Consider the following 57,450-nt stretch of genomic DNA (forward strand, 5'->3'; position numbering starts at 1 on the left):
GGCCGCGGCGCCGCCGGGGGCGGTGACGTCCAGTTCGAGGGAGGGCTTGGGGCTGTTGCCGGGGGTGCAGGTGGTGGTGGTGCCCATGGCCTTGATGGTGAGCACGCCGGCGGTGAAGGTGACCTTGCCGCTCTTCTTGGGGGTGTAGGTGCCCGAGAGGTCGGTGATCTTGATGGGGGTGTCGGCGGGCACGGCCTCGGGGTTGGGTGGGCCGGAGACGGGGACGGAGCCCTTGTCGGCGCCGCCGACGAGGATGACGGCGCTCGGGCTCATCGCGCCCTTGCCGAGCTCGATGGGGCTGGAGGAGACGCCCTTCTGGAAGGACATCGTCAGCTTGTACCCGTCGCCGGCCTTGACCGCCTTGATGTCGATGGGCGAGACGGCCGACTTGTCCCCGATGGGTGTGGCGCAGTTGTAGGCGACGTCGACCACGTCGGCGTGGGCCGAGGGGGCGAGCGTCAGGACGGCCGCCGATCCGGCCAGCGCGGAGGCCAGCGCGAGCGCGGTGGTGCGTTTGCGGTGGGACACCTTCGTCTTCCCCTCGAACCGTGAACCGTGGATGTCCGACAAGTTACTGACGGCACATCAGATTGGTGGCTCAAGGTACGCCGGGGGCCTTACGGAGGGAAGACACGGGACGGGCCCGGATCGGCGGCCGGTCGGCGGGGGTTCGACGGCGCGTCGGACGCACCTGTTTCGGCCGGCTCGGCCCGGTCCGGGCCCGTGGGTGCTCGTGCGCGCCCTGCTCGGGTTCAGACGGCGCGGACCCCTCGCTGCCAGACCGCGGCGACCAGCGGGACGCCGGGCCGGTAGGCGAGGTGGACGTGGCTGGGGGCGTCCAGCAGGACCAGGTCGGCGCGGGCTCCGGGGGCGAGCGTGCCGATGTCGGTGCGGCGCAGGGCGCGGGCGCCGCCGGCGGTGGCGGACCAGAGCGCCTCGTCGGGGGTCATCCGCATGTCCCGGACGGCGAGCGCGATGCAGAACGGCATCGAACTCGTGTAGGAGGAGCCGGGGTTGCAGTCCGTGGACAGGGCCACGGTCACGCCCGCGTCCAGCAGGCGACGGGCGTCGGGCCACTGGGCGCGGGTGGAGAACTCGGCGCCGGGCAGCAGGGTGGCGACGGTGGTGGCCGAGGCCTGGGCGAGGGCGTCGACGTCGGCGTCCGTGAGGTGGGTGCAGTGGTCGGCGGAGGCCGCCTCCAGCTCGACGGCGAGTTGGACGCCGGGACCGTGGGAGAGCTGGTTGGCGTGGATGCGCGGGATCAGCCCGGCGGCCGCGCCGGCGGTGAGGATCGCGCGGGCCTGGTCGCCGTCGAAGGCGCCCTTCTCGCAGAACACGTCCACCCAGCGGGCGTGCGGGGCGCAGGCCGTCAGCATCTCGCCGGTGACCAGGTCCACGTAGCCGGCGGGGTCGTCGGCGTAGTCGGGGGACACGATGTGCGCGCCGAGGTAGGTGACCTCCTCGGTGTGCGCGGCGGCGATGCGCAGGGCGCGGGCCTCGTCGGCGACGGTGAGGCCGTAGCCGGACTTGGTCTCGAAGGTGGTGGTGCCCTGGCGGCGGGCCTCGTCGAGGTGGCGCAGCAGGTTGGCTTCGAGAGCGGCGTCCGTGGCGGCGCGGGTCGCGGCGACGGTGGTGCGGATGCCTCCCGCGGAGTAGGCGCGCCCGGACATCCGGGCGTTGAACTCGGCGGTGCGGTCGCCCGCGAACACCAGGTGGGAGTGGGAGTCCACGAAGCCGGGGATGACGGCCCGGCCCTCGGCGTCGACGTCCCGGTCGGCGGCGGGCGCCCGGTCGGCGGGGCCGACCCAGGCGACGCGCTCGTCCTCGATGACGACGGCCGCGTTCTCGATCAGGCCGAGAGGGCTGCCGTCGCCGAGGGCGGGGTCGTTGGTGACGAGGCTGCCGATGTTGGTGATGACGGTGGTGGTCATGATTCCTCTCGGGGTTGGCCGGGCTCCGCCCCGGATCCTTCGGCCGGTCAGCCTCGGACGGCTGCGATCGACTCGGAAAGGGCGGCCGCCACGTCCCCGACCAGGGTGTGCGCCCCGTCGCGGACGATGTGCCGGCCGCCCACCACGGTGTGGCGGACGTCGGCGGCGGACGCGGCGAACACGGCGGTCTCGGCGGCCAGGCGGGGCAGCGGACCGGCGGTGCGCACGGAGTCCAGGGCGATCGTGGTGAAGTCCGCGAGGGCGCCCGTCTCCAGCCGGCCCGCGTCGGGCAGGCCCAGGGCGGCGTGCCCGTCCTCGGTGGCGGCGGAGAGCAGGGCGTGGGCCGTCCAGTGGCCGCGGGTGCGGCTGCGCAGCCGCTCGTTCAGCTCCATCGCGCGGGCCTCTTCGAGGAGGTCGATCACGGCGTGGCTGTCGCTGCCGAGGGAGAGCGGGCTGCCCGCGTGCTGGAGGCGGGTCGCGGGGCCGATGCCGTCGGCGAGGTCGCGTTCGGTGGTGGGGCACATGCAGGTGCCGGTGGAGGTTCCGCCGAGCAGGGCGATGTCGGTGTCGGTGAGGTGCGTGTTGTGGACGCCGGTGGTGCGGGGCCCGAGCACGCCGTGGTCGGAGAGGAGTTGGGTGGGGGTGCGGCCGTGGGCGGCCTGGCAGGCGTCGTTCTCGGCGGTCTGCTCCGAGAGGTGGACGTGCAGGGGTGCCCTCCGTTCCTGGGCCCATTGGGCGACGGTGGCCAGTTGGTCGGCGGGCACCGCGCGCACCGAGTGGATCGCGGCGCCGATCAGGGCGTGCGCGCGGGGCTTGAGGGCGGTGACCCGTTCGGCCCAGGCGTCGGCGGTGCCGTCGGAGAACCGCCGCTGGTGCGGTTCGGGTGCCTTGCCGAAGCCCGAGGAGAGGTAGGCGGTGTCGAGGAGGGTGATGCGGATGCCGGCCGCGGCGGCGGCCTCGATCAGCGCCTCGCCCATGGCGTTGGGGTCGGCGTAGGGGGCGCCGCCGGGCGCGTGGTGGACGTAGTGGAACTCGCCGACGTTGGTGACGCCGGCGAGGGCCATCTCCGCGTACACCGCGCGGGCCAGCGCGAAGTAGCTGTCGGGGGTGAGGTTCTGGGCGAACTTGTACATGAAGTCGCGCCAGGTCCAGAAGGTGCCGCTGCCGACCTGGACCGTGCCCCGCAGGGCGCGGTGGAAGGCGTGGGAGTGCGCGTTGGCCAGGCCCGGGACGGTGAGGCCGCGCAGCACCTCCGCGCCGGGGGGCGGGGCCGGGGTGTCGGTGCGCAGGGCGGCGATGCGCCCGTCGGCGTCCACGTCCAGGGCGACGCCCGGCTCGACGTGGGTGCCGAGCCAGGCGTGTTCCAGCCAGTACGTCTTGTGTGCGGTCACCTGCACGCGAGTCCTTCCAGTACGTCGGCGAGGGCCAGGACTCCGGCCACGCAGTCGTCCTCGGCGGCGAACTCCTTCGGGGAGTGGGAGACGCCGGTCGGGTTCCGTACGAACAGCATCGCGGTCGGGACGGCGGCGGAGAGGATTCCCGCGTCGTGTCCCGCGCCGGTGCCGAGGACGGGCAGGGATCCGCCGAGGATCCGGTTCAGTTCGTCGCGCAGGGCGTGTTCGAACTCGACGACCGGGGTGAAGGACTCCCGGACGATGTCGAGGTCGATGCCGTCCTGGTCGGCGCGTTCGCGGGCGGCCTTCTCGATGGCCGTGACGACCGTGTCGAGGGTGGCCTGGTCGGCGGCGCGCGAGTCGAGCCAGCCGCGGACCAGCGAGGGGATGGCGTTGACCCCGTTGGGTTCGACGGCGATCTTCCCGAAGGTGGCGACGGCTCCGGCGAGGGCGGCCTCGGTGCGGGCGGCCAGCACGGTCGCCGCGTACGTGAGCATGGGGTCGCGGCGGTCGACGAGGCGGGTGGTGCCCGCGTGGTTGGCCTCGCCGTGGAAGTCGAAGCGCCAGCGGCCGTGCGGCCAGATCGCGGAGGCGATGCCGACCCGGTCCCCGGACAGGTCCAGGGCCCGGCCCTGTTCGACGTGGAGTTCGACGAAGGCGCCGATGCGGGCGAGGCGCTCGGGGTCGGCGCCGATCGTCTCGGGGTCGTACCCGGCGGACTCCATGGCGCGGGGCAGGGTGATCCCGTCCGCGTCGCGGAGCTCGTACGCCTTCTCCTTGGTCAGTTGCCCGGCCGCGAGGCGGGAGCCGACGCAGGCGAGGCCGAAGCGGGCGCCTTCCTCGTCACCGAAGTTGGTGATGGCCAGGGGCCTGGAGAACTCCGCTCCCCTCCGGCGGAGTTCGTCCAGGGCCGCGAAGGAGGACACCACGCCGAGGGGGCCGTCGAAGGCCCCGCCGTCGGGGACGGAGTCCAGGTGCGAGCCGGTGACGACGGCGTCGCCCGCGAGGGGGTCGCCGAGCCAGGCCCACTGGTTGCCGTTGCGGTCCGTCTCGTAGGTGAGACCGCGGGCCTCGGCCTGGGCCTGGAACCAGGTGCGGCAGTCGGCGTCGGCGCCGGTCCAGGCGTGCCGGCGGTAGCCGCCGGAGTCGGCGTGCCGGCCGATGGGGGCGAGCTCGTCCCACATGGAGTGGAACGAGGTCGCCCCGGCGGGGTGGTCGCTCACGCGTCGTCGCCCTCGCGCATGGGGACGCGGACGCCGCGGTCGTCGGCCACCGACTCGGCGATGTCGTAGCCCGCGTCGACGTGGCGGATGACGCCCATGCCCGGGTCGTTGGTCAGGACGCGGCGGATCTTCTCGCCGGCGAGCTTCGTGCCGTCCGCGACGGTGACCTGGCCGGCGTGGATGGAGCGGCCCATGCCGACGCCGCCGCCGTGGTGGATGGAGACCCAGGAGGCGCCGGAGGCGACGTTGACCATGGCGTTGAGCAGCGGCCAGTCCGCGATGGCGTCGGAGCCGTCGAGCATGGCCTCGGTCTCGCGGTACGGGGAGGCCACCGAGCCGCAGTCCAGGTGGTCGCGGCCGATGACCAGCGGGGCGGCCAGGGTGCCGTCGGCGACCATCTCGTTGAAGCGCTCGCCGGCCTTGTCGCGCTCGCCGTAGCCGAGCCAGCAGATGCGGGCGGGCAGGCCCTGGAAGTGGACGCGTTCGCCGGCCATCTTGATCCAGCGGTGCAGGGACTCGTTCTCGGGGAAGAGGTCGAGCATCGCCTTGTCGGTCTTGTGGATGTCCGAGGCCTCGCCGGACAGGGCGGCCCAGCGGAAGGGGCCCTTGCCCTCGCAGAACAGCGGGCGGATGTAGGCGGGGACGAAGCCGGGGAAGGCGAAGGCGCGGTCGTAGCCGGCGAGCTGGGCCTCGCCGCGGATGGAGTTGCCGTAGTCGAAGACCTCGGCGCCGGCGTCCATGAAGCCGACCATGGCCTCGACGTGCGTGGCCATGGACTCGCGGGCGCGGGTGGTGAAGCCCGCCGGGTCCTTGGCCGCGTAGTCCGCCATGTCGTCGAAGTCGACGCCGACGGGGAGGTAGGCGAGCGGGTCGTGGGCGGAGGTCTGGTCCGTCACGATGTCGATCGGGGCGCCTTCGGCGAGCATCTGCGGCAGCAGGTCGGCCGCGTTGCCGAGCAGACCGATGGAGAGCGGCTTGCGGGCGTCACGGGCCTCGACGGCCAGCTGGAGCGCGTGGCGCAGGTTGTCGGCCTTGACGTCGAGGTAGCGGTGCTCGATGCGGCGGTCGATGGCGCGCGGGTCGACGTCGATGCAGATCGCGACGCCGTCGTTCATGGTGACGGCCAGCGGCTGGGCGCCGCCCATGCCGCCGAGGCCGGCGGTGAGGGTGATGGTGCCGGCGAGCGTGCCGTTGAACTTCTTCGCGGCGACGGCGGCGAATGTCTCGTAGGTGCCCTGGAGGATGCCCTGGGTGCCGATGTAGATCCAGGAACCGGCGGTCATCTGGCCGTACATGGTGAGGCCGAGGTGCTCCAGGCGGCGGAACTCCTCCCAGTTGGCCCAGTCGCCGACCAGGTTGGAGTTGGCGAGCAGGACGCGCGGCGCCCACTCGTGGGTCTGCATCACGCCGACCGGGCGGCCGGACTGGACGAGCATCGTCTCGTCCTGCTTCAGGGTCCGCAGGGTGCGGACCATGGCGTCGTACGAGCGCCAGTCGCGCGCGGCCTTGCCGGTGCCGCCGTAGACGACGAGCTTGTCGGGGTGCTCGGCGACCTCGGGGTCGAGGTTGTTCTGGAGCATCCGCAGCGCGGCCTCCTGCTGCCATCCCAGGGTGCTGAGTTCGGTGCCTCGCGCGGCCCGTACGGGGCGGGGTCCTGACATGGCGGGTGCCTCCTCCGGTGTGGGTCAATCCATTCACATCCTGACCTCCTGAATAGATTCAGTCAACAGCTGCGGCCGGCCCCGCCGAATGATGGGATGGCGGACATGGCCGCCGACACGCACGCGCAGAGCGCCTCCACCCGCCGGGACCGGGCCGTACGGGCCGCCGCGCGGCAGGGCCTCCTGGACACGGAACCGCTGGTCTGCCTGCTGGACACCGCCGGGATCCGCGCGTCGGCCGGCGCGCTGACCCGCGCGTTCGCCGACGCCCTGCCGGCCGGCGCCCCCGTCCTGCACGCCTTCGCGGTGAAGGCCTGCCCCCTGGTCCCGGTGCTGCGGCTGCTCTCCTCGGTCGGCGTCGGCTGCGAGGTGGCCAGCGCCGGCGAGCTGGCGCTGGCCCGGGCGGCCGGGGTCGCGCCGGAGCACACCGTGCTGGACTCCCCCGCCAAGACCCCGGCGGAACTCCGCGAGGCCCTCGCCCTGGGCATCGCCGTCAACGCCGACAACGGGCAGGAGCTGCGCCGCATCGACGCCCTGGTCGCGGCGGCCCCCACCCGGTCCCCGATCGGCGTACGGATCAACCCGCAGACCGGCGCGGGCGCCATCGACGCCCTGTCCACGGCCACGGCCACCTCGAAGTTCGGCGTCCCGCTGCGCGACCCGGGCGCGCGCGAGTGGCTGCTGCGGGCGTACGCGGATCGGCCGTGGCTCACCCGGCTGCACACCCACTCGGGCTCCCAGGGCGTGCCCCTGCCGTTGATCGCGGAGGGGGTGCGGGAGCTGTACGCCCTGGCCGAGGAGATCAACGCGGCGGCCGGGCGGCGGCAGGTCGACACCCTCGACATCGGGGGCGGGCTGCCGGTGAACTTCTCCTCGGACGCCGAGACCCCGACGTACGCGCAGTACGTGGCGGCCCTGCGGGCCGCGGCGCCCGGCCTGTTCTCGGGCGCCTACGGCCTGGTCACGGAGTTCGGCCGCTCCCTGACCGCCAAGCACGGGCTGGTCCTGGCACGGGTCGAGTACACGAAGGCGACCGGCGGCCGGCCCATCGCCCTCACGCACGCCGGGGTCCAGGTCGCCACCCGCACGGTGTACGCCCCGGCGGCCTGGCCGCTGCGGATCCTCCCGTACGACGCCAAGGGCCTCCCGAAGACCGGGACCCCCGTCCCCCAGGACGTCGCGGGCCCGGCCTGCTTCGCGGGGGACCTGCTGGCCACGGCGCGGGAGCTGCCGGAACTGGCCCCGGGTGACCTGGTCGCCGTACCGGACACCGGCGCGTACTTCTTCACCGCCCACCACGGCTACAACAGCCTTCCCCGACCGGCGGTCCACGGCTTCACGGTGGACGCCGCCGGAGCGGTCCGCTTCGCCCCGGTCCGCCCGGCGCAGCCGCTGTCCGCGATCGTCGCCGAGGCGGGCGGCGCGAACCCGGACGCCCTCCTGTGAAACCGCGGGGGCCCCGGCGTCAGCCGGACTCGGCGAGCGTCGCGCGCACCGCCGGGGTCAGCCCGGCCACCACCGCGTCCGCGCTCAGCGTCACCACCCCCGGCAGCCGCAGCAGGTAGCGGGCCAGCCCCAGCCCGAGCAGTTGGGCGGCGACCAGTCCGGCGACCCGCGCCGCCCGCTCCGGGCCCAGCGCGGCGGCCAGCGCCGGCGCGACCTGCCCGGCGAACGTCTCCCGCATCCGCTGCGCGGCCCGCTCGTTGGTGACGGCCGAGCGCAGCAGGACCAGGAGCGCGTCGTCGGACGGGTCCCCTTCCCAGCGCTCGACGAAGTGGCGCACCAGCGCCTGCGGCAGTTCCGACTCCGGTACGGCGCCCAGGTCCGGCAGCCGCAGGTCCACGGCCAGGGCCGCGTCGAACAGCTTCTCCTTGTTGCCGAAGTACCGCATGACCATCGAAGGGTCGATGTCGGCGTCGGCGGCGACGGCCCGGATCGTCGTGCGCTCGTACCCCTGTGCGGCGAACCGTTCGCGCGCCGCCCGCAGGATCGCCGCCCTGGTCTGCGCGCCCCTGCTCCCCACCTCGTGTGCTGCCATGTCAACGAATGTAGGCCAACGATCGTTGACATGCCACCGAAGCAGGCGCACCCTGAAGTCAACAGACGTTGGCCAACACCCGTTGGCATCCCGGAGGAGGCATCCCGTGACCCGTCCCGCACTCCCCGCCCGCACCGAGGTCGCCGTCGTCGGCGCCGGCCCCACCGGTCTCGCGCTCGCCGTCACCCTCGCCCGGGCCGGCATCGACTTCGTGCTCCTCGACCGGCAGGCCGAAGGGGCCAACACCTCCCGCGCGGCCGTCGTCCACGCCCGCACCCTGGAGGTCCTCGACGAACTGGACCCGTCCGGCGCGCTCTCCGCCGAACTGATCGGCCGCGGCATCCCCGTCACCCGGTTCCGGATCCGCGACGGCGCCCGCGTCCTGACCGCGATCCCCTTCGACGGGCTGCGGACCGCCCACCCGTACGCGCTGATGGTCCCCCAGTACGAGACCGAGGCGGTGCTGCTCGACCGGCTGCGCGCGCTGGGCGGCGAGGTCCACCGCCCGTACCAGGTCACCGCCCTCACCCAGGACGACCAGGGCGTCACCCTGACCACCGCGACCGGCGAGACCCTGCGCGCCGACCACGTCGTGGGCGCCGACGGCATGCACAGCGTCGTCCGCGAGGCGGCCGGGATCGGCTTCACCGGCAGCTCGTACGAGGAGTCCTTCGCCCTCGCCGACGTCACCATGGACTGGGCGCCGGGCCGACGGGAGGTCTCGCTGACCTTCGGCGCGGCCGGGCTGACCGTGGTCGCCCCGCTGCCGGGCGAGGGCGGCCGGCGCTACCGGATCGTCGCCACCGCGGACAGGGCGCCGGCCGAACCGGACCTCGGCTTCGTCCAGGCGCTCCTGGACGAGCGCGCGCCGGGACAGGCCCGCGTCACCGGGGTCCTGTGGTCCTCCCGGTTCCGCGTCCACCACCGGGTCGCCGACCGCTACCGCGCCGGACGGATGCTGCTCGCCGGGGACGCCGCCCACGTGCACAGCCCGGCCGGCGGGCAGGGCATGAACACCGGCATCCAGGACGGCCACGCCCTCGGCCGGGCCCTGACCAACGGCCGCCTCGACTCGTACGAGGCGACGCGCCGCCCCGTCGCCCTGCGGGTGGTGGCCTTCACCGACCGGATGACCCGCGTCGCGACCACCCGCAACCCGGTCCTGCGCGCCGTGCGCAACACCGCGCTGCCCGTGCTGGGCCGCGTCCCGGTGCTGCGCGACCGTCTCGCCAACGAGCTCGCCGAGCTGGACTACCGCTGAGCGGCGGCCCCGCACCAACCCCGGCGCGTCCCTACTCGACGAACAGTCCGCGCGCCGCGGCCCGGGCGTCGAAGGCCTCCAGGCGCGCCTGGGCGTCCGGCAGCGCGTCCGCCATCGCCTCCAGCAGCACCCGGCCCAGCAGCATCGGCGCGCACGCCGTGTCGAAGGCCAGCCCGGTCCCGACCGGCGCCGGGATCAGCAGGTCGCTGTGGCGGGCCACCGGGGCGAACGCCGAGTCGGCGACCGTCACCACGGTCAGCCCGGCGGCACGCCCGTGTTCGAGTGCCTCCGCCACCTCCCGCGGATGCCGGGGCAACGCGAAGCAGAGCAGCGCCGACGCCCCGGCGGTCACGGCCGCGTCGATCCGGTCGGCGAGCATGGAGCCGCCCTCGTCGAGGAGCCGTACGTCGGGGTGGACCTTGGCGGCGAAGTACGCGAACCCGCGCGCCTGCGAGGAAGCGGCCCGCAGCCCGAGCACCGGCAGCGGGGTCGATCCCGCCAGCAGCCGTCCCGCCTCCACGACCGGCGCGGGATCGGCGAGCATCGCCGACAGCCGGCGCAGGTTCTCGATCTCGCCCTGGACGGCCTGTTGGTACTCGTTGTACGCGTCCGCGCTCCCGCCCTCACCCTGCCCGACGGGCGCCACCTCGCGCAGGTGTCGGCGCAGCGCCGGGTACCCGTCGAAGCCGAGCGCCACCGCGAACCGGGTCACGGACGGCTGGCTCACTCCGGCCAGCTCCGCCAACTCCACGCTCGACAGGAACGGCACCTCCGCCGCCCCGCGCACCATGCAGTGCGCGATCCGCCGCTGCGTCGGCGTCAGCCGGTGCCCCTCGAAGAGCTTCTGCAGCCGCGCGGCCGGGCTGTCGCTCATCCCGTCCCCCTCCGTCCCCGTCCCGGTGAATATTCAGTCACCGAGCACTCTGCATGCGGTTATGCAGGACGGCAAGCCGCCGGCCGCTCCGCGAGACGGGGGCCAGCCCCAGTGCCGGGGCGCCCTGCGCTGCCTAGCCTGGGCGCATGGAGCGCCAAGAGCTGAAGAAGGAACTCGACGCGACGCTGGACGCGCGGCGGGAGCTGGGGTCCGAGTACGAGTCCGCGCTGGTGGACTCGTTCGTCGACAAGGTGGACGTCCAACTCCGCCGGCGGCTGGCCGAGGAACGTCTGGCGGCCCGCGGCGACCGTCGTGCGGCGTCCTCGGACACCAACTTCGGGGAACGCTTCGGGTTCGCCGTCATCACGCTGGTGCTGGCGATCCCCCTCTCCGCCATCGCCGCCGTCCAGGCCGGGTTCAAGGGCCTGCTGGTGGCGTGGGCGGGCATCGTGGCGGTGAACTTCGTCCACGCGACGAAGTCCTTCCGCCCCAGGGGCGAGTGAGCGGGCTCCGGAGGCGAACCGAGCCCCGGCACCCCGGCGAGTGAGCCGAAGGGGCGCGCCCGGGGAACAGGCTCCTCGCGCGGAAGACCGCGAGGAACGAGCGGTATGAGCACGTGGAGCCTGTGAGTCGGGCTGCAGGCCCCCGGAGGCGAACCGAGCCCTCAAAAATGGGTAAGCGCGGGGACCGCCGCACCCCGGTTGCCCGGGGGCGGGACGACGGCGGTCCCCGCGATGGACACGGGCCGGGTCAGGGCCGTCCGCATCCATGGCGTCGTCACGGTCCGGGAGCCGCTCCGGAGCCACGCCGACACCAGTCGGTGGGCCGGCGAGGAGCGTTTCGCGTTCTCGCCGACAACCACCACTGTGCCGGGGCCGTGTTAAGCCGGTGCTGCCGTCACGTGTCGGGCCCGTACCGTTTGCGCGTCGGGCTTACTTCGCGCCCTTGGCGAGGAACGCCAGCAGGTCCTGGCGGCTCACGACGCCGGTGGGCTTGCCTTCGACCAGCACGATCGCCGCGTCGGCCTCGCCGAGGACGGCCATCAGTTCGGAGACGGGTTCGCCGGATCCGACCTGCGGCAGGGGTGCGCTCATGTGCTTCTCCAGCGGGTCCCCGAGGGAGGCCCGCTGGGCGAACAGCGCCGCCAGGAGTTCCTTCTCGACGACGGAGCCGATGACCTCGGCGGCCATGACGTCGGGGTGACCGGCGCCCGGCTTGACGATCGGCATCTGCGAGACGCCGTATTCGCGCAGGACCTCGATGGCCTCGCCGACGGTCTCCTCGGGGTGCATGTGGACGAGGGAGGGAATGCCGCCCTCCTTGTCCTTGAGGACCTCGCCGATGCGGGCGGAGGGGCCCGCTTCCTCCAGGAAGCCGTGTCCGGCCATCCACTCGTCGCTGAAGATCTTGCTGAGGTAGCCGCGGCCGCTGTCGGGCAGCAGGACGACGACGACGTCGTCCGGGCCGAGGCCTTCGGCGGCGCGGAGCGCGGCGACGACGGCCATGCCGCAGGAGCCGCCGACGAGGAGGCCCTCTTCCTTGGCGAGGCGGCGGGTCATCTGGAAGGAGTCCTTGTCGGACACCGCGATGATCTCGTCGGTCACGTTCGGGTCGTAGGCGGTCGGCCAGAAGTCCTCGCCGACGCCTTCGACGAGGTAGGGGCGGCCGGATCCGCCGGAGTAGACGGAGCCCTCGGGGTCGGCGCCGATGACCTTGACCTGGCCGCCGCTGACCTCCTTGAGGTAGTTGCCGGTGCCGGAGATGGTGCCGCCGGTGCCGACGCCCGCGACGAAGTGGGTGATCTTCCCGTCGGTCTGGTCCCACAGCTCGGGGCCGGTGGTCTCGTAGTGCGAACGGGGGTTGTTCGGGTTGCTGTACTGGTCGGGCTTCCAGGCGCCGGGCTCGCGCGCGAGGCGGTCGGACACGTTGTAGTAGGAGTCCGGGTGCTCGGGGTCGACGGCGGTCGGGCAGACCACGACCTCCGCGCCGTACGCGCGCATCACATTGATCTTGTCCATGGACACCTTGTCAGGGCAGACGAAGATGCACTTGTAGCCCTTCTGCTGGGCCACGATGGCGAGTCCTACACCGGTGTTGCCACTGGTCGGCTCCACGATGGTGCCACCGGGCTTGAGGGCACCGCTCTGCTCGGCGGCCTCGATCATCCGGACGGCGATGCGGTCCTTGACCGATCCGCCGGGGTTGAAGTACTCGACCTTGGCCAGGACGGTCGCCTGAAGCCCTTCGGTCACGCGGTTGAGCTTCACCAGCGGGGTGTTGCCGACGAGGCTGATCATCGAGTCGTGGAATTGCACCATGTTCTCCAAGGAGGGGACTCCACGGGTTCTCCGGGAGGTCCGGCCAGAGTATGCGGAAAGGGATTGACCGACCGGCACTACGGGGCAGGAAGGTCTTCGAGGCCAGGCACGGAAGCGAGGTGGCTTGAAGGGTGTCCAGGGCGAGGACGGCCCGCCGGATCGCGGCGGGCGCGGCGTACGGCGGGGGCGGGCTCGGGCTCGTCGGGGCCGCCGCGGTGGGTTTGGTGCTGGCGGAGGTGCAGTTCGCGAAGCGGACCGTGGGCACCGGTCTGCCGGATCCGCCGCGTGCGGACGGCCTCTACGGGAGCGAGTTCGGCGGGCCCGAGCTGAGCCCGGGGCCGCTGCGGATGGGCATGTTGGGCGACTCCACGGCGGCGGGGCTGGGGGTGCGGCGGGCCCGCCAGACCCCGGGCGCCCTGCTGGCGTCCGGGCTGGCGGCGGTGGCGGAGCGGCCGGTGGAGCTGCGCAACGTGGCCCTGTCGGGGGCGATGTCGGACGACCTCGACCGGCAGGTGGGCCTCCTCCTCGACGGCGTGGAGGCGGGCGCGCCCGCCCCGGACGTCTGCGTGATCATGATCGGTGCGAACGACGTGACGCGCCGGATGCCGCCCACCCAGTCGGTCCGGCTGCTCACCGCGGCCGTCCGTCGGCTGCGGCTGGCGGGGTCCGAGGTCGTCGTGGGCACCTGCCCCGACCTGGGCACGATCGAGCCCGTCTACCAGCCGCTGCGCATGCTGGCCCGGAGGGTCTCGCGCCAGTTGGCCGCCGCGCAGACGATCGGCGTCCTCGCCCTGGGCGCCCGTACGGTCTCCATGGGGGACCTGCTGGGCCCCGAGTTCGCGGCGAACCCGCGTGAGATGTTCGGCCCGGATTCCTACCACCCGTCGGCGGAGGGGTACGCGACCGCCGCCATGGCCGTCCTGCCGACGCTGTGCGCGGCGCTGGGGCTGTGGCCGGAGTCCGACCGCCTCGACGTCTCGCGCGACGAGGACATGCTGCCGGTGGCGAAGGCGGCGTCCGCGGCGGCGGGCGAGGCCGGCACGGAGGTCACGGCGGCCCGGGGCCCGTGGGCCCTGCTCAAGCACCGGCGCCGGCGGCGGGTGCCGACCGATCCGGACATCGGCCAGCCCCCGGGCGAGGGAGAGACGCCGGCGGGTCTCTCCGGCAGTCGGACGGGCGCGTAGGCCGCCCTTCTCAGGATCTTGCCGGGCCCCCGATCGGCCCGGGGGTCCGGGTGCACGGCGTCCGGATCCGGCTCGCGGGACCCGCCGTGAGCGCAGTGCGGCCCTCATCACATGCCGAGGCCGGTGACCTCGACCGTACGGGCCGGTAACTTCACATGCGGTCCGACTTGAGCCGCAACGCACCCCCTTGGAGCCCCGATGCCCGAAGCCGTCATCGTTTCCACCGCCCGCTCGCCCATCGGGCGCGCCTTCAAGGGGTCCCTCAAGGACGTCCGCCCGGACGACCTGACCGCCACGGTGATCCAGGCCGCGCTCGCCAAGGTCCCGGGGCTGGACCCGCGCGAGATCGACGACCTGATGCTCGGCTGTGGCCTCCCGGGCGGCGAGCAGGGCCACAACCTGGGTCGCATCGTGGCCGTGCAGATGGGCATGGACTACCTGCCCGGCACGACGATCACCCGCTACTGCGCCTCCTCGCTGCAGACCTCCCGCATGGCCCTGCACGCCATCAAGGCGGGCGAGGGTGACGTGTTCATCTCGGCGGGCGTCGAGATGGTCTCCCGGTCCGTGAAGGGCTCCTCGGACGGTCTGCCGGACACGCACAACCCGTTCTTCTCGGACGCCGAGGGCCGTACCGCGGCCGTCGCGCAGAGCGAGGGCGCGTCCTGGCACGACCCGCGCGAGGACGGTCTGGTCCCGGACGCGTACATCGCGATGGGTCAGACCGCCGAGAACCTGGCCCGCGCCAAGGGCGTGACCCGCGCGGACATGGACGAGTTCGGCGTCCGTTCGCAGAACCTGGCCGAGGAAGCCGTCAAGAACGGCTTCTGGGCACGCGAGATCACCCCGGTCACCACCCCGGACGGCACGGTCGTCTCCACCGACGACGGGCCGCGCGCGGGGGTCACGCTGGAGGGTGTCCAGGGTCTGAAGCCCGTCTTCCGCCCGGACGGCCTGGTCACGGCCGCCAACTGCTGTCCGCTGAACGACGGCGCCGCGGCGCTGGTGATCATGAGCGACACGAAGGCGCGCGAGCTGGGCCTGACCCCGCTGGCCCGCATCGTCTCCACCGGTGTCACCGGCCTCTCCCCCGAGATCATGGGCCTGGGCCCGGTCGAGGCGTCGAAGCAGGCCCTGAAGCGGGCCGGCCTGACGGTGGACGACATCGACCTGTTCGAGATCAACGAGGCCTTCGCGGCCCAGGTCATCCCCTCCTACCGGGACCTGGAGATCCCGCTGGAGAAGCTGAACGTCAACGGCGGAGCCATCGCCGTCGGTCACCCGTTCGGGATGACCGGTGCCCGCATCACCGGCACCCTGATCAACAGCCTGCAGTTCCACGACAAGCAGTTCGGTCTGGAGACGATGTGCGTGGGCGGCGGCCAGGGCATGGCCATGGTGATCGAGCGGCTGAGCTGAGCCGGAGCGGCGGGTAGGGGTCCGTCCGAGGCACGAGGACGGGCACCTGCCCGCAGCGGTGGCGAGGCTCTGCGCGACCAGCGGCACGAGCGGCTGAGCTGAGCCGGAGCGGCTGAGCCGGGCGGGCCGGGCGCGCCTGCCGCTGAAGCAGGGGTCCCCTCGTGTCGAGGGGGCCCTTCGCTCCGTCCGGATCGTCGAGGCGCGGGTCGGGGGCGAAAAGTGGTCGGGCCGTGCGGTAGTGGGCTCGGGACGCTGTGCGACGGCGTCGGAGGCTCTCCATGCGGGCCGGCGCATACCTGATCAAGCTCGGCGCCCAAGCGCCGTAAGGATTTCGGCCGGATGACGCCCGCCGTACTGACGCCGAATCTAATCCCGTCGCGGCCGAGCTGTGACCGAATCTCCCCCAGGATGTGACCTTTGTCCCGGGGGTTTGGCATTTGTGCAGGTCAGACCGCACCCGCTACAGGCCCCAAGGCCGAAAGACCTGTCCAATTCATGACGTAATGCACTGCCTGCCATTCCCAGCAGAGGTCAAGCTGATGTAGGAAGTCGGGGGATCGAATCAACCGGGAGTTAGTCAGTGAGCGCCATGTCTCTTGCCCTGCTGCTGACCACGGCCGCTGCCACGGCCGTGGGCGCCGCTGCGCTGCACGCCGTACACGGACTGCGAAAGCAGGTCACGGCCCTGCGCGGTGAGCTCGTCGTGTCGTCGCACCCGCGCGGTGCGACCGTCCCGCACGCCCGCAGCGCCGTCGAGTCCCCCGCGGCGGAGATACGAGCCGCCGTGGCCGAAGCCCTCGCCGAGGAGCGCGAGCGCGAGCTGGCCGAGGCGCGGGCCTTCTGGGCCGCGCAGGAGGCCCGTGACGCCGCCGACGCCCCCTCGCTGCTCGGCGGTCTGCCGGGGCTCGGCGAGGAGAACCCGGTCTTCCTGCCCCGGCAGGCGGACATGGTGGGCCTGGAGCCGCTCCTGGGCGACGAGATCCTCGACGAGTACCCGGAGGACTCCCCGGAGCTGGCGGCGGCCCGTAGGCGCCACCCCTCGCACCCCGATTTCGTGCCCGTGCAGGCCTCCCACCCGGGAGCGGACCACGAGCGCACGGTGAACCGCCTGGAGGAGCTCGCGGAGGCCCGTACGGCCCTCGCGGACGTCCGTCCGGGCCCGCTGGGCACCCTGGACGTGTACGTCTTCACGGACGGCACCACGCTCTGCATGACCCCGGGGCACCGGGAGACCGCCGAGCGCCTCTCCGAGGCCTTGCGTTCGGGCACCGCGCCGGTGCTGCTGGGCGGCTCGGGGATCTCCGGCGCCTACGCGCTGACGTTCTCCTGCGGTGACTCCGAGGACCCCGACAACAACGTCTACATCCTCGCGGACCGCGTCATCGCATCGCTCTGATCTCCGCCTGCTCCACCAGTCGCACGGCCTCGTCCAGCATCGCGGACGGGGCCTTCGCGTCGTCGGGGGCGGGTGCGGCGGCGGTGGCGCGCAGCGCCTCCGCGAGGTCCAGTCCGGCGACCGCCACCTGGTCCCCGACGACGAAGATGCCCGCGTCCGGCACGACACGCGCCGGAGCCGCCCCCGCTTCCGCGGCGCTTGCGGCGGACTCCAGCCGCTGGGCCCGTACGGCCAACTCGCGGGCCAGTTCCAGCGCCTCGGCGGCGGCGCCGCGCTGGAGTCGGCTCTGCGGTGTGGCCCGCAGCCGGTCGGCGAAACGTTCGACCACGAGGGTCAGGGGCGAGGTATCGAGCACCCGGCCGACCTTACGCGGCGCCCGGGCACCATTGCCAACGAGCGAACGCTGAGGCACGGTGTCGTGAAGAGAACACGGCGATACCTCCGGAGGCGCCCATGTCCGTAGAGTTCTCCGAGCAGACACACCGCAACATGATCGACAGAATTCCCTTGACCACCGGTCGTGAACTCTCCGACTGGCTCCGCACCGTGGACGACGGCCCCTCCCTCGTCCGGTTCGAGGAGAAGGTCAGCTGGCTGCGCGGCGCGCACGAACTGTCGTACGGCCAGGCCAAGGCGATCATCCACGAGTACGACCTGCGCAGGGCCGCCCGCAGACTGGGCTGAACCCCCGTCACCGCCCCTGCCCCCGTCCCGAGTCCCCGACCGACTCCGCATCCCCCACGAGACACGGGAAGGCCCCGCGAGCATCGTGCTCGCGGGGCCTTCCTGATGCCGTGTGGGCGTCCGCCCGGGGCCTGGGACCGGTACGACTAGTCGTCGCCGGAGAGGATCGAGAAGAGCCGCAGCATCTCCAGGTAGATCCAGACCAGGGTCGTGGTGAGGCCGAAGGCCGCCAGCCACGCCTCCTCGCGCGGGGCGCCGTACGTCACGCCGTCCTCGACCTGCTTGAAGTCGAGGGCGAGGAAGCAGGCGCCGAGGATGATGCCGATGACGCCGAACAGGATGCCGAGGCCGCCGCTGCGGAAGCCCAGACCGTTGCCGCCCGCGAAGATCGAGAAGAGCAGGTTGACGACCATGAGCAGCATGAAGCCCATGGCGGCCGCCATCACGAAGCCGTAGAAACGGCGGGTGACGCGGATCCAGCGCATCTTGTACGCGAACAGCACGCCGGCGAAGACGCAGAGCGTGCCGAGCACGGCCTGGATGACCACGCCGGAGCTGATGTAGGTGCTCACCGCGGCGCTGATGACGCCGAGGAAGACACCCTCGAAAGCCGCGTAGGCGAGGATGATCGCCGGCGAGGCCTTGCGCTTGAAGGACTGGACGAGCGCCAGACCGAACGCGATGAGCATCGCGACGATGGCGATGCCGTACGACTTGTTCAGGTTGGCCGCGTCGACCGGCAGGGCGAGCCAGGCGATGGTCGCGGTGAGCGTGAGCACGCCGAGCGTCATGGCCGTACGGCTCACGACGTCGTCGATGGTCATCGCACCGGCGCGCACCGGTGCCTGCGGCATCCCCGTGGCGGGGTCCGTGGCGTAAGGGTTCGTCGCGTACGGGTTGGTCGCGGTCCCGGCCTGCGCCTGCTGCGCGTCGAAACCCGCGTAGCCGCCGTTGTCGCGGCTGAACCCCCGTCGCGAGAAGACCGGGTTACTGCTCCTCATCTCACTCCTCCATGGCCACCGTGCGCGGCCTTAGCAACAAGAGTAATGCGCTCGCAAAGGAATCACCCTACTGCTGGAGGAGGATCTTTCCCCCTCTCACAGGAGCCCAAAAAGGGCAAGCGGGACCCCGGCCCGCGCGGGGCGACCAGGACGTAGGAGCATACGGCCGCAAGGCCTCCGATGCCCTGCGGACCGGCCGTGACGCCCTTCCGGAGCGGCTCGGGCGCCGATCCGTCGCGTCCTCGATCCGCGCGATCCGCGTATCGCCCGATATCCCCGGTCCGAAACGCCCGGCTATTCGAGGCCTCTCGAATCGCGGAACATTCCGGCACGCCCGAAAGGGCCCTTTCCCGGGCCCCTCCCCACGGCCCGCATTCGCCGGCACGCCCCGGGGCCGAGGTGCCTCGACCGCGGAGGCCCGACCACCGCCGCGGGAGGGGCGGTCGGGCGGGATCCGCGCCATGGACGGACGAACAGGCGGGCGGGCGCGCGCACGGGTCGGGGCGCACGGAAGGCAGGACCGTCAACGGGGCTCGTGGCGGGCCGAGTCGGGCACGGGGCAGCCGAACACCCGGGTGGGCGAGGGCCGGTGGTCGGTCGTGGTCGCGTCTCGACAGGACGACGGCGGGGGCGCCCCCCAGGGCACCCCCGCCGTTCACGTGTTTCCCGTCCGCACAGAGCGTGGTCGTGCCCGAAGCCGGACTTGAACCGGCACGGCCCGAGGGCCAGCGAGGTTTAAGCTCGCCGTGTCTGCATTCCACCATCCGGGCAGGGCGTGGCGGCCCCCGTGGAAAAGCCTTCAACGCTGCGTCGAGCCTATCCGGAACGCCCCTGCCCCGACCTGGGCTTCTGCCCGATGTTGTCTGATTTTATTGGCGCTTGAGGGGCCGTCAGGCCCGATAAGGCGTTGTCGGCACCTTCCCGACGACGATCACCCCCGCGATGGGAATGACGGGATTTCGCCGCCGCACGCCACCCGGTCGCCACCGGTCCGCCACCCCGGACCGGTCCGCGCCCCCGAACGGCCGGCGGGGCGGTCGGCGGACGGCCGACCCCCGGAGCTCCCCGAGCGGCTCCCCGGGCACCCCGGAGGCGTTCCGGAGCGGCGTCCCGGGACCGCCCGGCGCCGCCGGCGCGACCCCGCCGCGCGAGCGCCCCTGTCATACCAGAGGAGGAGAAGCCCGGGCCGGCGATCAGACTCCAGTGGGCCCATGAACGGGCACCTCGGCTGATCCGGAGCGGGGTGGTGCGCGGCGAGGATGGAAGGGTCCCGCCACACCGCAGCACCCTTGCTCGACAGGAGTCCCCGTGACCACCATGAACTACGCCCCGCACACCACCCAGGCCGTGGCCGCCCGCGCCACCCAGCTCTCCAAGGTGTACGGCCAGGGCGAGACCCAGGTGGTCGCGCTGGACAACGTGTCCGTCGACTTCGGCGCCGGCCAGTTCACCGCGATCATGGGCCCGTCCGGCTCCGGCAAGTCGACGCTGATGCACTGCGTCGCCGGTCTGGACACCTTCTCGGCCGGTTCCGTGCGCATCGGCGACGTCGAGCTGGGTTCCCTGAAGGACAAGCAGTTGACGCAGCTGCGCCGGGACAAGATCGGCTTCATCTTCCAGGCGTTCAACCTGCTGCCGACGCTGACCGCCCTGGAGAACATCACGCTCCCCATGGACATCGCGGGCCGCAAGCCCGACAAGCAGTGGCTGGACTCCGTGATCTCCATGGTCGGTCTCTCCGACCGGCTCGGGCACCGCCCGACCCAGCTCTCCGGCGGCCAGCAGCAGCGCGTGGCGGTCGCCCGCGCCCTGGCCTCCCGCCCCGAGATCATCTTCGGCGACGAGCCGACCGGAAACCTGGACTCGCGCTCCGGCGCGGAGGTCCTCGGCTTCCTGCGCAACTCGGTCCGCGAGCTGGGCCAGACCGTCGTCATGGTCACCCACGACCCGGTCGCCGCCTCCTACGCGGACCGCGTCATCTTCCTCGCCGACGGCCGGATCGTCGACGAGATGGTCAACCCGTCCGCCGACGGGGTCCTCGACCGCATGAAGGCCTTCGACGCCAAGGGCCGCACCAGCTGAGGGACCGCCCCTCCGCACGTCCTCCGCCGGCCCCCGACACCTGGATCCTCCACCATGTTCCGTACCGCCCTGCGCAACGTGCTCGCGCACAAGGCCAGACTGCTGATGACGGTGCTCGCCGTCACCCTCGGCGTCGCCTTCGTCTCCGGCACGCTCGTGTTCACCGACACCCTCGGCAAAGCCCTCTCGGGCCAGTCCGCCAAGAGCTTCGACAAAGTCGCCGTCTCCGTGACCTCGTGGGGCGCGGGCCGCAACGAGGACGGGGTCCGCGAGGGCGATCCCGGCATCAGCCGGCAGACCGTCGACAAGGTCAAGGCCGTCAAGGGCGTCGACACCGTCTCCGCCCGGGTCTCCGGCTTCGCCGGCGTCGGCGACGAGAACGGCAGGCTCATCGGCGACGGTTGGGCCAACCGGGGCTCCAACTTCGCCCCGGCGAAGGGCGGCCAGGACCCGTCCTACACGTTCGTCGAAGGCTCCGGTCCGACCGCCGCGAACCAGGTCGCCCTCGACAAGGAGACGGCGACCAAGGGCAAGTACAAGGTCGGGGACAAGGTCCGCGTCGCCACCAACGGCCCGGTGAAGGAGTACGTCCTCGGCGGCGTCTTCACCACCGAGGACGGCCAGGTCAACGCCGGCGGCAGCCTCGTCCTCTTCGAGACCGCCACCGCCCAGCAGCTGTACCTGAAGCCGGGCTTCTTCGACGAGCTGTCCGTCAGCGCCGCGGCGGGCGCCTCCTCCGACCAGCTGCTGGCCGACATCAAGCCGCTGCTCGACGAGAAGAACACCCGGGCCCAGACCGGCGCCGAACTCGCCAAGGAGCAGGCCAAGGACATCAAGGCCCAGATGAGCGGCATGAGCACGATGCTGCTCGTGTTCGCCGGCATCTCGCTCTTCGTCGGCATCTTCCTGATCTACAACACGTTCACCATGCTGGTCGCCCAGCGCACCAAGGAACTGGCCCTGCTGCGCGCCGTCGGCGCCAAGCGCGGCCAGGTCGTGCGCTCGGTCCTGACCGAGGCCCTGGTCGTGGGTCTGATCTCCTCCGCGATCGGCCTGGTCACCGGTGTCGGCCTGGCGATCGGCATGCGGTCCCTGATGGACTCCATCGGCGCCAAGATCCCGGCCGGTGACCTGGTCATCGCCCCGGCGACGATCATCGCGGCGCTCGTCATCGGCGTGTTCGTCACCACGGTGGCGGCCGTGTTCCCCGCGTGGCGCACCGGCCGGATCCCCCCGGTCGCCGCGATGGGCAGCGCCCACCTGCCGGCCGACGCCAAGTCCCTGCTCCTGCGCAACATCAGCGGCAGCGTCCTGAGCCTCATCGGCTTCGCGATGACCCTCGGTGGCGTGTCCGTGAGCGGCGAGAACGGCCGGTACCTCATCGGCGGCGGCGCCTTCTTCATCCTCATCGGCCTGATCGTGCTGCTCCCGCTGCTGTCCCGGCCGCTGATCGCGGCCGTGCGACCGCTGCTGGAGAAGGTCTTCGGCGTACCGGGCAAGCTGGCCGCGCAGAACGCCGTGCGCAACCCGCGCCGCACCGCCGTCACCGCCGCCTCCCTCGCCATCGGCCTCACCCTGGTCACCACCCTGTCCGTGCTCGGCATCACCATGGGCAAGGCCGTGGACCGGATGAGCACCGACAAGCTGAAGGCCGACTACAAGGTCTCCATGGCCATGGGTGGCGGCAGCCTGGACGCGTCCGTCGCCGAGGCCCTGGCCAAGGCGCCGGGCATCAAGGCGGTCTCCCCGCAGCGGGCCGACATGCTGAAGATCGGTGAGGACTTCAAGGCGGCCTCCGGCGTCAACCCGAAGGCCATCGGCGACCTGCTCAACATCGACGTGGTCACCGGCTCGCTGGACAGCCTCGCCAAGGGCGAGGTGGCGGTGGCCGAGAAGACGGCGAAGGAGAAGGGGCTGACGGTCGGCTCCACCCTCCAGGTCATGTACGACGACGGCAAGAAGGGTTCGCTGAAGGTCGGCGCGGTCTACAAGGACCTTGAGGGCCTGCTCTCCCCGTACGTCCTCGACGAGAAGATCCTCAGCCCGCACACCGAGACCCCGTACATCCCCGAGGTGTACGTCAACGCCACCGCCGGTGACTCGAAGGCCGGCGAGAAGGCCGTCCTCGACGCCCTCGGCAACAACCCGGCCATCTCCATCGCCACCCAGCAGGACATGCGCAACGAGATGGGCGGCATGATCAACACCGCTCTGAACGTCATGTACGGCCTGCTCGGCATGGCGCTGATCGTCTCGGTGCTCGGCGTGGTCAACACCCTGGCCATGTCCGTCTTCGAGCGGACGCAGGAGATCGGCATGCTGCGGGCGATCGGCCTGGACCGCAGCCGCGTCAAGAACATGATCCGCCTGGAGGCCGTGGTCATCTCGCTCTTCGGCGCGGTCCTCGGTGTCGCCATCGGCATCTTCCTCGCCTGGGCGGTCGGCTCCACCCTCACCGAGACGGTGCCCGACTACGCGCTGGTCCTGCCGTGGGACCGGATCGGCATCTTCCTCCTGCTCGCCGGCGTGGTGGGCGTGCTGGCGGCCATGTGGCCGGCCCGCAGCGCCGCCCGGTTGAACATGCTGACCGCCATCAAGACCGAGTAGCCCGACCGGGACCGGGTTCGAGGCCTTGGCGGGCCACAGGGCGAAGGGCCCCGCGACGTTCACCGTCGCGGGGCCCTTCGTCGTCGTCCGCCGCTCACGGGGCCCGCGGCGCGCCCCACTCCCGGGCGCGCAGCGGCAGTCCCGATTCGGCCCTCGGTCCGGGCCGGACGGCGAGCACCTGGTTGACCCCGAGCCGGTTGTGTTCGAAGCCGAGCGCGGAGGCCGCCATGTACAGCCGCCACACCCGGGCCCGGCCGGGCGAGGTCAGGCGCACGGCCTCGTCCCAGTGGCGCTCCAGGCGGGCGACCCAGGCCCGCAGGGTGAGTGCGTAGTGCTCGCGCAGCGCCTCGACGTCGCGCACCTCGAAGCCGGCGCGTTCCAGTTCGCCCACGGTGCCGCCGACCGGGGAGAGCTCCCCGTCGGGGAACACGTACGCGTCGATGAACTCGTCGATCCGGTAGGCCTCTTCGTCGGGCTCCGGCGGGCGGGCGATCTGGTGGTTCAGGAGCCGTCCGCCGGGGCGCAGCAGCGCGTGCAGGGTGCGGGCGTACTCGCGGTAGCGTTCGGCGCCGACGTGCTCGGCCATCCCGATCGAGGAAATGGCGTCGTAGGGACCGTCCTTGACGTCCCGGTAGTCCTGGATGCGGATCTCGATCCGGTCGGCGAGGCCCTCCTCCGCGACCCGCTTGCGGGCGTACGCGGCCTGCTCGCGCGAGAGGGTGATGCCGGTGACCTGGACGTCGTACTCGCGGGCCGCGTGCAGGGCCATGGAGCCCCAGCCGCAGCCGACGTCGAGCAGCCGCTGTCCGGGCTCCAGGGCGAGCTTGCGGCAGACCAGGTCGAGCTTGTCCCGCTGGGCCTCCTCCAGGGTGCCGCCGGGTCTCCAGTAGGCGCAGGAGTACACCATCGACGGGCCGAGCACCCGCTCGTAGAACTCGTTGCCGACGTCGTAGTGGTGGCTGATGGCCGCGCGGTCGCGGCCCTTGGTGTGGCGGGCCCCGGAACGTCGGACGGCCTCCTCGGGCGGCGGGGCGGGCGCGGGCCACGGCCGGGCCAGGGCGATGAGTTCGCGGAGGGCGGCGCGGGCCTCGGGGTCGCGCAGCAGGGCGGTCGAGCCGGAGGCGGCGGCGGCCCGGGCGGGCAGGTGGGGGCGCAGGGCGGCGAGCTTGCCGAGGCCGACGAGCGGCTCCACCGCGGGGCGGGCGGGCGCGGGGTCCGCCTCCCAGAGGAGACCGGCGACGCGGTCCAGCAGCTCGAAGAGGTCTCCGTCGACGGTGAGGTCGCCGGCGACCCACGCGCGGGCCAGTCCGAGTTCCCCGGGCTTCCACAGCACACGGCGCAGGGCGCGCCGGTTGGCCAGTACCAGAATGGGCCCGGACGGCGGACCGGCCTCGCTCCCGTCCCAGGCTCGTACGCGGACGGGCAGGGGCGTGCCCAGCAGGGTCTCGGCAAGAGCGGCCAGCCGCGGCGCGGCGTCGGTCATGGTGGGCACCTCCAGAAGTTTCGACCGAACGACCTACCCATTTCCGGCGCCGGACAATCCGGGGGGAACGCCGAAGGGGCCGCCCGCACCACGGATGGCGGGCAGCCCCTTCGGGGACGTGCTGGTCGTGCTCAGGATCCTGCCGGAGCGCGCCGGGTCAGGAGGCCTTGGCCTTGGCGGCCGGTGCGGCGGTGGCCGCCGGGGCCGGCGCCGGCTTGGCGGCCTCGTAGAACTCCTCGCGCGGGGTCTCCAGGGCTCCGAGGGAGACGACCTCGCGCTTGAGGAACATCGCGAGGGTCCAGTCGGCGAAGACGCGGATCTTGCGGTTCCAGGTCGGCATGGCCATGCCGTGGTAGCCACGGTGCATGTACCAGGCGAGCCGGCCCTTGAGCTTGATCTTCATCTTGCCCATGACGATCATCGCGACGCCCTTGTGGAGGCCGAGGCCCGCCACCGCACCCTTGTTGGAGTGCGAGTACTCGCCCTGCGGGAAGCCCCGCATGCCCGAGATGACGTTGTCGCCGAGGACCTTGGCCTGGCGCAGCGCGTGCTGGGCGTTCGGCGGGCACCAGGCGTTCTCGACGCCGGCCTTGCGGGCGGCCATGTCGGGAACCTGGGCGTTGTCGCCGGCGGTCCAGATGTAGTCCGTGCCCTTGACCTGGAGGGTCGGCTCGGCGTCCACGTGACCGCGCGGGCCCAGCGGCAGGCCGAAGCGGGCGAGCGCCGGGTTGGGCTTCACGCCGGCGGTCCACACGATGGTGTTGGAGTCGACCTCGAGGCCGTTCTTCAGCACCACGTGGCCGTCCACGCAGGAGTCCATGGAGGTGTTCAGGTAGATCTCGATGCCGCGGGACTCGAGGTGCTCCTTGCCCCAGGTGCCGAGCTTCGGCCCGACCTCGGGGAGGATCTTGTCGGCCGCGTCCACCAGCACGAAGCGCATGTCCTCGCGCTTGATGGTGGTGTAGTACTTCACGGCGTCGCGGGCCATGTCCTCGACCTCGCCGATGGTCTCCGCACCGGCGAAGCCGCCGCCGACGAAGACGAAGGTGAGGGCCTTGCGGCGGACGTTCTCGTCCGTCGTGGACTCGGCCTTGTCGAGCTGCTCCAGCACGTGGTTGCGCAGACCGATGCCCTCCTCGACGCCCTTCATGCCGATGCCCTGTTCGGCCAGGCCGGGGATCGGGAAGGTGCGGGAGACGGCGCCGAGCGCGATCACCAGGTAGTCGAAGGGCAGCTCGTACGCCTCGCCGACCAGCGGCGTGACGACGGCGACCTTGCGGTCCTGGTCGATGGTCGTGACCCGGCCGGTGAGAACCTCCGCCTTGGGCAGCACGCGTCGCAGCGGGACGACGACGTGCCGAGGCGAGATGCTGCCTGCGGCCACTTCAGGGAGGAAAGGCTGGTAGGTCATGTACGAGCGCGGGTCGACGACCGTGACGGTCGCCTCGCCGTAGCGCATCTTCTTCATGATGCGCTTGGCTGCGTACAGGCCTACGTACCCACCTCCTACAACGAGGATCCTGGGACGCTCCGTGGTGCTCATGGAACGAGTATCCAGCACCCCCAGGGGTGACGCTCGTGAGCCCCTTCACAAGGGGCTGTCCACCCTCTGCTACACTGCGCCGCCCACGTGACCCAGGTCATGGCGGGAAACGGGAACCACGGTGTAACGGGAGACGTTGTACACCAGTCCTGAACTGGCCTGAAGGCCTTCAACCGGAGTAGACCACCGGGTTCGTGGATACCTACCGACGCCCCTCGCCGGCGGCCGCGATTCGCACGAACGCTCGCATGAAACTGCCCTGTGGACCCCCTGAGGGGCCCGAACGCCCCCCACCTTGACCCAACAGGCCTTTTTTCCTTGTGAAGAACTTCACGAACCTGATCGGGGCGAAGGGACTTTCGGCCCCCCAAGCTGCCTTTCGAAGGGTCTCGGCCGGATGGAGCAGCCCGTTGGACGGGTCGCGGGGAGCTTCAGTCGCGAAGCCTGATGCTCCCCCGTCTCCTCGGCCCGTCGAACTTGCGCGGGTCGAGGACAGGCCGCTCGCGGGGCCGACCCGCCTCCAACGCGATCTGCCGCCGCCCGGCCAGCGCGATGCGCCACTGACCCAGGTCCGGCCGGGTCCCGTGGCCGCCCGCCGCCTTCTCGTAGAGCCCGCGCACGGCCTCCTCCCGACGTCCGTCCAGGACCCCGGGCAGCGGGTCGAGCGGGCGGCCCGGAGCCGCGTACGCGTCCTGCGCGAGGATCCGGCCGACGGCCAGCGCGACCTTGTAGCGGTCGCTGTCCACGGTGGCCGCGCCGGCCGGTGCCAGCGGGTCGCTCCAGTCCGGGGTCTCCGCCTGGGCGAGCACCGGCTCGGCGCCCACCAGGCGGGCCCCGTCGCAGTCGATGAGGTGGACGGCGGGCGCGGGGCGGACCGTCCACAGCACGTTGGCCTCCGACAGGTCGCCGAAGACGAGGCCCGTCGCGTGCAGCCGGTCGACGAGTTCGACGAGCGCGACCACGAGGGCCAATCGCTCGGCCGGCGAGGGCTGGACGACCCCCTGCCAGGCGGCCTTGCCCGGGCGGAGCAGGAAGGCCAGTTCGGTCAGCTTCGTCGAGCCGTCCCCCGTCGCCCACCGCATGGAGGCGGGCGCCTCGTTCATCAGGAACCCGGTGACCCGGCCGGCGTCCACGACACGGCACAGCGGCCAGGCCGTCGACGCGTCCAACCGGTCGCGCTCGTCGGCCCGCAGCCCGAGCCGTACGAGGACCAGCGCGGTCAGCGAGTCCCCCGCGACACGGTGGGGTTCCCGGTAGCTCTTGTAGAGCAGGCCGGGCCAACCGGCCAGCGTGCGCACCTCGCCCTGACCGCCGTCACCGACCTTGTCGAGCGGGTCCAGCGAGGACAGCGCCACGTCGGCGCCGTCGATGACGCTCACGAGTCCCCCTCCCACAGGCAGACGGCGCTGCGGTCGTCGTCGTAGGACTTGACCCGGTACTGGAGCTGCCACAGGAAGTCGGGCAGTCCGGGCGGGGGCCCGCCCCACGCCCCGCGGAGGAAGCCGCGCATCTCCTCCTCTCCCCCCAGCGGCGTCGACAGGCCGTCCGTGCACAGGACGAACACGTCACCCGGCAGGGCCGGACCGAAGAGGTGCGTCTCGGCGACGCGCGTGGTGGGCAGGGCCGCCGTGCGCGTGTCGATGATCCCGGACCCCTCGCCGTCCGCGGCGCCCACCACGTCGAGGTACCAGGTCCCGTCCCGCAGCAGCGCCGCGCCGCCGTCGCCGACGGTGAACAGGGCCCGGTGGCGCACCGCGGGGTCGAGGGGGACGAGCAGCACGCGCAGGGTGGTCGCGTAGTCGCCGGGTCGGTGCCCGGCGGTCGTGGCCGCCCGCACCAGCGACTCGGCGACGCTGCCCACGGCGGAGTTCACGACGGCGGTGAGGGTCTTCTCGTCCCTGGTGCGCAGGGCCCGCGCCAGTTCCCCGGCGTACTCGTCGAGGAAGCGGAGGATCTCGCGGCACACGAGCTGGGATCCGAGGTGCGAGCGCGGTGCCGAGCCGATCCCGTCCGCGACGCCCAGCAGGAGCACCCCGGTGTCCTCGTCCGGCTCTCCCAACCGGGCCACCACCAGCGCGTCCTGCCGGGGTTCCGCGTGGTAGCGGTGGGAGTCGCCCCGCACGGACGCGGCCCGTACCGTCAACGGCCCGTGGGTCGCCCCGTCGACGACGGTGTCCGGGAGGACCGCGCCGTCCACGTCCGCCCGGGCCCCGACCGGCGCCCCGGGCCCGGGCGCGTAGAGCGGGGGCTTGGGCCCGCTGAACGGCGGGTCGCCGAGCACGGCGGGCACCCGCCCGGCATCCGCCGCGGGGGCGGGTTCGGGGACCGCCGAGGGGGCGGGCTCCGGTGATGCGGGAGCGGGCCGCGGGGCGGGGAGCCGCTCGGCGGCCGGCTCGGACTCGGCGGAGACCTCGCGGGGCAGCTCCAGCGGTTCGGGTTCGACGGAGGCGGCCGGGGCCGGCCACCGGGTGTACGTCGCGCCCGTCGGACCGTGCGCGGGGTCGGGTGTCTCCTCTCGCATGACCGGCCTCAGAGCTTGTCGAGGGAGACGGTGGAGAAGCCGGGCACCGTGTCGTCCACGGCCAGGCTGAACACGCCGTTGCCACCGGCGGGGATGCTGCGGGCCGACCGCACGATCGACCGGGTGAGGCTGGTCGCGAACTCGCGCAGCGCGGCGGCCGGGGAGACGGTCTTGTCGTCCTGGATGAAGGCCCGGAAGTTGGCGACGTGGCCGATCGTGGCGCGGTCGGCCTCCCCGATGCCGAAGGCGATGATGTTCGGCCGGTAGCGGGCCTCGTTGAGCTCCTTGTGCGCCTGCATCCAGTCCTCGTCGGTGGGGCCGCCGTCCGAGAGGAAGAAGGCGACGGGCCGGTAGACCTCGTGGCCCTGCGCCTTGAGCCGGGCGACGTCGTTCTCGATGCACCGCAGGAGCGTGCGGAACGCCTCCCCGTACGCGGTCAGTCCGCCCGCGGACAGCGCCGGCAGCGTGTCCAGGTCGCTGAGGTCGGCCAGCGGCTGCAGGACGGTGGCGTCGTCGGAGAACCCGATCAGGCAGAACCTGGTCTTGTCCGCGACCGCCGGGTTCCTGCTGATCTCCTTGTGGAGTTCCGGCAGGGCGGCGTTCATGCTGTCGATCGACGGGCCGGCCATCGAGCCGGACTCGTCGCACACCAGGTAGAAGGGAAGGATCTGCACGGTCTCGCGCCTCCGAGGGGTGTACGGCTCGGGCTGTCAGTAGGTGTAGAAGTAGATCTCGATGTCGGCGTGGTCGCCGGAGGATCCCTGGACGAAGAAGTCCCGGGTGGTGGCGCCGGTGAACATCGCGGGGCGGGCCTTCGCCAGCAGGGCGTTGACGTGGCGGGCGTAGTCCACGCCGTCGCCGACCCGGGGGCTGCGGCCGAAGGTCAGGACGAAGGCCGCGGTGCGGCCGTCGTGTGCTTTCGTCCCGGCGCGCAGTTGCCCCACGATGCGCTCGGTGTCGGAGGAGTCGGCGTCGAAGGAGAACGTCACCGCCCGCCGTTCCACGGACCGGGGCCCCGAGGGGGTGGGGCTCGGCCTCGCGCCGGGTGTCGCGTCGGGACGGGGCGAGGCTCCGGTCCCGGCGCGGGAGGCCTCGGCCGCCTTCACCGGGTCGCCCCGGTCGCCCATCGCGACCATGGCCAGGACCAGGAGCATGTCGGCGAACAGCCAGCCGGCGAGGGTCAGCGGGTTGAACCGCGGCCGCGGCGGCCTCCTCATCGTCGGGCCGTCCAGGTCGGATCGTCCTGCGGGTGTGCGTGGGCGTCGTGCCCCTTGGCCAGGTCCACCCCGACGGCCCGCGCCCGGACGGGAGCGGGGGCGGAAGCGGGAGCGGGGACGGGGGCGGGCCCGGTCCGCGCCTCGTGGACGAACCGCGTGTCGACGAGCGTCCTGGCCTCGGCCGCCGCGGCGGAGACGTCCGCCGCCCCGGCCATCGCCCGGGCGAGTTCGGCGAACCGCTCGGCGGCCTGCCGCAGCGCGCCGGTCTGCTCCTCCAGCCCCAGCACCGCCCGCTGCGAGAGGGCCACGGCTTCCGCGGTGTCCTGCGTGACGTCGCCGAGGCGGTGCAGGACCCGCGCCGTGACGTCGGCGGCGAGTTCGGTGCCGGTGGTGAACGAGCGCTGCGCGGCGGCCAGGGTGGTCACCGAGTCCTCGACCCGTTCGCCGGCGGCGCCGAGGGCGTCGCGGACCTCGCCGTTGACCTCGCGCACGTCCTCCAGCGCCTTGCGCACCATGATCCCGTTGCCGCTGACCACGGTCTCCAGGCGGGAGGTGTGCTGTTCCAGCGGGTCGGTGAGCGCGGCGACGGCCCGACCGACCTCGCCGGTGTTCGTCTGTACGGCCGCCTCGACCCGGGAGACGGCCCGCTCCAGCGGCAGCACGGCCGCGTCGAGGGCGTCGAGCCGGTCGCCCGCGGCCTCCACCGACGCGGCGAGCGAGGTCGCGACCTCGCCGAGGCGCTCGTGGGCGCGCACCGCGTTGTCGCCGAGCCTGCCGAGGTTCGCGGCGGCGGCGGTGAGCTCCGCCGTGAACCGTCGGGGGGAGGAGAGCCGTTGTTCGTTGAGCAGCAACTGGGCCCGGGTGAGCAGCGGGACGAGCAGGGCGAGCAGTTCGTCGGCGGTGCGTCGCGCCTGGTCGGCCCGGTGTTCCGTACGGGTTCTGCGCACCCCGTGCACGGCGGCGAGCAGGCACAACAGGAGGATGACGGCGGTGGCGGATCCGGCGACGTGTCCGAAGGTGGACCAGTCGGCCAACCGGCCCTCGAAGCCGGACTGCCACAGTTGCAGGAAGGGTCGGGCGGCGGACTTCGGGTCCTCGCCGATGAGTGTCCGGTAGGCGTCCGTGGCTCGGCTGAGGCCGAACCAGGTGAGTAACAGCGGCAGGAACACGAGGGTGCCGATGGCGACCTCCAGCAGGGCCCAGGCCCGGTGTTCCGGCCCCTCGGCCAGGGCGGCGCTCACGCTCTCCGGCCGGGCGTAGGCCTGGAGGAGGTCGAGTTCGGTCCAGGGTTCGATGTCGCCGTCGCCCAGCCCCTGGAGGGCGTCGGCCAGCGACTTCAGCTCGTCCCGACGGGAGCCGAGCCCCGGCTTGTCCGCGAGGTCGTTGAGTTGTGTGGCGACGACGGAGGCCGTCGCCAGTGCCCCAACAGGCATGTCCACCCCCATGGAAGACGTGGGGTGGGGGCCCCGCACCGGCACGTCGTGCCGAAGGCCGCGCCGCCGCGCGCGCCCGGCCGTGACAGACCGCGGCGCGGCGGGTCATCCCCCACCTCAACAATTCACCACATGATCCCCCATCAGCCGAACGGGGGGAGGGGAAACGGAATCAACGCCCCCTTCTTCGGGGGCGATTCGTGGCCGCGAGCAGGAGTCGGCGCGAGGTATTCGCCCACCCGTACGACCCGGGGCCCGCCGGGGCCCCGGGAGGCGCACGCGGTCGCTGGATCGCCCACCAGGTGCTGGACGGCGAACTCGTCGTCCTCGTCGTCAAGGTCGGCGACCGCGTGACGTCCACCGCCGCATCTGACGACGAGGGGGTGCTCCGGCCGGCCGGAGCACCCCCCTCATGCGGTTGACCGGGTCAGGTCCGCTGCTTGTCGGCCTCGACGTCTTCCGCGGTCTTGATCGCGATGCCGTCGAGGATGTCGTGTTCCGAGACCACGACCTCCTCGGCCCCGATCCGCTCCATGATCGCCAGCAGGACCAGGGCGCCGGCGCCGATCACGTCGACCCGGCCCGGGTGCATGACCGGGATCGCGGCGCGTTCGGCGTGCGTGGCCGTCAGCATCCGCTCGCTGATCTCGCGCACCTTCGCGTAGGGGATCCGCGAGTGGTGGATGGCGGCCGAGTCGTACTCCGTCAGCCCCAGCGCGATGGCGGCGACGGTGGTCACCGAGCCGGCCAGGCCGACCAGGGTGCGCGCCTCGGTCAGCGGCACGGTCTCGGCGGCCAGGTCCAGGGCCGATTCGATGTCGGACCGTATGGCGGCGATCTGTTCCTCGGTCGGCGGGTCGGTGACGGTGCCGTCCACCACCAGGTGGCGTTCCGTCATCCGGACGCAGCCGACGTCCACGGAGCGGGCCGCCCGGACGTGCTCGGTGCCCACGACGAACTCGGTGGAGCCGCCGCCGATGTCGACGACCAGGAACGGCCGCTCCATGTCGGTGCGGCCCGTGAGCTCCTTGGTGGCACCGGTGAAGGAGAACTCGGCCTCCTGGTCCCCGGTGATCACCTCGGGTTCCACGCCCAGGATGTCCAGGACGCCCCGGACGAAGTCGTCCCGGTTCTCGGCGTCCCGGGAGGCCGACGTCGCCACGAAACGGATCCGCTCGGCGCCGAGCTCCTTGATGACCGCGGCGTACTCGCGGCACGCGGCGAAGGTGCGCTCCAGCGCCTCCGGGGCCAACCGGCCGGTCTTGTCCACGCCCTGGCCCAGCCGGACGATCGTCATCCGGCGGTCCAGCTCGACGAACCCGCCCGTCGCCGGGTCGCAGTCCGCGACGAGGAGGCGGATGGAGTTCGTGCCGCAGTCGATGGCCGCGACCCGTGTGGCGCTCACGCGTCCGCGTCCTTCTTCTCCCCGCACGGGGTGACGCAGGGGCCCTTGGCCCACCACTCGGGCAGCATCGCCAGGGCCTCGTCGCCGAACGGGTTCACGCCGGGGCCGGCGGCCAGCGAGTGGCCCACCAGCACGTGCAGGCACTTCACCCGGTCCGGCATGCCGCCGGCGCTCGGGAAGCCCTGGAGCACCTCGATGGCGTCGCGGCGGGTGATGTAGTCCTCGTGCGCGGCCCGGTAGGCGGCGGCCAGCTCCGGGTCGTCGGCGAGCCGGGCCTGCATCTCCTTCATCACGCCGTTGGCCTCCAGCGTGCCGATGGCACCGGCGGCGCGCGGGCAGGTCAAGTAGAAGAGCGTCGGGAAGGGGGTGCCGTCGGGGAGTCGGGGCGCGGTCTCGACGACATCCGGCTGCCCGCAGGGGCATCGGTGCGCGATGGCGCGCAGCCCGCGCGGCGGGCGGCCGAGCTGCTGCTGGAACGCCTCGATGTCCGCGGCGGTCGGCTCGGTGCGGTCGGTCTGGGGCGGGGGCGTCTGCATGCCTGGGATGAGTCTCTTCGTTCGTGTGCGGGTGTGTCGCGGGCGTGGCGTGTCGGGGTCAGTCGCCGGGGCGGTCGGCCTTGTCGACGCCGTCCCAGACGTTCGAGTACCAGGGCCGGTCGGAGCCGGCCTGCCCGGTGCGGCGGTCTTCCTTGGCCTCGGTGCCGGGGTCGTTCATGATGTAGCCGATCTCCCCCGGGCGCAGGAAGTGCAGGTGCTTGCGCGCCTGCTGTTCCGCGTAGGCGGGGTCCTGCCAGCGGGCCTTCTCGTCGCGGAGCTTCTCCAGCCGCTCGCGCGCGTCGGTGGCGTCCCGCTGTTGCTGCGCGATCTCGGAGCGCTGGGACACGTACTGGCGCATGGGGTACGCGAGGGCGACGACCAGGGTACAGAGCACGAGCACCAGGAGCGCGGCCCGGCCGGTGAGCCGGCTGCGGCGGACCTGGCGGCGTGACTGGGAGCGGTAGACGTGCGCCGCGGTCCGTTCGCCGAGTGCCTTGAGCCTGGTCGCGGTCGAGAAGGTGGAGAACCGGTCCCGGTTCCCGGCCATGGTCCCGCCTCCCCTGTGTGCGCTACGCAATACGTCCCCGCACACGGTACGGGACCGAGTGCGGGGACGTACGGAGGCCGGGGCGTGGTGAGCCCCCGCCGTTCCTACTGGTCCGCGGAGCGGAACCGCGGGAAGGCGGAGCGACCCGCGTACACCGCGGCGTCGTCGAGGATCTCCTCGATGCGCAGCAGCTGGTTGTACTTGGCGACGCGGTCCGAGCGGGCCGGGGCGCCGGTCTTGATCTGGCCGCAGTTCACGGCGACGGCGAGGTCGGCGATGGTGACGTCCTCGGTCTCGCCGGAGCGGTGCGACATCATGCACTTGAAGCCGTTGCGCTGGGCCATCTCGACGGCGTCGAGGGTCTCGGTCAGCGAACCGATCTGGTTGACCTTGACGAGCAGGGCGTTCGCGGAGCCCTCCTCGATGCCGCGGGCCAGGCGCTCGGGGTTGGTGACGAAGAGGTCGTCGCCGACGATCTGGACCTTGGAGCCCAGCTTGTCGGTGAGGGTCTTCCAGCCGGCCCAGTCGTCCTCGTACAGCGGGTCCTCGATGGAGACCATCGGGTACGCGGAGACGAGCTCCTCGTAGTACTCGGTCATCTCGGCGGCCGAGCGGGACTGGCCCTCGAACTCGTACTTGCCGTCCTTGTAGAACTCGGACGCGGCGACGTCGAGCGCGAGCGCGATGTCCTTGCCGGGGACGTAGCCGGCCTGCTTGATGGCCTCGACGATGAGGTCCAGCGCGGCGCGGTTCGACTCCAGGTTCGGGGCGAAGCCGCCCTCGTCGCCCAGGCCGGTGGAGAGGCCCTTGGTGTGCAGGACCTTCTTGAGGGTGTGGTAGACCTCGGCACCCCAGCGCAGCGCCTCGGAGAAGGACTCCGCGCCGATCGGGGCGATCATGAACTCCTGGATGTCCACGTTGGAGTCGGCGTGCGACCCACCGTTGAGGATGTTCATCATCGGGACGGGCAGCAGGTGCGCGTTCGGACCGCCGAGGTAGCGGAAGAGCGGCAGGTCCGAGGCCTCGGACGCGGCGTGCGCGACGGCGAGGGACACGCCGAGGATGGCGTTGGCGCCGAGGGAGCCCTTGTTGTCGGTGGCGTCCAGGTCGAACATGGCCTGGTCGATCAGGCGCTGCTCGGTGGCGTCGTAGCCGACGAGCTCCGGGCCGATCTGCTCGATGACGGCGAGGACGGCCTTCTCGACACCCTTGCCGAAGTAACGGTTGGGGTCACCGTCACGCAGCTCGATGGCCTCGAATGCACCGGTGGAGGCGCCGGACGGAACTGCAGCACGACCGGTGCTGCCATCGTCGAGGCCAACCTCGACCTCGACCGTGGGGTTGCCTCGGGAGTCCAGGATTTCCCGGGCTACGACGACGTCGATGGACGGCACGAGCATCTCCTTCTGGGATGTGACGCTGGGTGTGCGGTGGCGGCTCAGGCCGTGGGATGGCCTTGCCGACTAGAGCCTAACCGGCTCCGGCCACTCGGCCGGCCGACCGCCCGGGTCCTGGGACGAAAAAGGGCCCGAATACCCTTCTTCCAGGACATACGACTCTTGATCGTCCGGGGGATCGGGCTCGACCGGGCCCGGACACGCCACCGCCCGGCGCGTGGAGGGGTACGCGCCGGGCAGGGGGTGCGTCAGGACTGACGCGGTGTCATCGGGGTGTTCAGCTGAGCTTCAGCTTCTGCCCGGGGTAGATCAGGTCGGCGTCCGGGACGATGTCCTTGTTCAGCTCGTGCAGCTTCTGCCAGCCGCCCTTGACGCCGTTCGCGTCGGCGATGGTGCCCAGGGTGTCGCCGGCCTTGACCTCGTACGAGCCGTTGCCGATCTTCGGGGCGGCGGTCGTCTTCGGGGCCTTCTGCGGCGCCGGGGCGGCCGTGGAACGCTCGGAGCGGGTGGTGGTGGAGCCCTCGGAGCGCTTGGTCTCCGTCTTCGGCGCGGCCTTCTGCTTCTTGGGAGCGGCCTGCTGCTTCTGCGGCTTGGGGGTCTCGGCCGAGCCGCCACCGTCGTACGAGGAGTTGGACAGGCCCACGCCACAGGACGGCCAGGCGCCCTTGCCCTGGCCCTTGAGGACCTTCTCGGCGATGGCTATCTGCTGCGACTTGGAGGCCTGGTTGGCCTGCGAGGCGTACGCCTTGCCGCCGTAGGCGGCCCAGGTGCCGGACGAGAACTGCAGGCCGCCGTAGTAGCCGTTGCCCGTGTTGATGGACCAGTTGCCACCGGACTCGCAGGAGGCGACCTTGTCCCACTCGGAGGTGGTGGCGGCGGACGCGGAGCCCGCGGCCATCAGCGGCGCCGCGACGGCGACACCGGCGACACCGGCGAGCGTGACGATGCGGGCGGCCTTGGAGGCGCGACGGTGCTTGCCCTTGCCGGAAAGCAGCATGGAGTTTCTCCTCACCGACGCCTACGAGGTGAGCTGTCGGGTTCGGGCGAGTGAGTTGCCCGGCCGCACGACTGGCGTGCGTCTTAACCCCCAGCCGGTCCGCGACCGTCTCTCGACGGCCTGTCCCGGCGCCTACCTTGGTTCCCCCGCTCCTGCCTTCGGCGCTTGCGCGACGACTGTTCTCTCCGTCCGCCGGCAGGATTCGGCGATGCGGTCGAAGAGGCTCGCGGTGACGAGCGACTCAGAAGGTAGACAGGTCTCCCCCCGATGTTCAACGAGCAACATCGGGGGGAAAGGGCCCTACTTGCGTTCCGCTTAGGGACGTTTGCGCAGGTGAGGGCGGGGTTTGCAGCAGCTTCGATACGGGACACGCCAGTTGGGCGGAAGAGATGCATGTCTCACTTGCCGATACCGGACATTCGGATCTTAATGGGTGCCCGAACTGCCCCTATTACTTGGTTAGATCCAGGTTCTGGCCGGGCTTGATGAGGTCCGCGTCCCCTCCGATGACCTGCTCGTTGGCCTCGTAGAGCTTGGTCCAACCGCCCTTGAGTCCCTTGGCGTCCGCGATGGCGGTCAGGCTGTCGCCCGCCTTCACCGTGTAGACGGGCTCCGGCGCGGTGTTGGGAACGGCCCCGAGGGACTCGTCCGCCGCCGGGCCGCGGTGCTTGCCGCCGCCGTCCGCCGCCGAGTCGGTCGGGGTGCCGGTCGGGGTGCCCGTCGGGGCCGAGGGCGTGGTGGACGGGTCGGCCGGGTTCGGGTCCCTGGCGGGGTCCGAGGGGGCCACCGGGGTGGTCGTGCCGCCCGGGGTGGTCGGGGAGACCGGCGGCTGGTTGCCCGGACCGGTGGGAAGGGTCGGGTCCGGGTCCGGCATGACGGGCAGTCCGGCGTTGGGCCCCTGCGGTACGTCGGGCAGCGTGAACGACGGCGCGCCGGACGGGGAGGGCAGGGTCGGGGCGGGCGCGGTGGGCGTCGGCACCCCGAAGTCGGTGGCGGGCGTGGAACCGCTCTTCGGCACCGCGGAGTCGGGGCGGGAGGGGGTGGGCGCGACCGGCGCGGGCGTCTCGATCCGGCCGGGGTCCACCGCGGCCGACGGACCCTGTCGCGTCAGGCCGGCCGAGGACGCGCACAGCGGCCACGCCTGGGGACCCTGCGAGGCCAGCACCTTTTCGGCGATGGCGATCTGCTGGGAGCGGCTGGCGAGGTCGGGGCGCGTCGCGTAGTCGAGTCCGCCGGCCTCGTTCCACTGCTCCTGGGTGAACTGGAGCCCCCCGTAGGCGCCGCTGCCGTAGTTGGCGCTCCAGGAACCGCCGCTCTCGCACTCGGCGACCGTGTCCCACGTGCCGGCGTCGGCGGCGCTCGCGTTGGTTGCCGCGAGCAGCGGCAGGGCCAACGCGGAACCGGCGACTCCGGCGGTGACGACGAGTGCGGGTATCTGCTTGGGGCGTCTGTGGCGGCCGTTCCCGGAACGCATGAGGCTGTACCTTTCGCATAACGGCGGGGTAACGGCAGAACCTAGCGGCCTTGGCATACAAGTAACAAGTTTGGTCGGAAACTGACTCGCGGTCAGGCCGGCTCCGGTCGCACCTCAGTCGTTTCGGGGTGTGAAGCGGACCGGAAGCGTGCGCAGGCCACGCATGATGAGTCCGCCCCGCCAGCGCAGGTCCGCAGGTGGAACGGCGAGTTCCAGATCCGGCAGACGCATCAGCAAACTCTTGAGCGCCGTCTGTCCTTCAAGACGCGCGAGCGGCGCGCCGAGGCAGTAATGGATGCCGTGCCCGTATCCGAGGTGCTGATTGTCACTCCGGGACAGGTCCAGAGTGTCCGGTTCTGCGAATCTCGCGGGGTCCCGGTCCGCGGCCGCGAGGACCACCAGCACCGGATCGCCGACCGCGATGTCGCGCCCGCCGAGGGTCAGCGGTTCGGTGGCGAACCGCCAGGTCGCCAGTTCCACGGGCCCGTCGTAGCGCAGCAGCTCCTCGACACCGGTCTCCAGCAGCCCGCTCTCGCCGGCGGCCAGGGAGGCCTGGAGGCGCTCGCGCTGCTCCGGGTTCATGAAGAGGGAGTGGACGCCGTTCCCGATGAGGTTCACGGTCGTCTCGAAGCCGGCGAAGAGCAGGATGAAGGCCATCGCGGTGGCCTCGGCCTCCGTCAGGTGGTCGCCGTGGTCGCCGGCCCGGATCAGATCCGAGATCAGGTCGTTGCCCAGATCGTCCCGTTTGCGGTGGATGAGTTCCCCGAGATAGGTCCGCATCCGCTTCACGGAACGGGCGACCCCGCCGCGCGGTCCGCCGCCGTGCCGGATCATCATCCCGGCCCAGTCCCGGAAGTCGTCCTGGTCCTCGCGCGGTACGCCGAGCATCTCGCAGATGGCGTAGATGGGGAGCGGGAACGCGAACTCGTGGATGAGGTCCGCCTCCCCCTTCCCGGCGAACCCGTCGATGAGGTGGTCGGTGAGCTCCTGGACGCGCGGGGCGAACTCCGCCACCCGGCGCGGGGTGAACGCCTTCGACACCAGCCGCCGCAGCCGGGTGTGGTCCGGCGGGTCGATGTTCAGCAGGTGCGTCATCAGCTCCGCCTTGCGCTCCCCCGGGATGCCGGTCTTGCCCTTGGCGTGCGCCGGCTCCGCGTGGTGCGCCGGGTTCTTGCTGAGGCGCTGGTCGGCGAGGGCCTGGCGGGCGTCCGCGTACCGGGTCACCAGCCAGGCCTCCACGCCGCTCGGGAGCTTGGTGCGGTGCACGGGGGAGTGCTCGCGCAGCCAGGCGTACGCCGGGTACGGGTCGGTGGCGAACTCCCAGTCGAACAGGGTGGGGCCCTGGGGGGAGGAGGTCTCGTCGGCGGGTTCCGCGGGGGTCGGCTCATGCACCCGCTGACCGTATCCCGGCCTCCGGACGCCATCCCATATGGGTGCTTCGTCGCGGCTGTCCGTAGATCCGCCAAGGCTTGACCCCGCCCGCTCCGGCGTTCCTACTTTCGCTGTTGTGGACGTGAGGATCTTGAAGAGCAGTTTCGCGGTGGTGGAGAGACGGGCCGAGCACGCCGTCAAGTACTTCTACTCGCACCTCTTCTGGCACCACCCCGAGGTCCGCCCGCTCTTCCCCTCCTCCCCGGCGGACATGGAACGCCAGCGGGACCGGCTCTTCGCCGCCCTCACCCACGTGGTCACCCACCTGGAGACCGAGACCCTCGTCCCCTACCTCCGCGACCTCGGCCGCGACCACCGCAAGTTCCGGGTCGGCCCCGAGCACTACGCGGCCGTCGGCACCAGCCTGCTCGCCGCCCTCGCCGAGACCTCCGGCGCGACCTGGACACCCGAGGTGGAGAAGGCCTGGGCCGAGGCCTACCAGGTGATCGCCGACGCGATGACGGCCGGCGCCGCCGAGAGCACCGACCCGCCCTGGTGGGACGCCGAGATCGTCCGCCACCTCCAGTACGGGCAGGACGTCGCCGTACTGACCCTGCGCCCCGACCTCCCGCTCCCCTATCTCCCCGGCCAGTACGTGAGCGTGAGCAGCGCCCGCGTCCCGACCACCTGGCGCACCTACTCCCTGGCCAACGCGCCCCGCCCCGACGGCACCGTCGACCTGCACGTCAGCCGGATCGAGGAGGGCCGACTGTCCCACGTGCTGGTCCGCGAGGCACGGCCCGGGGAGACGCTGCGACTGGGCGCGCCCGGTGGCCGGCTCACGCTGCGCCGCGAGGACCGCCCGGTCACCTTCATCGCCGCCGGCACCGGTTGGGCCCCGATCCGCGCCATGCTGGAGGACCTCGCGGACGACCCTCCCGACCAGGACGTACGGCTCTTCGTCGTCGCGCGGGACGCCGCGCACCTCTACGACCGGCCGTTCATCGACGCGTTCGCCGCCGCCCACCGCCGGCTCGCCGTCACCTACCTCACACCCGCCCCCGGACAGCACCGCAACCAGGCCACCGACCGGCTGGCGACCGCGCTCGGCCACCGCGGCCTGTGGCGGGACCAGGACGTCTACCTCGGCGGGCCGGCGCAGTTCATCGAGGAGACCGCGTACCTCCTGGAGGAACTCGGCGCCCGACCCGACCGGATCTTCCACGACGCGATCCCCGCGGGCGGCTCCGGGCGGACCCGCCCGGTGGGCTTCGGGGAATGGTTCCTGAGCCCGCCGGACCCGCACTGGCACAACCCCTCGGGGCGCGCACCGCTGTAGGGGACGTCGTCCACGTGCCGCCCGGCGCGGGTCAGGCGTCGGCGACCTCCGCCGCCCGGATCGCGTCCCGGTAGACGCGGGCCGCGGCGCGCAGCGCGGTCTCGGGGTCGACGCCCGCCGCCTCGGCGCGCGCCGCCAGTTCCAGCAACTCGTATCCGACGCCCTCGCCCCGGGGCAGTTCCACCGCGATGCCGCCCGCACGGGCCCGGCCGGCGAGCTTGGCCGCGAGGGCGAGGCCGGGCTGGGCGACCGGGACCCCGTCCGTGACCGACGCGCGGCGCTTCTCGACCGCCTTGGTCGCCTGCCAGTGCGCGTTGACGTCCTCGGGGGTCTCGGCCCGCGCGTCGCCGAAGACGTGCGGGTGGCGGCGGATCAGCTTGTCGACCAGGTCCCCGGCCACGTCGTCGACGGAGAACGGCTCGTCGGCGTGCTCCTGCGCGATCCGCGCGTGGAAGAACACCTGGAGCAGTACGTCGCCCAACTCCTCGCGCAGTTCCTCCCGGTCGCCGGCCTCGATCGCCTCGACCAGCTCGTACGCCTCCTCGATGGCGTACTTCACCAGGCCCTCGTGGGTCTGCGCCGAGGTCCAGGGGCATTCCCGCCGCACCCGGTCCATCACCTGCACCAGGTCGAGCAGCCGCGCGCCGGGCAGGTCGTAGGACCCGGGCAGCAGTTCCAGGTCCGGCATGGCGACCCGACCGGAGCCGGCCAGCCGGGCGAGCCCGTCGGTGAGGCGCTGGTCGCCCTCGCCGCTCGGCAGCACCACGACGGTGGCGCCGCCGGCGCAGGCCTCGACGAGTTCGTGGGCGTCGGGGACCGCGTGGAGCACCTCGACACCCGCCTCGCGCAGGTACGGCAGCTGCGGGTGGTCGGGGTCGGCGCACAGCACCCGGTCCGCGGCGTGCAGGGTCTGCCACGCGGACCAGGACAGCAGGCCCGGGGCGACCCGGTGGCTGGTGGTCAGCAGGACGATGCGGCCGGTGGGCTCGGGGGACGCGTGCTCAGTCACCCCCCGAACCTACCTCCGGACGGACGACTCAGGTCCCGGCGGGTACGGCCTGCTCGGGACGGGTCCGCTGGATGATCCACGGGGTGGTTCCGTCACCGAGCCGGATCCCCTCGGCGTCCCAGCTGCCGTAACGCGGGTTGACCTCGATGCCCAGCTTCTCGGCGGCAGCCGAGGCGGGCGCGGTGAGCTTGTCCTTGCCGTACTTCTCCATGAGCTTGGACAGGAGCAACTGGTCCGTGATGAAGCGGTCGATCTGGCCGGGGGCCGTCACCGCCTCCTGGAGGATGGCCGCCTGGAACTTCTGCGGGCCGCCGCTGCTGTCGACGAGCGTTTTGCGCTGCTCCTCGATCTCCTTCGTGGTGACGGTGATCCCGGCGTCCTTGGCCATCTTGTCGAGGATCCGGCTGTTGATCAGGCCGCGCAGCTTCGTCCGCTCCAGTCGCGGGGAACTCTCCACGAGCTCGGCCGGCGTGGGGGTCGTGGACCGGTTCTGTGCGGCGCGTACGTCGTTCACCTGGGCCTGGAGCGCTGAGGTGGTGATCCGTTCGCCGCCCACCACGGCCGCCGTGCCGGGGCGGGTCTCGTTCGAGCAGGCGGACAGCAGGGGAGCCGCCGCGAGCAGGACGGCGGAGACGGAGAGCGCAGTGCGACGGTGCAAAGGAGCCTCCAGGGCCGGGAGATTGTGCGTCGATGCACAAGGGCCGTGCGGTGATCGATGTTATGCAGTCAGGGTGATCCGAGCCACTGGTTCGACCAACGATTCCGAGCGTGTTGGGGTGCGCGAGTGTTGGCACGCCGGTCACCCCGGCGCCATCCCGGCGTCCTCCGCGTCTGCCAGGGTCGGCCCACCATGTCGACACCGCATACCTCCCCGCGGCGCCGCAGCCTGTTCGGCTCGGCGCTCGCCGCCCTGATCACGACGGTGGCCGTGTGTGCCGGGGACGCCGTCGCGCGCGTCTTCCCGTACGGGCCCCGCCACCGCAGCGTCAACGACCTCGGCAACCAGTTCGTGCCCTTCCACGCGCACCTGTGGGACCTGCTGCACGGGCGCGCCGAGGGCGGTCTGCTCCTCAACTGGCAGTCCGGGTACGGGACGAGCTTCCTGCCGGACTTCGGGACGTACCTGTCGAGCCCGTTCGCGGTGCTCGTCGGGGTCTTCCCGCGCGCGGACATCGACCTCGCCGTGTACGTGGTCACCGTGCTCAAGACGGCCGCCGCGGCCGCGGCCATGGCGTGGTCGCTGCGCACGCAGCGGCGCGGGCCGTGGTGGGCGGCGGGGCTGCTCGGGGCCTCGTACGCGCTGTGCGGCTGGTCCGTGATCGAGGCCGCGTACAACCCGATGTGGCTGGACGGGCTGATCGCGTTCCCGCTCCTGTGTCTGACGGGTGAATGGGCGCTGCGCGGCCGACGTCCCGGCGCGGCGGCCCTGGTCGTGGCCCTGTGTTGGACGGCGAACTTCTACACCGCGTACATGGCGACGCTGGGCGCGGCGCTGGTGCTCGTGGTGCGGCTGGCGCAGGACCGGGACGTGGTGCCGGGCGGACGGCGCGGGCTCGGGCGGGCGCGGGTGCTCGGGCGGGCCGCGACGGCGACCGTCCTGGGCATCGCGCTGGCCGCGCCGGTGCTGGCGCCGCTGTTCCTCAGTTCGAGGCAGGCCTATCCGGGGTGGTCCCGGGAGTTCGCGCCGGCGGCGACCGGGGACCTGTTGGCGCGGCTGCTGCCCGCCACCTACTCCTTCTCCTCCCCCGCCCTCTTCGTCGGTACCGGAACGCTGTTGCTGGTGGCGGCGCTGCCGTTCCACCGGGCGGTGCCGGTGCGGGCCCGACTGTGGTGGACGGGGCTCGTGGTGGCGGTGCTGCTGTCGTTCCAGTGGGCGCCGACCCACCTGGCCTGGCACGCGTTCGCGACCCCGAACGGCAGCCCGTACCGGCAGACCTTCGTGCTCGCCGGGATCGTGGTCATCGCCGCCTGGACCGGGCTGGCGGCCGGCCCGCCGGGGGTGCGGGCGCTGGCCTCGGGCGCGGGGGTACTCTGCCTGGCCGCGCTCGGGGCCGGCGGCAGCGCCCTCGCGACCGGCTGGGGGTACGCGCTGTTCGGCGGCGGGCTGGCGGTGGCCGGCTGGGCGTGGTGGGCGCTGCGCGGCCGGCGCCGCGCGCTCCCGGCGGCCGGGCTGCTGGTCGCGGTCCTGGTGGGCCAGGCCGCGGCGACCGTCGCGTACGGGCACCTGGGCAAGCTCGGCGGGCTGGACGACTACCCGTCCTGGGGGCCGGCGCACACGGCGCGCGCCGAGGCGTTGGCGGGCGCCGAGGGGTGGCCCGGGTACCGGACCGACGCGGGCCGGCCGGCGCTGACGGGCAACGATCCGCTGCTGCTCGGCGGTGAGGGCGGCGCGTACTACAGCAGCCACACCCCGGACGTGTTCACCCGCACGATGGTCGCCCTCGGGGCGGGCTGGACCTCGCGGGGCCGCAACGTCCAGAGCCTCGACAACCCGGTGACCGACGCCGTCTTCGCGGTCGGGGCCAGGCTCCGAGCGGACGGCACGATCGGCCGGGCGACGGCCGCGCCGCTGGTCACGGTCCGGCGCCCGGGTCCCCCGCTCGCCTACGGCCCCTCCCCCTTCGCCAACCAGGAACTCCTGCTGGGCGCCCGGGTCTACGAGGCCCCGCTCACGCCGGGCCTGTGCCGCGCGGGCACCGAGGCGTTCCTGTGGGCCCCGGAGTACAACGGCGCGGCCCGGCTCGCGGACGGCCCGGCGTTCCGGCTGAACGCCCGTCCGCCGCGCAACCGGGCCGCGCTCCAGCCGATGGGCGTCGCGCACGGGCCCGCCTCGCGGCTGGTCTTCGCGCGGCCCGCGCCCGCCCGTTGGGAGCTGGCCTGCCTGGACCGGGCCCGGCTGGACACGGCGGTGGCCGCGCTGCGGGCCGGCGCGCCGACCGCGCTCCGGGTCGACGCGTCGGGCGTACGGGCCACCCTGCGGCCGGGCACGACCGGCACGGTGGTGCTGTCGGCGCCGGCCATCGCGGGCTGGACCTGCGGCGGCCGGCCGGCCGCCGCCCACCTGGGGCTGGTCGCCGTACCCGTGGGCCCCGACACCCGCTCGGTGACGTGTACGTTCCGCCCGCCGGGCCTGGTCCCGGGCGCGGCGGTCGCGGCGGTCGCCCTCCTGGTCCTGTTCGCCCGGCTCGTCCCGGTCGGCCGACTCCGGCGCGGGGCCGGTGGGGCGCGGCGTACCGGGTCGCGGCCGTCGGCCCCGTCCGGTACGCCGTCCGATCGGGCGGAGGACTTCGGCGTCCGGGTGTGAGCACGGCCCGGACGCGGGGGTCAGCGGACCTGGCCCAGCCACTGGAGGGTGCGGCGGATCTCGACGGGGAGAGGGTGGCCCGGGCCGTGCACGCGGTCCGCGTCGAAGAGGAGGCGGACCAGGGTGTCGTGGGCGCCCGCCCGGTCGCCGAGGGAGAGCAGCAGGTGGGCTATCCGGCGGCGGACCTCCAGGGGCAGGCCGGGGTCCGGGTTGGCGTAGTGGTTCTCGAAGAGGGGCAGCAGGGAGCGGTACTCGGCGAGGGCGGCGGCCGGTTCGCCGAGCTGTTCCAGGCACTGGGCGGCGTCGTAGCGAAAGCGCAGCGCCTGGGTGTCCCCGGGCGGGAACTCGTCGGCGAGGCGGCGCAGTTCGGGCAGGGCGCGCCGGTACTGGCCGTCGTCCATCAGCGTGGCCGCGTACTGCTTGCGCAGGGAGCGGACCACCGGCGAGTGGTCCCCGTGCTCGGCGGCGGCCGCCGGGAGGATGCCGCCGAGGATGTCCACGGCCTGGGTGAGTCGCCCCTGGTCCAGGAGGGTGCGGGCCTCGTCCACGGCGCCCGGGATGTCCGGCCGGGGCGGGGCGGGCGGCGTGTCCGGGCGGGCCGGCACGGTCGGGCGGTCCGGCCAGGGGGCCTGCGGGCGCAGGAACGGGCGGGTCGGGTCGAGGTGGCCGGTCGGGACCCCGTGCTTGGGCAGCAGCGGGGTGAGGGCCTCGTACACCTCCTGCGCGGAACCGGGTCGGTCCTGCGGGTCCTTGGCGAGGAGGTGCAGGAGCACGGCCTCCAGGGCGTGCGGGACCTCGGGACGCAGCCGGCGCACCGGCACCGGGGGTTCGTACAGGTGCCGGTGCAGGACTCCGAGGGCGGTGGACCCGGCGAAGGGCACGTTGCCGCTGAGGAGTTCGTACAGCAGCACGCCGAGGGCGTACAGGTCGGTGTAGGGGCCGACGGCGCCGCCCATGGCCTGTTCGGGTGCCATGTAGGCGGGGCTGCCGATCGGAGTCCCGGTGCTGGTGAGGCGGGTGGTGTCGGTGTCCATCACCGAGGCGACGCCGAGGTCGAGGACGAGGACCGTGCCGTCGGGACGGATCATCACGTTGCGGGGCTTGAGGTCGCGGTGCACGATCGGCACCGCGTGGACGGCGGACAGCACCGAGCACAGCTGCGCGACCACCGCGACGGCCCACGGCCACGGGTAGGGGTCGTGTGCCGTGAGGTGGTCGGACAGGTCGGAGCCCTCGACGTACCCCATGACCAGGTACAGCTCGTCGCCGTCGTTGCCGGCGTCGTGCACGGTGACCAGCCCGGGGTGGTCGACCTGGGCCGTGACCCGGCATTCGCGCACGAAGCGGCGGCGCAGCTCCTCGGCGACGGTGCCGGGCCCCGCGACCTTGTCGGGGCGCAGCAGTTTGACGGCCACCCGCCGGTCCAACCGGCGGTCGTACGCCGTCCAGACCTGGCCCATGCCGCCCTGGCCCAGGATGCCGGCGAGCTGGTAGCGGTCGCCGATGAGCCGGTCGGTCACTGGTGGGGATCCTGGGTCGCGGTCGGGTTCGGGTCCTGGTACGGGCCGCCCGGCTTCGGGGGCCCGCTCGGCTGCGGCGGCCGGTTGCGCAGGAGTTCGCTCAGCTCGTCGAGTTCGGCGCGGACCTGCCCGATCCGCGGCGGCGGCGTCACCTGCGGCGGGACGTCCGGCCGGTTCGGGACCGGGGTGGAGGTCTGGCCCTGCGGGTAGCCGTAGCCCTGGCCGGCCCGGTGCTGCTGCGGCGGCGTGTACGGCGCGGGCGCCGGGTACCACGGGACCTGCGCCCGGTTGTCGTTCCGGTTCTCGTGGTGTCGGATGTCCGCGACGAGGAAGTACACGGTGACCGCGAGACCCGTCAGGAGGGTGCCGCCGGCGCCGAAGTCGCTCTGCCAGCCGCTGGTGTCCGGGGTCTTGTCGAGGCCGATGAAGACCACCCACACGACGAAGAGCACGCAACTGACGACGAGCAGCATCCAGTCCCGTGGCTTGCGCGTGACCAACGCGAGCCGCAGCATCGTGCCCCACGCGAGGAAACCGCAGGTCAGAATGGGCAGCACGGCGAACAGTACGCGCAACGTCACCACGCTCCCGTCGCTGGGACGGGGGCCGGGGTGGCCATGCTGCGGCGGGTAGCCGGGGCCGTGCATCGCTGCTCCTGACGGGCCGTACGAATAAAGAAAAGATGAGTTCCGGGACTGAGCGTATACAGCCTTGTCCGAAGTGGGTGAGGGGATGACCGCAACCGTTGCAGGGTCGCAGCACGACGACGCGCGGGGCGACGCCGGCCGGGCCCGCCACCGGGACCGACCGCCGGCGGGCGAAGCTCGCGGAACGCGCGTAGCGTCACAAAGGGGACGCCATCAGGAGGTCGTTCAGGAGGTCGTGCACATGGGGATCTTCGACAGGTTCAAGGACCAGGCCAAGACCAAGGGCAAGGACATCTCGGACAACCTCGAGGATGAGGCCAACGAGAAGACCGGCGGGAAGTACGCCTCCCAGGTCGACCGGGCCCAGCAGGAGGCGGAGAAGCGCCTCGGCGTCGACGACGACCCGACGAAGTAGCCCGCGGGCGCGGGTGTGGAGCCGGCGGGTCCGCCGGCTCCACACCTGCGTCGGTCACCTCACGCGCACGCCGGGCACCTCACGAGCCGAGGATCGTGGTGAGGAACTCGCCGGTCCAGCCGAGCAGTTCCCGCCCGACCAACGGCTTCCCGCCGACCTTCGCCGTCTTCGGCCGGGGAATCAGCACCTGCGAGGCGGCCGGCTTGAGCACCGCCCCCGGGTAGAGCCGCTTGAGCCGCAGCTCCTGCGACTCCCTCAACTCCACCGGACCGAAGCGGATGTTGGGGCCCTGGAGGGTGATGTCGCCGACCCCGCAGGCACGGGCGAGCATCCGCAGCCCGGCCACCAGCAGCAGGTTCTCCACCGGCTCGGGCAGCTTGCCGTAGCGGTCGGTGAGTTCCTCCCGCACCGCCTTGACGTCGGCCTCGGAGTTCGCCGAGGCGATCGACCGGTAGGCCTGGAGGCGCAGCCGCTCACCGGGCGCGTAGTCGTGCGGGACGTGCGCGTCGACCGGCAGCTCGATCTTGACCTCCAGCGGCGGCTCCTCCTCCGGACCGCCCTCGATGGCCGCCCGGTAGTCGGCCACGGCCTCGCCGACCATGCGGATGTACAGGTCGAAGCCGACGCCCGCGATGTGGCCCGACTGCTCACCGCCCAGCAGATTGCCCGCGCCGCGGATCTCCAGGTCCTTCATGGCCACGTACATGCCGGCGCCCATCTCGGTGTGCTGGGCGATCGTCGCGAGCCGCTCGTGCGCCGTCTCCGTCAGCGGCTTCTCCGGCGGGTACAGGAAGTACGCGTACCCGCGCTCACGACCGCGGCCCACGCGACCGCGCAGCTGGTGGAGTTGGGAGAGACCGAAGTTGTCTCCGCGCTCCACGATCAGGGTGTTGGCGTTGGAGATGTCGATGCCCGACTCGACGATCGTGGTCGAGACGAGGACGTCGAACTTCTTCTCCCAGAAGTCCACCACGACCTGTTCCAGGGCCTGTTCCGACATCTGCCCGTGCGCCGTCGCGATCCGCGCCTCGGGCACGATCTCGCGCAGCTTCGCGGCGGCCCGGTCGATGGACTCGACCCGGTTGTGGATGTAGAAGCACTGCCCCTCGCGCAGCAGCTCGCGGCGGACGGCCGCGCCGATCTGCTTCTCCTCGTACGGGCCGACGAAGGTGAGCACCGGGTGCCGCTCCTCCGGCGGGGTGGTGATCGTCGACATCTCGCGGATGCCGGTCACCGCCATCTCCAGGGTGCGCGGGATCGGGGTCGCGGACATGGTCAGCACGTCCACGTTGGCGCGGAGCTTCTTCAACTGCTCCTTGTGCTCGACGCCGAACCGCTGCTCCTCGTCGACGATGACCAGGCCCAGGTCCTTGAACTTCGTCTCCTGCGAGAACAGTCGGTGCGTGCCGATGACGATGTCCACCGAGCCCTCGCGCAGCCCCTCCAGGGTGGCCTTCGACTCGGTCTCGTTCTGGAAGCGGGAGAGCGCCTTCACCTTGACCGGGAACTGGCTGTAGCGCTCGGAGAAGGTCCCGAAGTGCTGCTGCACCAGCAGCGTGGTGGGCACGAGGACGGCGACCTGCTTGCCGTCCTGCACCGCCTTGAAGGCCGCCCGCACGGCGATCTCGGTCTTGCCGTAGCCGACGTCGCCGCAGATCAGCCGGTCCATGGGGACGGACTTCTCCATGTCCTCCTTGACCTCGGCGATGGTGGTGAGCTGGTCGGGCGTCTCCGCGTACGGGAAGGCGTCCTCCAGTTCCCGCTGCCAGGGGGTGTCCGGGCCGAAGGTGTGGCCGGGGGCCGCCATCCGCGCGCTGTAGAGCCTGATCAGGTCGGCGGCGATCTCCTTGACCGCCTTCTTCGCGCGCGCCTTGGTCTTGGTCCAGTCGGCGCCACCGAGCCGGTGCAGGGTCGGAGCCTCGCCACCGACGTACTTGGTGACCTGTTCCAGCTGGTCGGTGGGGATGTACAGCCGGTCGCCGGGCTGGCCGCGCTTGGCGGGCGCGTACTCGACGAGCAGGTACTCACGTGTGGCGCCCTGCACCGTCCGCTGGACCATCTCGATGTAGCGACCCACGCCGTGCTGCTCGTGCACGATGTAGTCCCCGACCTCCAGGGTCAGGGGGTCGACGGACTTGCGGCGCCGGGTCGGCATCCGCCCCAGGTCCTTGCTGGCGGTGCGCTGCCCGGTCAGGTCGGTCTCGGTGAGCACGGCCAACCTCAGCGCCGGGTCGACGAAGCCGTTGTCGAGGGAGCCGCACGTCACGTGCACGATGCCCGGCTCCAGGACCGCGAGGTCCGCCTCCAGGCGGGCCGCGATGCCCTCGCCGCCGAGCACCTCGACGGTGCGGGCGGCCGGGCCGTGCCCCTCGGTGAGGTACACGGTGTGCCAGCCGTCGGCGATCCACCCCTTGGTGTCCGCGAGCGCGCGGGCGGTGTCGCCCCGGTAGGCCTCCGGGGCGTGCATCCCGAGCTTGAGGGTGTCGGCCCCGTCGGCGCTGTCGTCGGCGGCGAACGGGGAGACCGACCACCACATCATGTCGAGTGCGCGGGCGTGCTCGCGGACGTCGGCGATGCCGCGCAGGGATGCCGCGCCGACGTCGATCGGGGCCTGTCCGCCGCCGGCGGTGGCCGCCCAGGAGGCCATCAGGAACTCCTGGCTGGTGGCGACGAGGTCGGCGGCCCGGGTCCGTACCCGCTCCGGGTCGCACACGACGGCCATCGACCCGGCCGGCAGGACGTCGATCAGCAGTTCCATGTCGTCGACCAGGACGGGCGCGAGGGACTCCATGCCCTCGACCGCGATCCCCTCGGCGATCTTGTTCAGCAGTTCCCCGAGCTCCGGGTGCTCCTGTGCGAGCGCGGCGGCCCGCTCCCGCACCTCGTCGGTCAGCAGCAGTTCACGGCAGGGCGGGGCCCACAGCCCGTGATCGGCGATCTCCAGGGACCGCTGGTCCGCGACCTTGAAGTAGCGGATCTCCTCGACGTCGTCGCCCCAGAACTCCACGCGCAGCGGGTGTTCCTCGGTGGGCGGGAACACGTCGAGGATGCCGCCGCGCACGGCGAACTCGCCGCGCTTCTCGACCAGCTCGACCCGTGCGTACGCGGCCGCGGCCAGTGCCTGGACGACCTCACCCAGATCGACGGACTGCCCCTGCCGAAGGCTGACCGGGACCAGTTCGCCCAGCCCCTTGACCTGCGGCTGGAGCACGGAGCGGATCGGCGCGACCACCACGGAGACGGGGCCGGTGGCCGGGTCGTCCTTGCTCGGGTGCGTCAGTCGGCGCAGCACCGCGAGCCGGCGGCCCACGGTGTCGCTGCGGGGGGAGAGCCGCTCGTGGGGCAGCGTCTCCCAGGAGGGGTACTCGGCCACCTCGTCCGGCGGCAGCAGGGACCGCAGCGTGGCGGCCAGGTCCTCGGCCTCCCGCCCGGTGGCGGTCACCGCCAGCACGGTCCGTTCGGTCCGCCGGGCCAGCGCGGCGATGGCGAAGGGCCGTGCGGCGGCCGGGCCGACCAGGTCCACGTGCATCCGGTTGCCGTCCCCGGCCGCCGCGACCGCCTCGGTGAGGGCGGGGTCCCGGGTGACGGCGTCGAGCAGTCCGTACAGGCTCATGAGGAGGGCTTTCCGTCCGGTGGAGGGGCAACGCGAAGGGCCCGACACGTGAACGGGCCGGGGGTTCCCACCCTACGACGCGTCTTCCCCGACCGCGCGGGGGATTGCCGTCATCGCGGGGAGTGACGGCGCGGGCAGGGACGGCCGGCGGCGCGGCGGGCCCGGCCCCCGGCACGACGCCGGCCCCGGTCGTCCTGTCGGACGACCGGGGCCGGCGTACCCCCGTGACAACCGCCTCCCGACCTAGTCGGTGGCGATTGCGTTCAATACGTTCATCCGCCCCGCCCGGAAGGCCGGCACCAGTGCGGCGAACAGGCCCACCAGGGCCGACGCGGCGAACACCCCGAGGATGGTCGGCCAGGGGATCTCCAGGACCTTCAGGCCCTGGAGGGCGAGGAGTTGCTGCGCGGTCGCGCCCCAGCCCATGCCCAGGCCGAGGCCCAGGAGGGCGCCGAAGAGGGCGATGACCACCGACTCCAGGCGGATCATGCGGCGCAGTTGGCGGCGGGAGAGGCCGATGGCGCGCATCAGGCCGATCTCGCGGGTCCGCTCGACCACCGACAGGGCCAGGGTGTTCACCACGCCCAGGACCGCGACGATGATCGCGAGGGCGAGGAGCCCGTAGACCATGTTCAGCAGCTGGCCGACCTGGTCCTTCAGCGCCTGCTTGTAGTCGGCCTGGTTGAGCACCTTGTACTGCGGGTACTCGGCGAGCCCCGCCTTGACCTCGGCGTACGCGGTGTCGCCCTGACCGGCCTTGGCGCTGGCCAGCAGCATGAAGGGGCGCGGCATCCGCTCGGCCGGGACGTTGGCCTCGGCGACGGCGGTGGAGACGTACTTCATGCCCTTGTCGATGTTGCCCTCGTCGCCGGTGATCGCGGCGACCTTCAGCTTGACGGTCTTGCCGCCGGTGAAGGCGACCGTCAGCGTGTCGCCGAGCTTGATCCCGTGCTCGTCGGCGTAGAGCGAACCGACCGCCATAGCGTTCGGACCGTAGGCGTCGGCGTGCTCCCCGGCCCGCATCTTGCGCCGGATGTCCTTGGCGTACGACGGGTCGGTGGCGCCCAGGCCCTCGGTGACCGTGGAACCGTCGGGGGCCGTGATCTTGGCGGGCACCTCGCGGTAGGCGGTGACGTGGTCGAGGTTCTTGTTGGCGCGCATGGCCTGCTCGGCCTGCGGCACGACCGGCTGGTTGGTCGCGGAGTCGACGATGTAGTCCGCGCCGACGGACTTGTCGAGCTCGTCGGTGGCGGAGGCCACCATCGAGGATCCGACCACCGACAGGCAGGCGACCAGCGCCAGGCCGATCATCAGCGCGGCGGCGGTGGCGCCGGTGCGGCGCGGGTTGCGCAGCGCGTTGCGCTCGGCGAGCCGGCCGACCGATCCGAAGGGCCGCAGCACCGGGGCGGACAGCGCCCTGACCACGACACCCGCGAGGAGCGGGCCGATCACGATGAAGCCGATGAGGGTGAGGACCACGCCCAGGCCCAGCCACAGGGAGCCCGGGGCCGCTTCCTCGGCGGCGCCGGCGAGGTAGAGGGACGCGCCGCCGAGCCCGGTGAGGACCAGGCCGAGGGCGGCCCGGATCCGGCCGGCCTTCTTGTCGCCCGGGGTGCCCGCGTCGCGCAGGGCGGCCATCGGGGAGACCTTGCCGGCGCGGCGGCCGGGGATGTAGGCGGCGACGACGGTGACGGCGACGCCGAGGACCAGGCCGAGGACCGGGGTGGTCCAGGCGACCGTCAGGTCGTCGGTGGACAGGTCCATGCCCATCTGGCCCATGAGCTTCATGAGGCCGACGGCCAGGCCCACCCCGGCGGCGACGCCGAGGACGGAGCCGACGACGCCGAGCAGGAAGGCCTCGACGAGGACGGACCGGTTGATCTGCCTGCGGTCGGCGCCGATGGCGCGCATCAGGCCGATCTCCCGGGTGCGCTGGGCGACCAGCATGGAGAAGGTGTTGAAGATGAGGAAGATGCCGACGAGGAAGGCGATCCCGGCGAAGCCGAGCATCACGTACTTCATGACGTCGAGGAAGGAACCGACGTCCTTGCGGTTGGCGTCCGCGGCTTCCTTGGCGGTCTGGAGCTTGTACGTGTCGGCGCCGACGGCGGCGGCGACGTTCTGCTTCAGCTGCTCGTCGCTCACCCCGTCCTTGGCGGTGACGTTGACGTGGGTGAAGGCGCCGGCGGAGCCGAGCAGGAACGTCTGGGCGGTGGCCGTGTCGAAGTACACGATGGTCGCGCCCGGGTTGGTGACGGTGAAGGCGGCGATGCCGCTGATCTTCGCCCGGTTGTCACCGGTGACGGCGATGGTGCGGACCTCGTCGCCGAGCCCCAGGTGATGCTTCTCGGCGGTGTCGGCGTCGATCATCAACTCGGTCGGCCCGCGCGGGGCCTTGCCGGAGGTGATCTTCATCGACTTGAGTTCGTTGTCGCTCCAGTTGCCCGCGATGGTCGGGGCGCCGGTGGTCGAACCCAGGTTCTCGTTCTTGGTGTTGACGACGGTGACGGACATCGACAGGACGCCGCCCTCGGCGGACTTCACGCCCTGGGCCTTCTCGACCCGGTCGACGACCGAGCCGTTCAGCGTCCGCGGCTTGCCGCTGCCCGGGTTCTCCTGGTCGTCGCCGGCGCTCTTGGGGCTGACCGTGACATCGGAGTTGGTGACCGCGAACAGCTTGTCGAAGGTGGTGTTCATGGTGTCCGTGAACACCAGCGTGCCGCAGACGAAGGCCACGGACAGCAGGACGGCGATGGCGGAGAGCGCCATTCTTCCCTTGTGCGCGACGAAGTTGCGTCGCGCGGTCTTCATGACGGTCACGAGGTCCGCCCGCGTGCGTCGAAGTCCTTCATCCGGTCGAGGACCTGCTCGGCGGTCGGGTCGATCATCTCGTCGACGATCCGGCCGTCGGCGAGGAAGATGACGCGGTCCGCGTAGGAGGCGGCGACCGGGTCGTGGGTGACCATGACGATGGTCTGGCCCAGTTCGTCCACCGACTGGCGGAGGAAGCCGAGGACCTCGGCGCCGGCCCGGGAGTCCAGGTTTCCGGTCGGCTCGTCGCCGAAGATGATCTGGGGGCGGGCGGCGAGGGCGCGGGCGACCGCCACGCGCTGCTGCTGGCCGCCGGAGAGTTCGGTGGGGCGGTGCTTGAGGCGACCCGCGAGGCCCACCGTCTCGACGACCCGGTTCAGCCACTCCGCGTCCGGCTTGCGGCCCGCGATGTCCATGGGGAGCGTGATGTTCTCCAGGGCGTTGAGCGTCGGCAGCAGGTTGAACGCCTGGAAGATGAAGCCGATCCGGTCCCGGCGGAGCTGGGTGAGCTTCTTGTCCTTCAGGCCGGTGATCTCGGTGTCGTCGAGGAAGATCTCACCGCTCGTCACCGTGTCCAGGCCCGCGAGGCAGTGCATCAGCGTGGACTTGCCGGAGCCGGAGGGGCCCATGATCGCGGTGAACTGCCCGCGCCGGATGTCCACGTCCACCGCGTCGAGGGCGACGACGCGGGTCTCTCCCGAGCCGTAGGCCTTGACGACCTTGCGTGCCCGGGCCGCGACGGCTTCATGCCCTCCAGTACCCCCGTGCCTGGTTTCGGTCATAGCCGTTGTCACGGTGTTTCCCCTCGTTCGTTCGTCGGTGCGTGCGTACATCGGTGCGTGCGTGCGTGCGTCGGTGCGTGCGTCCGCTTGTGGCGTCGGCTCGCGGTGATCCGTGTGCCGCCGTCGTGAAGTCTCCAGCGCGGGGGCGTTCGGGCGCACTGGTGCCCGTCGCCATATCCGTCGGGGGGTTGTCCCCACCCCCCGACGGCCTCGCCTCATGTGAACCAGTTAAAGACGCGCCGGGGCCACCCACCTCCTCCGGCGGGACGAACGGCCCCTGGGTCCTTGTGCTGACGAACCCCTAGGGGTTCTGCACCCTTCGATGGACCCGAAGTGAGGGATACCGCCGGAAACACCCGTGGTGAGAAGGTGTTCCCCGCGGATGCGTGCACGGTGAAGGGGGTTCGACGGGCATGGGGAAGAAAGCGGAACCGCCCCTCGGGGAGGAGCCTTCGGGGCCGGCCGACGCGGTCGTCCCACCGGCCGGACCGTCCGGGGGAATCGTTTCCGCCACAGAGGACCCCGCGGCCGGCGCCCCCGCACCGGGGCGCCCGAAGACCGTGGTCGTCGTCTCGCTGATGCTGACCATGAGCCTCGTCGCCCTCGACGCGGCCGTCGTCTCCACGGCCGTCCCCCAGATCGTCGGCGACCTCGGTGGCTTCGCCGTGTTCTCGTGGATCTTCGCCGGGTACGTCCTCGCCACCACCGTCTCGCTCCCCGTCTACGGCAAGCTGTCCGACACCCACGGGCGCAAGCCCGTGCTGATCTTCGGGACGGCCCTGTTCCTCGTCGGCTCCGTGCTCTGCGCGCTCGCCTGGAACATGCCGGCCCTCATCGCCTTCCGGATCATCCAGGGCCTGGGCGGCGGCGCCCTCCAGGGCACGGTCCAGACCCTCGCCGCCGACCTCTATCCGGGCCGGGAACGCCCCCGCATCCAGGCCCGGATGTCCGCGGTGTGGGCCGTGTCCGCGCTGGCCGGCCCGGCCGTCGGCGGCCTGATCGCCACGTACGCCGACTGGCGGTGGATCTTCCTGGTCAACGTGCCGCCCGCCGCCCTGGCCCTGTGGTTCATCGCCCGCCACCTCGTCGAACCTGTACGGCCGCCAGGCCGCCGGGGGCCCGTCGACTGGGCGGGCGCCCTCGGGGTCTTCGCCTGCGGCGGAGTGCTGCTCTACGCCCTGGTGCGGGGCGGCGTCGCCTGGCCCTGGCTGTCGGCGCCCTCCCTGGGACTGTTCGGCGCGAGCGCGGTCCTGGCCGCGGTGGTGGTCCGGGTGGAGCGCCGGGCCGCGGAACCGATCCTGCCCGGCTGGGTCTGGCGCCGCCGCACCATCGCCGCCGTCAACCTCGCCATGGGCGCCCTCGGCCTGCTGATCGTCGCCCCGCAGGTGTTCCTGCCGATCTACGCCCAGAGCGTGCTGGGCCTCGGAGCCGTCGGCGCCGGGCTGCTCACCTCGGCGATGACCCTGACCTGGCCCCTCAGCGCCGCCCTGTCCCAACACGTCTACCGGCGCGTCGGCTTCCGCGACAGCGCCGTCCTCGGGGTGGGGATCGCCGCCGTGGCCCTGTTCGGCTTCACGCTGCTCCCGTACCCGGGCTCGGTGTGGCAGCCCGCACTGGTCATGCTGCTGCTCGGCGGCGCCCTCGGCCTGTTCCAACTCCCGCTGATCGTCGGGGTGCAGTCCACCGTCGGCTGGGCGGAACGGGGCACCACGACGGCCTCCGTGCTGTTCTCCCGGCAGGTCGGCCAGAGCGTGGGAGCGGCCCTGACGGGAGCCGTCGCCAACGCCACCATGGCCGCCCGGCTCGCGGACGCCCCCGTGTCGGGACTGCCGGACCACCTGGACGACGTGTCGAAGGCCCTCGACCGACCGGGACAGCTTCCGCCGGCCGCCGCCGACTACCTGCGGGAGGCCGTGGACGCCGCGGTGGACCACGTCTTCCTCGGCGCGACGGCCGCGGCGGTGGCGGCGCTGGTGGTGCTGCTCCTGGTCGCGCCGCGGAAGTTCCCGGTCCTGCCCGAGCAGCGGTAGACCCCACCGGGGTTGTCATGGCTCGAACGAATGGGCTATCTGTCTACCCACGGACACCACTCGGGGGAACACCATGACTTCCGCACTCCTCGCCCTGCTCTTACTGGCGACCCTGACCTGCCCCGTCGCCCTGCGGCTGCGCCGCAACCCCGGCTTCATCACCGGGCGCGACGGCCGGCTCTCCACCTCCACCACCCTGGCCCTGGCCTGGACGGTGATCCTGTTCTGGCTGCTCCTGGCGATCCTCGCGTACGGGCTGACGGCCGGCGGCGGCGTCGACTGGTTCCAGGGCGAACACGGCCCGCTGTCCTCGCTGACCACGGTGTACCTGCCACTGCTCGGCGGCCCGTACGTGGCCCTCATCGCGGCGAAGACCGTCGTCGGGGTGCGCGTGGAGAACGGCAGCATGGCCAAACCCGCCCCGAAACCCACCCCCGGCGGCCGGCGACCCCTGCGCGACCTCATCGCGAACGACAGCGGCCGGACCGACCTGATGGACCTCCAGTACGTCGCCCTCAGCGCGGTCACGATGCTCTACGTCGTGCTGTTCTTCCTCTCGGACGTCGGCGGCGGGCTCCCCCGCCTCCCCTCGGAGATCTGGGCCCTGACCGGCGCCCCGGCGGGCGCCTACCTGGTGAACAAGATGGCCACCCGGGCCAACCCGGTGATCACCGACGTCGCCCTCGCCGACGGCGTCCTCACGGTGTCGGGCGGCGGCTTCGAGGACGCCCGGGTGAGCGTGGACGACACGGCCGTCCCCTCGACCCTGGACCCGACGACGTCCACCCTGACGGCCCCCCTCCCGGACGGGACCGCGCCCGCCTTCACCGTGGTGGTGACCTCACACGGCCTCAGGAGCGACCCCTACCGCCACCCGCGCCCCGAGATCCCCGCTCAGGCCCGGCGCCGCGCGTAGTAGCGGGCCACCCGGGCCCGGTTGCCGCACGCGCCCGCCACGCACCACCGCCGCCGCGGGTGCGCCG

47 protein-coding genes, 1 tRNA gene and 1 riboswitch (1 of these 49 only partly in view) are annotated in these 57,450 nt (G+C 72.3%); of the genes, 15 read left to right on the forward strand and 33 right to left on the reverse strand.

Annotation, left to right across the window (positions count from 1 at the left end; translation table 11 throughout):
- The 5 genes from ADK55_RS22335 to hutU all read right to left on the reverse strand — a co-directional run.
- Positions 1 to 528, reverse strand: a 528-nt coding sequence (locus ADK55_RS22335) for a hypothetical protein (protein ID WP_053681506.1), incomplete at its 3' end; no start/stop codon positions are given.
- Positions 529 to 752: 224 nt separating this feature from the next.
- Positions 753 to 1,931 (reverse strand): imidazolonepropionase, encoded by a 1,179-nt coding sequence (hutI, locus tag ADK55_RS22340; protein ID WP_053681429.1) that lies wholly within the window; start codon positions 1,929 to 1,931, stop codon positions 753 to 755.
- 47 nt (positions 1,932 to 1,978) lie between these two features.
- Positions 1,979 to 3,322, reverse strand: a complete 1,344-nt coding sequence (locus ADK55_RS22345; RefSeq protein WP_053681508.1) for a formimidoylglutamate deiminase — start codon at positions 3,320 to 3,322, stop codon at positions 1,979 to 1,981.
- A complete protein-coding gene (locus ADK55_RS22350; protein WP_053681510.1) occupies positions 3,319 to 4,509 on the reverse strand; it encodes an allantoate amidohydrolase in 1,191 nt (396 codons plus the stop codon). The genes ADK55_RS22345 and ADK55_RS22350 overlap by 4 nt, the downstream gene beginning before the upstream one ends.
- A 35-nt stretch (positions 4,510 to 4,544) precedes the next feature.
- Entirely contained in the window at positions 4,545 to 6,209 is a 1,665-nt protein-coding gene (gene hutU / locus ADK55_RS22355; protein ID WP_053681431.1) for a urocanate hydratase, read from the reverse strand.
- Between the two features lie 105 nt (positions 6,210 to 6,314).
- Between hutU and ADK55_RS22360 the strand changes: the two genes are divergently transcribed.
- Positions 6,315 to 7,655 carry a diaminopimelate decarboxylase gene (locus tag ADK55_RS22360; protein ID WP_053681512.1) on the forward strand — a complete coding sequence of 447 codons (1,341 nt, stop codon included), beginning with the start codon at positions 6,315 to 6,317 and terminating at the stop codon, positions 7,653 to 7,655.
- Positions 7,656 to 7,674: 19 nt separating this feature from the next.
- Here ADK55_RS22360 and ADK55_RS22365 read toward each other — a convergent pair whose 3' ends face one another.
- Complete coding sequence (locus ADK55_RS22365; RefSeq protein ID WP_053681433.1) at positions 7,675 to 8,247, reverse strand: TetR family transcriptional regulator; 573 nt, start codon at positions 8,245 to 8,247, stop codon at positions 7,675 to 7,677.
- A gap of 106 nt (positions 8,248 to 8,353) precedes the next feature.
- Between ADK55_RS22365 and ADK55_RS22370 the strand changes: the two genes are divergently transcribed.
- Positions 8,354 to 9,508, forward strand: a complete 1,155-nt coding sequence (locus tag ADK55_RS22370; RefSeq protein ID WP_053681436.1) for an FAD-dependent oxidoreductase — start codon at positions 8,354 to 8,356, stop codon at positions 9,506 to 9,508.
- 31 nt (positions 9,509 to 9,539) lie between these two features.
- Here ADK55_RS22370 and ADK55_RS22375 read toward each other — a convergent pair whose 3' ends face one another.
- Positions 9,540 to 10,382, reverse strand: a complete 843-nt coding sequence (locus ADK55_RS22375; protein ID WP_053681439.1) for a MurR/RpiR family transcriptional regulator — start codon at positions 10,380 to 10,382, stop codon at positions 9,540 to 9,542.
- A gap of 146 nt (positions 10,383 to 10,528) precedes the next feature.
- Here ADK55_RS22375 and ADK55_RS22380 point away from each other — a divergent pair, with 146 nt between their 5' ends.
- Positions 10,529 to 10,885, forward strand: coding sequence for a hypothetical protein (locus ADK55_RS22380; protein ID WP_053681441.1), 357 nt, complete (start codon positions 10,529 to 10,531; stop codon positions 10,883 to 10,885).
- A gap of 429 nt (positions 10,886 to 11,314) precedes the next feature.
- Here ADK55_RS22380 and ADK55_RS22385 read toward each other — a convergent pair whose 3' ends face one another.
- Positions 11,315 to 12,697 carry a cystathionine beta-synthase gene (locus ADK55_RS22385; protein WP_053681514.1) on the reverse strand — a complete coding sequence of 461 codons (1,383 nt, stop codon included), beginning with the start codon at positions 12,695 to 12,697 and terminating at the stop codon, positions 11,315 to 11,317.
- Between the two features lie 134 nt (positions 12,698 to 12,831).
- Here ADK55_RS22385 and ADK55_RS22390 point away from each other — a divergent pair, with 134 nt between their 5' ends.
- From ADK55_RS22390 to ADK55_RS22400, 3 genes are all read left to right on the forward strand, one after another.
- Complete coding sequence (locus ADK55_RS22390; RefSeq protein WP_053681443.1) at positions 12,832 to 13,884, forward strand: SGNH/GDSL hydrolase family protein; 1,053 nt, start codon at positions 12,832 to 12,834, stop codon at positions 13,882 to 13,884.
- Positions 13,885 to 14,082: 198 nt separating this feature from the next.
- Complete coding sequence (locus ADK55_RS22395; RefSeq protein WP_053681444.1) at positions 14,083 to 15,303, forward strand: acetyl-CoA C-acetyltransferase; 1,221 nt, start codon at positions 14,083 to 14,085, stop codon at positions 15,301 to 15,303.
- A 589-nt stretch (positions 15,304 to 15,892) separates the two neighbouring features.
- Positions 15,893 to 16,699, forward strand: coding sequence for a hypothetical protein (locus ADK55_RS22400; RefSeq protein ID WP_199826599.1), 807 nt, complete (start codon positions 15,893 to 15,895; stop codon positions 16,697 to 16,699).
- On the opposite strand, the gene ADK55_RS22405 is transcribed toward ADK55_RS22400, so the two are convergent.
- Complete coding sequence (locus tag ADK55_RS22405; RefSeq protein WP_053681448.1) at positions 16,683 to 17,054, reverse strand: hypothetical protein; 372 nt, start codon at positions 17,052 to 17,054, stop codon at positions 16,683 to 16,685. The two genes, ADK55_RS22400 and ADK55_RS22405, sit on opposite strands and share 17 nt — an antisense overlap.
- Before the next feature lie 98 nt (positions 17,055 to 17,152).
- Between ADK55_RS22405 and ADK55_RS22410 the strand changes: the two genes are divergently transcribed.
- A complete protein-coding gene (locus ADK55_RS22410; RefSeq protein ID WP_053681451.1) occupies positions 17,153 to 17,383 on the forward strand; it encodes a DUF4287 domain-containing protein in 231 nt (76 codons plus the stop codon).
- A 146-nt stretch (positions 17,384 to 17,529) separates the two neighbouring features.
- On the opposite strand, the gene ADK55_RS22415 is transcribed toward ADK55_RS22410, so the two are convergent.
- Positions 17,530 to 18,384: a Bax inhibitor-1/YccA family membrane protein gene (locus ADK55_RS22415; RefSeq protein WP_053681453.1), complete on the reverse strand. Its 855-nt coding sequence runs from the start codon at positions 18,382 to 18,384 to the stop codon at positions 17,530 to 17,532.
- Positions 18,385 to 19,072: 688 nt separating this feature from the next.
- Positions 19,073 to 19,154 (reverse strand) — tRNA-Leu (locus ADK55_RS22420).
- A gap of 547 nt (positions 19,155 to 19,701) precedes the next feature.
- Here ADK55_RS22420 and ADK55_RS22425 point away from each other — a divergent pair.
- Both ADK55_RS22425 and ADK55_RS22430 read left to right on the forward strand, forming a co-directional pair.
- Positions 19,702 to 20,466, forward strand: a complete 765-nt coding sequence (locus ADK55_RS22425; protein WP_107089278.1) for an ABC transporter ATP-binding protein — start codon at positions 19,702 to 19,704, stop codon at positions 20,464 to 20,466.
- Positions 20,467 to 20,520: 54 nt separating this feature from the next.
- On the forward strand, positions 20,521 to 23,073 hold the full coding sequence (locus ADK55_RS22430; protein WP_053681458.1) for an ABC transporter permease: 2,553 nt from the start codon (positions 20,521 to 20,523) through the stop codon (positions 23,071 to 23,073).
- A gap of 94 nt (positions 23,074 to 23,167) precedes the next feature.
- Here ADK55_RS22430 and ADK55_RS22435 read toward each other — a convergent pair whose 3' ends face one another.
- The 7 genes from ADK55_RS22435 to ADK55_RS22465 form a co-directional block, all read right to left on the reverse strand.
- A complete protein-coding gene (locus ADK55_RS22435; RefSeq protein ID WP_053681460.1) occupies positions 23,168 to 24,556 on the reverse strand; it encodes an SAM-dependent methyltransferase in 1,389 nt (462 codons plus the stop codon).
- Positions 24,557 to 24,713: 157 nt separating this feature from the next.
- On the reverse strand, positions 24,714 to 26,099 hold the full coding sequence (locus tag ADK55_RS22440) for an NAD(P)/FAD-dependent oxidoreductase (RefSeq protein WP_053681462.1): 1,386 nt from the start codon (positions 26,097 to 26,099) through the stop codon (positions 24,714 to 24,716).
- Positions 26,100 to 26,530: 431 nt separating this feature from the next.
- Positions 26,531 to 27,478, reverse strand: coding sequence for a hypothetical protein (locus ADK55_RS22445; RefSeq protein ID WP_053681464.1), 948 nt, complete (start codon positions 27,476 to 27,478; stop codon positions 26,531 to 26,533).
- Complete coding sequence (locus ADK55_RS22450) at positions 27,475 to 28,620, reverse strand: protein phosphatase 2C domain-containing protein (protein WP_053681466.1); 1,146 nt, start codon at positions 28,618 to 28,620, stop codon at positions 27,475 to 27,477. Before ADK55_RS22450 ends, ADK55_RS22445 begins: the two co-directional genes overlap by 4 nt.
- 8 nt (positions 28,621 to 28,628) lie before the next feature.
- Entirely contained in the window at positions 28,629 to 29,294 is a 666-nt protein-coding gene (locus tag ADK55_RS22455; RefSeq protein ID WP_053681468.1) for a vWA domain-containing protein, read from the reverse strand.
- Positions 29,295 to 29,330: 36 nt separating this feature from the next.
- Positions 29,331 to 29,837 carry a hypothetical protein gene (locus ADK55_RS22460; protein WP_053681470.1) on the reverse strand — a complete coding sequence of 169 codons (507 nt, stop codon included), beginning with the start codon at positions 29,835 to 29,837 and terminating at the stop codon, positions 29,331 to 29,333.
- Positions 29,834 to 31,270, reverse strand: coding sequence for a methyl-accepting chemotaxis protein (locus tag ADK55_RS22465; protein ID WP_159041515.1), 1,437 nt, complete (start codon positions 31,268 to 31,270; stop codon positions 29,834 to 29,836). Before ADK55_RS22465 ends, ADK55_RS22460 begins: the two co-directional genes overlap by 4 nt.
- Before the next feature lie 200 nt (positions 31,271 to 31,470).
- Between ADK55_RS22465 and ADK55_RS38745 the strand changes: the two genes are divergently transcribed.
- Positions 31,471 to 31,692, forward strand: a complete 222-nt coding sequence (locus ADK55_RS38745; RefSeq protein ID WP_159041516.1) for a hypothetical protein — start codon at positions 31,471 to 31,473, stop codon at positions 31,690 to 31,692.
- Between the two features lie 5 nt (positions 31,693 to 31,697).
- On the opposite strand, the gene ADK55_RS22470 is transcribed toward ADK55_RS38745, so the two are convergent.
- From ADK55_RS22470 to ADK55_RS22500, 7 genes are all read right to left on the reverse strand, one after another.
- Complete coding sequence (locus ADK55_RS22470; RefSeq protein WP_053681474.1) at positions 31,698 to 32,675, reverse strand: Ppx/GppA phosphatase family protein; 978 nt, start codon at positions 32,673 to 32,675, stop codon at positions 31,698 to 31,700.
- Positions 32,672 to 33,211 (reverse strand): DUF501 domain-containing protein, encoded by a 540-nt coding sequence (locus ADK55_RS22475; RefSeq protein WP_053681476.1) that lies wholly within the window; start codon positions 33,209 to 33,211, stop codon positions 32,672 to 32,674. Before ADK55_RS22475 ends, ADK55_RS22470 begins: the two co-directional genes overlap by 4 nt.
- 58 nt (positions 33,212 to 33,269) lie before the next feature.
- Complete coding sequence (locus ADK55_RS22480) at positions 33,270 to 33,758, reverse strand: FtsB family cell division protein (RefSeq protein ID WP_053681478.1); 489 nt, start codon at positions 33,756 to 33,758, stop codon at positions 33,270 to 33,272.
- A 104-nt stretch (positions 33,759 to 33,862) separates the two neighbouring features.
- On the reverse strand, positions 33,863 to 35,158 hold the full coding sequence (gene eno, locus ADK55_RS22485) for a phosphopyruvate hydratase (protein WP_053681480.1): 1,296 nt from the start codon (positions 35,156 to 35,158) through the stop codon (positions 33,863 to 33,865).
- 274 nt (positions 35,159 to 35,432) lie between these two features.
- On the reverse strand, positions 35,433 to 36,152 hold the full coding sequence (locus ADK55_RS22490; protein WP_053681482.1) for a transglycosylase family protein: 720 nt from the start codon (positions 36,150 to 36,152) through the stop codon (positions 35,433 to 35,435).
- A 3-nt stretch (positions 36,153 to 36,155) separates the two neighbouring features.
- A riboswitch (cyclic di-AMP (ydaO/yuaA leader) is annotated at positions 36,156 to 36,326 on the reverse strand.
- 277 nt (positions 36,327 to 36,603) lie between these two features.
- Positions 36,604 to 37,626 carry a transglycosylase family protein gene (locus tag ADK55_RS22495; protein WP_053681484.1) on the reverse strand — a complete coding sequence of 341 codons (1,023 nt, stop codon included), beginning with the start codon at positions 37,624 to 37,626 and terminating at the stop codon, positions 36,604 to 36,606.
- A 114-nt stretch (positions 37,627 to 37,740) separates the two neighbouring features.
- Positions 37,741 to 39,018 (reverse strand): cytochrome P450 family protein, encoded by a 1,278-nt coding sequence (locus ADK55_RS22500; RefSeq protein ID WP_053681486.1) that lies wholly within the window; start codon positions 39,016 to 39,018, stop codon positions 37,741 to 37,743.
- Positions 39,019 to 39,133: 115 nt separating this feature from the next.
- Between ADK55_RS22500 and ADK55_RS22505 the strand changes: the two genes are divergently transcribed.
- Positions 39,134 to 40,336 carry a globin domain-containing protein gene (locus ADK55_RS22505; RefSeq protein ID WP_053681488.1) on the forward strand — a complete coding sequence of 401 codons (1,203 nt, stop codon included), beginning with the start codon at positions 39,134 to 39,136 and terminating at the stop codon, positions 40,334 to 40,336.
- Between the two features lie 31 nt (positions 40,337 to 40,367).
- On the opposite strand, the gene ADK55_RS22510 is transcribed toward ADK55_RS22505, so the two are convergent.
- Together ADK55_RS22510 and ADK55_RS22515 are read right to left on the reverse strand one after the other, a co-directional pair.
- Complete coding sequence (locus ADK55_RS22510) at positions 40,368 to 41,345, reverse strand: nucleoside triphosphate pyrophosphohydrolase (RefSeq protein ID WP_053681490.1); 978 nt, start codon at positions 41,343 to 41,345, stop codon at positions 40,368 to 40,370.
- A 28-nt stretch (positions 41,346 to 41,373) separates the two neighbouring features.
- Positions 41,374 to 42,003, reverse strand: a complete 630-nt coding sequence (locus ADK55_RS22515) for a SurA N-terminal domain-containing protein (RefSeq protein WP_063839589.1) — start codon at positions 42,001 to 42,003, stop codon at positions 41,374 to 41,376.
- Positions 42,004 to 42,195: 192 nt separating this feature from the next.
- Here ADK55_RS22515 and ADK55_RS22520 point away from each other — a divergent pair, with 192 nt between their 5' ends.
- Positions 42,196 to 44,649 (forward strand): YfhO family protein, encoded by a 2,454-nt coding sequence (locus ADK55_RS22520; RefSeq protein ID WP_053681494.1) that lies wholly within the window; start codon positions 42,196 to 42,198, stop codon positions 44,647 to 44,649.
- A gap of 20 nt (positions 44,650 to 44,669) precedes the next feature.
- Here ADK55_RS22520 and ADK55_RS22525 read toward each other — a convergent pair whose 3' ends face one another.
- A complete protein-coding gene (locus ADK55_RS22525; protein ID WP_078999291.1) occupies positions 44,670 to 46,169 on the reverse strand; it encodes a serine/threonine-protein kinase in 1,500 nt (499 codons plus the stop codon).
- Positions 46,166 to 46,750 (reverse strand): hypothetical protein, encoded by a 585-nt coding sequence (locus ADK55_RS22530; RefSeq protein WP_053681518.1) that lies wholly within the window; start codon positions 46,748 to 46,750, stop codon positions 46,166 to 46,168. The genes ADK55_RS22525 and ADK55_RS22530 overlap by 4 nt, the downstream gene beginning before the upstream one ends.
- A gap of 307 nt (positions 46,751 to 47,057) precedes the next feature.
- Here ADK55_RS22530 and ADK55_RS37885 point away from each other — a divergent pair, with 307 nt between their 5' ends.
- Positions 47,058 to 47,231 carry an Rv0909 family putative TA system antitoxin gene (locus ADK55_RS37885; RefSeq protein ID WP_107089277.1) on the forward strand — a complete coding sequence of 58 codons (174 nt, stop codon included), beginning with the start codon at positions 47,058 to 47,060 and terminating at the stop codon, positions 47,229 to 47,231.
- Between the two features lie 79 nt (positions 47,232 to 47,310).
- On the opposite strand, the gene mfd is transcribed toward ADK55_RS37885, so the two are convergent.
- From mfd to ADK55_RS22545, 3 genes are all read right to left on the reverse strand, one after another.
- A complete protein-coding gene (gene mfd, locus ADK55_RS22535; RefSeq protein ID WP_053681496.1) occupies positions 47,311 to 50,844 on the reverse strand; it encodes a transcription-repair coupling factor in 3,534 nt (1,177 codons plus the stop codon).
- Between the two features lie 243 nt (positions 50,845 to 51,087).
- Complete coding sequence (locus ADK55_RS22540) at positions 51,088 to 53,664, reverse strand: ABC transporter permease (protein WP_053681498.1); 2,577 nt, start codon at positions 53,662 to 53,664, stop codon at positions 51,088 to 51,090.
- On the reverse strand, positions 53,661 to 54,437 hold the full coding sequence (locus ADK55_RS22545; RefSeq protein WP_371591389.1) for an ABC transporter ATP-binding protein: 777 nt from the start codon (positions 54,435 to 54,437) through the stop codon (positions 53,661 to 53,663). Before ADK55_RS22545 ends, ADK55_RS22540 begins: the two co-directional genes overlap by 4 nt.
- Before the next feature lie 413 nt (positions 54,438 to 54,850).
- On the opposite strand from ADK55_RS22545, the gene ADK55_RS22550 reads away from it, so the two are divergent.
- Together ADK55_RS22550 and ADK55_RS22555 are read left to right on the forward strand one after the other, a co-directional pair.
- Positions 54,851 to 56,467, forward strand: a complete 1,617-nt coding sequence (locus ADK55_RS22550; RefSeq protein WP_078999293.1) for an MFS transporter — start codon at positions 54,851 to 54,853, stop codon at positions 56,465 to 56,467.
- 73 nt (positions 56,468 to 56,540) lie between these two features.
- Positions 56,541 to 57,383, forward strand: a complete 843-nt coding sequence (locus ADK55_RS22555; protein WP_234350202.1) for a hypothetical protein — start codon at positions 56,541 to 56,543, stop codon at positions 57,381 to 57,383.
- Here ADK55_RS22555 and ADK55_RS22560 read toward each other — a convergent pair.
- Positions 57,362 to 57,450 carry the 3' portion of an ABATE domain-containing protein gene (locus ADK55_RS22560; protein ID WP_053681501.1) on the reverse strand. Its footprint extends 469 nt past the window's final position, so 89 of the gene's 558 nt are visible here — the last part of the coding sequence; its start codon lies off the right edge, out of view; its stop codon occupies positions 57,362 to 57,364. The two genes, ADK55_RS22555 and ADK55_RS22560, sit on opposite strands and share 22 nt — an antisense overlap.

Source organism: Streptomyces sp. WM4235 (genome assembly GCF_001279725.1).
In the GTDB taxonomy this organism is placed as follows: Bacteria; Actinomycetota; Actinomycetes; order Streptomycetales; family Streptomycetaceae; genus Streptomyces.

Bases quoted from the DNA above. Each gene is read 5' to 3' on its own strand.
- ADK55_RS22365 (WP_053681433.1), bottom strand. From the start codon at position 8,247: ATGGCAGCACACGAGGTGGGGAGCAGGGGCGCGCAGACCAGGGCGGCG.
- ADK55_RS22450 (WP_053681466.1), bottom strand. From the start codon at position 28,620: ATGCGAGAGGAGACACCCGACCCCGCGCACGGTCCGACGGGCGCGACG.
- ADK55_RS22495 (WP_053681484.1), bottom strand. From the start codon at position 37,626: ATGCGTTCCGGGAACGGCCGCCACAGACGCCCCAAGCAGATACCCGCA.
- mfd (WP_053681496.1), bottom strand. From the start codon at position 50,844: ATGAGCCTGTACGGACTGCTCGACGCCGTCACCCGGGACCCCGCCCTC.
- hutI (WP_053681429.1), bottom strand. From the start codon at position 1,931: ATGACCACCACCGTCATCACCAACATCGGCAGCCTCGTCACCAACGAC.
- ADK55_RS22375 (WP_053681439.1), bottom strand. From the start codon at position 10,382: ATGAGCGACAGCCCGGCCGCGCGGCTGCAGAAGCTCTTCGAGGGGCAC.
- ADK55_RS22410 (WP_053681451.1), top strand. From the start codon at position 17,153: ATGTCCGTAGAGTTCTCCGAGCAGACACACCGCAACATGATCGACAGA.
- ADK55_RS22435 (WP_053681460.1), bottom strand. From the start codon at position 24,556: ATGACCGACGCCGCGCCGCGGCTGGCCGCTCTTGCCGAGACCCTGCTG.
- ADK55_RS22380 (WP_053681441.1), top strand. From the start codon at position 10,529: ATGGAGCGCCAAGAGCTGAAGAAGGAACTCGACGCGACGCTGGACGCG.
- ADK55_RS22460 (WP_053681470.1), bottom strand. From the start codon at position 29,837: ATGAGGAGGCCGCCGCGGCCGCGGTTCAACCCGCTGACCCTCGCCGGC.
- ADK55_RS22465 (WP_159041515.1), bottom strand. From the start codon at position 31,270: ATGCCTGTTGGGGCACTGGCGACGGCCTCCGTCGTCGCCACACAACTC.
- ADK55_RS22360 (WP_053681512.1), top strand. From the start codon at position 6,315: ATGGCCGCCGACACGCACGCGCAGAGCGCCTCCACCCGCCGGGACCGG.
- hutU (WP_053681431.1), bottom strand. From the start codon at position 6,209: ATGTCAGGACCCCGCCCCGTACGGGCCGCGCGAGGCACCGAACTCAGC.
- ADK55_RS22480 (WP_053681478.1), bottom strand. From the start codon at position 33,758: ATGGCCGGGAACCGGGACCGGTTCTCCACCTTCTCGACCGCGACCAGG.
- ADK55_RS37885 (WP_107089277.1), top strand. From the start codon at position 47,058: ATGGGGATCTTCGACAGGTTCAAGGACCAGGCCAAGACCAAGGGCAAG.
- ADK55_RS22490 (WP_053681482.1), bottom strand. From the start codon at position 36,152: ATGCTGCTTTCCGGCAAGGGCAAGCACCGTCGCGCCTCCAAGGCCGCC.
- ADK55_RS22520 (WP_053681494.1), top strand. From the start codon at position 42,196: ATGTCGACACCGCATACCTCCCCGCGGCGCCGCAGCCTGTTCGGCTCG.
- ADK55_RS22395 (WP_053681444.1), top strand. From the start codon at position 14,083: ATGCCCGAAGCCGTCATCGTTTCCACCGCCCGCTCGCCCATCGGGCGC.
- ADK55_RS22545 (WP_371591389.1), bottom strand. From the start codon at position 54,437: ATGACCGAAACCAGGCACGGGGGTACTGGAGGGCATGAAGCCGTCGCG.
- eno (WP_053681480.1), bottom strand. From the start codon at position 35,158: ATGCTCGTGCCGTCCATCGACGTCGTCGTAGCCCGGGAAATCCTGGAC.
- ADK55_RS22550 (WP_078999293.1), top strand. From the start codon at position 54,851: ATGGGGAAGAAAGCGGAACCGCCCCTCGGGGAGGAGCCTTCGGGGCCG.
- ADK55_RS22475 (WP_053681476.1), bottom strand. From the start codon at position 33,211: ATGCAGACGCCCCCGCCCCAGACCGACCGCACCGAGCCGACCGCCGCG.
- ADK55_RS22555 (WP_234350202.1), top strand. From the start codon at position 56,541: ATGACTTCCGCACTCCTCGCCCTGCTCTTACTGGCGACCCTGACCTGC.
- ADK55_RS22350 (WP_053681510.1), bottom strand. From the start codon at position 4,509: ATGTGGGACGAGCTCGCCCCCATCGGCCGGCACGCCGACTCCGGCGGC.
- ADK55_RS22400 (WP_199826599.1), top strand. From the start codon at position 15,893: ATGTCTCTTGCCCTGCTGCTGACCACGGCCGCTGCCACGGCCGTGGGC.
- ADK55_RS22440 (WP_053681462.1), bottom strand. From the start codon at position 26,099: ATGAGCACCACGGAGCGTCCCAGGATCCTCGTTGTAGGAGGTGGGTAC.
- ADK55_RS22415 (WP_053681453.1), bottom strand. From the start codon at position 18,384: ATGAGGAGCAGTAACCCGGTCTTCTCGCGACGGGGGTTCAGCCGCGAC.
- ADK55_RS22425 (WP_107089278.1), top strand. From the start codon at position 19,702: ATGAACTACGCCCCGCACACCACCCAGGCCGTGGCCGCCCGCGCCACC.
- ADK55_RS22430 (WP_053681458.1), top strand. From the start codon at position 20,521: ATGTTCCGTACCGCCCTGCGCAACGTGCTCGCGCACAAGGCCAGACTG.